The organism is Streptomyces sp. NPDC003327 (genome assembly GCF_053589515.1).
Window position 1 is genome coordinate 172,620 of record NZ_JBSFSA010000008.1, and the last position, 55,816, is coordinate 228,435.

The window sequence follows — 55,816 nt, forward strand, 5'->3', positions numbered from 1 at the left end:
GCTGCGGCCGGGCCTCCTGGCGGCGCGAACCGCGCTGCGTGACGCGCGTACCGAAGAGGTCGCTGCGGATGACCTGGACGGCCACGATGACGAACAGCCACAGAACGGCCAGGAAACCCAACCGCATGACCGTCAGGGTCAGCTCTGACATTGCCCCCGCTTCACCCTTCGGCTTGCCGGTAAACGATGGTGGTGCTGCCCACGACGATCCGCGAGCCGTCGCGGAGCGTAGCGCGGGTGGTGTGCTGCCCGTCCACCACGATGCCGTTGGTGGATCCGAGATCCTGGATCGTCGAGGGCGTTCCGGTCCGGATCTCGCAGTGCCGGCGGGAGACGCCGGGATCGTCGATCCTCACGTCCGCGTCGGTGCTGCGGCCGAGGACCAGGGTCGGGCGCGAGATCTGGTGGCGGTTGCCGTTGATCTCGATCCAGCGGCGCACCTGGGCGCCGGCCCCCGGCATGCCGCCGGGGCCGCCCGCGGGACGGGCCGGGGCGCCGGGCGGCGGGGCCGCGGGCATGGGCGGAGCGCCGGCCGGGGGGTACCCGTAGCCGTTGCGGCCCTGCTGCTGGTGGTGACCGCCGGCGGGCTGCGGCTGCGGCTGGGACGTACTCGACGCGAGGGTGCGGCTGCGCACCCGGTACAGACCGGTGTCGAGGTCGTCGGCCTTCTCCAGGTGGACCTTGATCGGCCCCATGAAGGTGTACCGCTGCTGCTTCGCGTAGTCCCTGACCAGGCCGGCGAGCTCGTCGCCGAGCTGGCCCGAGTAGGGGCTGAGGCGCTCGTAGTCCGGCGCGCTCAGCTCCACGATGAAGTCGTTGGGGACGACGGTCCGCTCGCGGTTCCAGATCTGTGCGTTGTTGTCGCACTCGCGCTGGAGCGCGCCGGCGATCTCGACAGGCTGGACCTCGGACTTGAAGACCTTGGCGAAGGTGCCGTTGACCAGACCTTCGAGACGCTGCTCGAATCGCTTCAGGACTCCCATGGGGCACCTCCTCCGTCGTTGTCGTCCTGGTACTGCTTACTGATCGTATCCACGCGTCGGGAAATCGGCTGGTTCCCCTTCTCTGCCCTGTGGACGAGTGTCACCTCTCACAGACCTTCCTCCGGATCGTAGAGGCGGCCTGTGGACAGTGTCCCGCACCCGGCCGCGGGACAAGAAGGGTGCCGAGCGTGGGGTCCGTCTCCACCCGATCTCGTACCGGCCGTCCCACTCGTCTCATTTGTCACACCCCTCGCTTCTCTGCTTCGGCGGGCTCTCCCCCTTCCTTGTTCTCCGTGACCGGGGGCGAAACAACGGATGTGAATCCACGGTCTGCGACGTGCTAATCTTCAGATGTCGCCAGGCGCTCGCACCGGAAGGTGAGGGGGCAGGGAGACCACCCAATGCGCGGGTGGCGGAATAGGCAGACGCGCTGGATTCAGGTTCCAGTGCCCGAAAGGGCGTGGGGGTTCAACTCCCCCCTCGCGCACAAACGAAACGGTCGGCATCGTGATCACGATGCTGACCGTTTCGCTTTCCCCGCCTTCCTCCGTAGCTCAGGAGAGGGTCGGTCAGGAGAGCGCGGGTCAGGAGAGCGTCGGTCAGGAGACCGCCGGTCGGCGTGAGGTAGGACACAGACGACACCCGTACGGGCAGGGCCGCGTTCTCCCGGCGACCTCGATCAGGGGCACGCGCCGCGTGGGGGCGCACTGAGCGTGCGGTCGACGGTGACCTCGGCGCGGAGTCCGCGGCATGCCGCGGTGACGGCCGCCAGGCGGTCGTCGTGCTCGGGGTCGGTGCGGGAGAGGAGGATCCCGAGCTTCGTGCCGCTGTGCGCGGCGACGACACCGAGGCCTCCCGTGGAGCGGCAGATCCCCACGAGATCCGGCAGCAGCCGCTTGTGCTGGAACCGCTGGTTCATCCGCGCGCTGCGCGTCGCGATCCGCCCCACCGCCGCCACGTCCCCCCGGCGCAGTGCCGCCGACAGGTCGTACAGCATCCGGCGGTACTCGGCCGTCTCGCCCGGCGTGAACGACCTGGGCGTCCGGTTGTACGCGACGGTGTCGACGGCGCCGCCCTCGTCGACGCCCACGACGGTCAGCGGCGGGACGTCGCCGAGGCGGGCGCGGAGCCGTACCTCCCGGTGGTAGAAGGCGACGACCCCGTCGTGCATGACGCCGTCGGTGGGCTCGATGCCCCGGACGAAGTCCTCGATGCGGGCCGCCGACAGGGTGACCCCCAGGGCCGCGCCGACGGCCCGCGCGGTGGCCACGAGGTCCGCGGAGGAGCTCGCCATGCCCTTGCCCTCCGGCAGCTCGCTGCGGAGGGAGAGGGTGCCGCCTCCCGGGGCCCCGTAGTGCCGCAACATGCGGTCGGCCAGCGCCCACGACTTGCGCTTGCCGGCGGGCTCGACCACCAGCGGCCGGTCCGGCAGCCGGGTGAAGGACGCGGTGGACCGGCGGTCGAGGGGGAGGGTGACGAGGAAGTCGCCGTCACCGGGCCGCAGGCGGCCCTGCAGGAGTTCACCGAAGGTGCCGAAGGCGCTGCCGGTGCCGTGGGCCGGGAGCGGGGAGCACGGGGGTGCGGGGCGCGCCTCGCGGGCGCCCGAGCGGGGCGCCCGCTCCCCCGCTGGGGCGGTGGGGTTCAGCACACTTCTCCTGTTCTGCCCGGTGACGTCGCCGGTCCTCTTCTCTTCGACATCCCCTCAACTCCGCCGTGCTGGTCCGGTGTTCCTCCGCCGCCCTTTCCGAGACGTTCGTCGTGGGGCGGCAAGACGAAAGAGGGACGTACGCCGGGGAGCCGAGTGCCTAGGGTGCGGTCGTGGACTCAGCGGACTCAGCGCGCTCGGCGTCGCACTTTGTGAACTCGGTGAACTCGGTGAACTCGGTGAACTCGGTGGACGGTGCAGCCGACTCTTCAGCGGACTCCTCCGCGGAACCTCGGGCGAAGCCGCAGGCCAAGGCGGCGGCCGGGGCCTCCGGGCTCGTCGCGGCGTGGGCGAGGGCGGGAGCGAGGGCATGGGCGTGGTTTGCGCTTCCCGGACAGTGGTCGCGCCGCAGGACGGTCGCCGAGATCGCCCTCGCGGTGGTCCTCGCGCTGCTCGCCGCCGCGAGCGAGGAACTCTTCGGCGGCGAGGGACCGCGGCTCGCCGGAACCGCCCTCGCCGCCGCCGTGCTCTCCCTGCTGCGCCGCAGGATCCCGGCGACCGTGCTCGTTGTGACGGCCGCCGCCTCGCCCTTCCTGCAGGGCCTGTGGCCGCTGCTGATGGTCGTCGGCTGGTCCGCCGGCCGGTACATCCCCGGCGTGATGCGCACGCTCTACGCCTTCCTCGGCGCGTACGTGCTCACCCTCGGCGGCACGCTCCTGATGACCTGGGACCGCCAGCGTCTGCTCACCCTCGCCTTCATGGCGACCCTGTACTTCGTCGGTACGACGGCGGCGCCGGGCATCGCCCACCGGTACTGGGTCCAGCGGCGGACCCTGCTGCACGCCCTGCAGGAGCGGAACGCCCAACTGCTGCGCGAGCGGACCATGGTGGCCTGGCAGGCGCGGCTGTGGGAGCGGCAGCGGATCGCGCAGGACATGCACGACAGCCTGGGGCACCAGCTGGCGTTGATCGCCGTGCACACCGGCGCCCTCGAGGTCGACAGGGAGCTGAACGAGCGGCAGCGCGAGGTCGTCGGGGTCCTGCGGAACGCCTCGGTGACGGCCATGCACGAATTGCGGGAGGTCGTCGGCATATTGCGGGACGGTGTGGCCGCGGCGGACGGCGGCACGGCCGTCGCCGCCCCGCCCGGCGACGAGTCGGGGCGCGCGGCGCGCGGCATCGCCGGCATAGAGGGTCTGGTGGAAACGGCGCGGGCCGCCGGTACCGAGGTGGGCCTGCGGCGCACGGGGGAGGAGCGCGCGCTGGCCCCGGCCGCCGACCACGCCGCGTACAGGATCGTCCAGGAGGCGCTGACGAACGCCTACAAGCACGCGCCCGGGGCGCCGATCGGCGTGGAGCTGCGGTACGAGCCGGACACCTTCGTCGTGGAGGTCGTCAACGCGCCGCCGCTCGACGGCCCTTCGCTGAACGCGGTGAGCGGCGGACAGGGACTGGCGGGGCTCGCCGAACGGGCCCGGCTCGTCGGCGGCATGTGCCACGCGGGCCCGGCCGACGGCGGAGGGTTCCGGGTGGCCGGAATGCTGCCCTACGGGGCGGCTCCGGTCGGTGAGGCAGTGCCTTTCGTCGATGTGGCCGACGACTTCCGGCAGCAGTCGACGAAGCCTCTGGTGGGTGATGGTCGTCCTGTCACGGTCGGACCGGCCGACTGGACGTTCACGGAGCGGGAGCTCGCCATGGCGTTGCGCGGGGGCAGGGGCAGGAGCACGGGGGGAGCGGTCGCGCTGGGGTGCGGGATCGCGTTCGCGGCGCTCGTCGTCCTGGTCGTGGCGGTGGGCTTCGGCCTCTACTTCCTCATGGGCTCCGTCAAGGACGGAATGATCGACCCCCAGGCCTACGACTCGGTGCGGGTCGGCATGAGCGAGAAGGAGGTGCGCGAGGTGCTGCCGCCGGGCGACACCATAGCCACCTCCGGCCTCGGCAGCGGGGGCCCCGCACGGCCCGAGGGCGCCGACTGCCTGGTGCTGCTCTCCTCCGAGATGGGCGACAGCTTCGACGAGGAGCCCGTTTTCCGGTTCTGCTTCAAGGACGGCAAGCTGATCGAGAAGAAGTCGTACGTGGTCACACAGCGCTAGTGGTGGTCCGCCCGTGCCGGGGGGCCACGGGGGGAGTGGAGAGTGGCTGGGCAGCCCATCAGGGTCCTGATCGCCGATGACGAGCCGCTGATCAGGGCCGGGATCCGGATGATCCTCATCTCGGACCCCGACATCGAGGTGGTCGCGGAGGCGGCGAACGGGCGCGAGGCGGTCGAGAACGCCCGCGCGCACGCGGCGGACGTGGTGCTGCTCGACATCCAGATGCCCGTCCTGAACGGGCTCTCCGCCCTGCCGGAGCTGCGCAGGGCCGCTCCGGCGGCGCGGGTGATCGTCCTGACGACCTTCGGCGAGCGCGAGAACGTCCTGCGGGCACTGGAGCACGGGGGTGCCGGGTTCCTGCTCAAGGACACGGCGCCCGCGGAGCTGATCCGGGCGGTGCGGGCCGCCGCGGCGGGCGACGCCTACCTGTCCCCGGCCGCCACCCGCCACGTGGTCGAACAGTTCGCGACGAGCCGGGAGACGGCACGTACGGAGCAGGCGAGAAAGCGGGTGGCCGCGCTGAGTGAGAGGGAGCGCGAGGTGCTCGCGCTGCTCGGGGAAGGCCTCTCCAACGCGGACGCCGGCAAGCGGCTCCACATGAGCGAGGGCACGGTGAAGACCTACGTGAGCCGGATCCTCGCCAAGCTCGACTGCGAGAACCGGGTGCAGGCGGCGCTGCTCGCCCGCGACGCCGGGCTGTAACGCCCCCTCAGACGCGACCGCCCGCGGCTCAGGAGGGCGGGGTGCCCGTGGGGGTGGACGGGCCGGCCGCGTTGTAGCGGAGCAGATAGGCGGCGAACCGCGCCAGGTCCTCGGCCGACCAGTCCGCGAGCCGTTCCTGGTACGCGGCGAGGCGGCTCGCCTGCGCGTGGGCGAGGACCCTATTGCCCGCCTCGGTCGGGTGCAGGACCTGGACGCGGTGGTCGTCGGGGGCCGGGCGGCGCTCGACCAGACCGAGTTTCTCCAGACCGGCCAGCTGGCGGCTGACCGTCGACTTGTCCAGGAGGTAGTGGGCCGCGAGGTCCGTCGCACGACAGCCGCTCCGCTCCCCGATGTGGGCGAGGAGCGTGTACGAGACGAGCGGGATCTCGGGATGGACGCGGGCGGCCGCGGCGCGGGCCCGGCGGGCGAAGGCCGTCAGCTCGCGCTGGATGACATCCACGGAGGCCTCGCGGGGGACTTCCCGAGCGCCGTCGTCGGTCATGGTGCGTGCGCTCCCTTGTCGTGGACTTTCAGTTGTATAGTACAACGGTTCGTTAGTTGTAAAAGCCAACCATGGAGGTTGCGGTGTCCGCGGGACCGACCACCACCCCTACGACCGGCGCGCTGCGCCATGTCCTCGGGCATCTGCTCACCCCGCTGCTGATGTGCGTCGGCATGGGCCTCGCCTACCTCGGCGCCTTCCACGCGCCCGCACCCCACGACCTGCGCGTCGACGTCGTCGGCTCGGGACCCGCCACGCAGGTCCTTGCCCAGACCCTGCACGACAAGGGCGCGGGCGCCCTCGACGTCCGTACCGTCCCCGACCGGGCGACCGCCGTCGCCGCACTGCGCGAGCAGGACAGCTTCGGCGCGTACGTGCCCGGCGAGCACCCCGAACTCCTCGTCGCCTCCGCCTCCTCCGACACCAGCGCCATGGCCGTCGAGAGGGTCTTCACCAAGGTCGCCGCGGGCCAGGACGCCCCGCTCCGGGTGACCGACGTCGCGCCCGTCGCCCCGGGCGACCCCACCGGACAGGGCGTCTTCTTCCTGCTCGTCGCCCTCAGCATCGGCGCCTACGCCTCCGTCGCCGTCATCGGGGGCGCCGGGGCCGTCCTGCCGATGCGGGTCAGGGTCCTGCTCGCCGCGGGCATGTCCCTTGTCGTGAGCGTCATCGGCACCCTCTTCGCCGGGCCGGTCTTCCACCTCGTCGACCAGGGGCTCGGCGGAGTGTGGGCGATGTCCTGGATGTACGCGGCGGGCATCCTGCTCGTCGGCGTCGGCCTCCACACCTTCCTGCGCCGCTGGACCACGCTCGGCGTGATGGTGCTCTTCGTGATGCTCAACTTCACCAGCTCCGGAGGCATCTACCGGCCCGAACTCCAGCCCGGCTTCTTCGCGGCCCTGCACTCCTTCTGGAACGGCGCGGGCTTCGTCGAGGGCGTCCGCAGCCACGTCTACTTCGACGGCCACGCGCTCGGTGGCCATGTCCTCACCCTCGCCCTGTGGCTCCTCGCCGGTGCCGCGCTCGTCACGGTCGCGGGGCTCACGGAGTCCGGCCGGAAGCGGGCGGCCCTCCCGGCCGCGGCGGAGAAGCGCGGGACGGAGAAGGACGTGGAGAAGGACGTGAAGGAGGAGAGCGAGGAGGAGATGGCGGAGGCGGTCGGCGTCTGAGGACGGCCGCTCCGGGTTGTCCACAGGCCGTTGTCCACAGGGGCAGACGGCCGATCCGGTCCGGCTGTACGGTCATGGCCGGATGACGTTGGACATCACATCGGGGGAGGCGTCCCATGGACGGGACCTTGGCTGCCGTGCCGGAACAGCGCGGCACGGACAACGGACTGCGTGTGCCGCACGTGCCGGGATTCGCGCGGCGCGCGGAGGCCGACGGCGGCGGCGCCTCCCCCAAGAAGCGGGGCAAGGAGCTGCGTGGCCGGATCCCGCGCTCCTCGCACGCGGAGCTGACGCTCCCCGCCGACCGTCCGGACGCCGTCCGCGCCGTCGAGGAGTCCAGCCGTGACCGCGTGCCGGAACTCGCCCCGATACGGGTCGGCAGGATGGCGGCCAGCCCCTTCGCCTTCCTCCGCGGCTCCGCCGGACTGATGGCCCACGACCTCGTCGGCTCCCCCGTCACCGGGATAGCCGCCCAGATATGCGGGGACGCGCACGCAGCCAACTTCGGCCTCTACGGCGACGCCCGCGGGCGGCTCGTCATGGACCTCAACGACTTCGACGAGACCGTCGTCGGGCCGTGGGAGTGGGACCTCAAGCGGCTCGCCACCTCCCTGGTCCTCGCCGGACGGGAGGTGGGGGCGAGCGAGGACGTGTGCCGGGCCGCCGCCTTCGACACGGCCGGCGCCTACCGGCGGACCATGCGCCTCCTCGCCCGGCTCCCCGCCCTCGACGCGTGGAACGCGATCGCCGACGAGGAACTCGTCTCGCACACCGACGCCCGGGACCTCGTCGGCACCCTGGAACAGGTCTCCGCCAAGGCCCGCAACAACACGAGCGCCCGCTTCGCGGCCCGCTCGACCGAGGCCGTGCCGGCCGTCGAGGGCGGCGGCCGCAGATTCGTGGACGCGGCCCCCGTGCTGCGGAGGGTTCCGGACGCCGAGGCGGCGGAGGTCGCCGCCTCCCTCGGTCCCTACCTGGAGACCGTGTCGGAGGACCGGCTGCCGCTCCTCGCGCGGTACGCCGTGCACGACGTGGCCTTCCGGGTGGTCGGCACCGGCAGTGTCGGCACCCGCTCCTATGTGGTGCTGCTGCTCGACCATCGGGGCGAGCCGCTCGTCCTCCAGGTCAAGGAGGCCAGGCCCTCCGCGCTGCTGCCGCACCTGCCGGCGGTCGGCTTCACCGTCCAGGAGCCCGACCACGAGGGGCAGCGGGTCGTCCTGGGGCAGAAGCGGATGCAGGTCGTCAGCGACATCCTGCTCGGCTGGACGACGGTCGACGGGCGTCCCTTCCAGGTGCGTCAGTTCCGCAACCGCAAGGGCAGCGTCGACCCGGCCGCCCTCACCGCCGACGAGGTCGACGACTACGGGCGGATGACCGGCGCCCTCCTCGCACGGGCCCACGCCCACAGCGCCGACCCGCGGCTGATAGCCGGCTACTGCGGCAAGAGCGAGGAGCTGGACGAGGCGATCGCGTCCTTCGCCGTGGCCTACGCCGACCGCACCACGGCCGACCACGCCGACCTGGTCGCCGCCGTGTCCCAGGGCCGCATAGCCGCCGAACCGGGCGTCTGACGCCCTGCGGCACGAAGGCGCCCGCACCGTGGCACGGGGCTGCGGCGACGCATGGCCGAATTGACGAAGATCGGGGGGGGTAGGGAGGGGGAGGGAGGGGGGGGAGGGCCCCCCGGGATCGTAGGCTGGAGGGGTGACGAGCCGGAGCGAGGACGTGGACGTGGACCAGGGCGACGCGGGCACGGGCCCAGGGGGTGCGCCGCGTGCCGACCAGCCTGAGGTTGAGGCTCGTGCTGACCAGCCTGAGGTGGAGCCCCGCGCCGAGCGGCCTGAGGTAGAGCCTCGTGCTGACCAGCCTGAGACTGAGGCCCGTACGGACCAGCCTGAGGGCGAGGCCCGTGCTGAGCGGCCCGAGGGCGAGGCCCGTGCTGAGCGGCCCGAGGCGCGCCTGGAGAGGGCCGTACGGGTGGCGGAGCAGGCGTTGATCGAGTTCGAGATCGCCGTCGAGACCTTCCGCGTCGAGGTGGACAACTTCTCCCGGCTGCACCACCAGAAGCTCGGGCCCATGTACGCGCGGCTCGACGAGCTCGACGCGCAGATCGCGGAGGCCCGTGCCGTGCGCAGCGGCGACCCGGAGGACCGGCGGCGGGCCGAGGAGGCGCGGGCCGCGGTCATGCCGATGCCCGGCGTCGAGGAACTCTTCAACGACTGGCTCGACTCCGACGGCCTCTCCCCCGAAGCCTCCGCCATGCTCACCGACCGCCCCGTGCAGCCGCCCAGGCGGGTCCGGCCCAGCGAAGAGGCCCGCCGGCTCTACCGCGAACTGGCCCGCAAGGCCCACCCCGACCTGGCCCGCGAAGAGGACGAGCGCAAGCGGCGCGAGGAGTTCATCACCCGTGTGAACGCCGCGTACGGCCGCGGCGACGAGGCGCTGCTGCGGGAGCTCTCCGCCGAGTGGGAGGCCGGACCGGTGCCCGCCGAGGAGCGGCTCAGCGAGAGCGAGGAGCTGTACGCGCGCCTCGAATGGCTCGCCCAGCGCAAGGACCTGCTTTCGGCCCTCGCCCGCGAACTGGAGGAGAGCGCCATCGGTGCCATGCTGCGGATGGCGCCCGACGACCCCGACCGGCTCCTGGAGGAGATCGCGGAGCAGCTGCTCGCCCAGGTGTCCGAGCGCGAGGCCGAACTGGCCGCTCTGGTGCAGTAGGTTTTCACGGTTCGATCGGTACGAGCAGGATGAGCAGGACGAGAGAGAAGGCCAGCCCCATGAACTTCACCCCGCTGCCGTCGGTGGACGCGGCCTCCGTGCCGGCTGACGGTCTGGTGCTCGACGTGCGCGAGGACGACGAGTGGGCGGCCGGCCGTGTCGAGGGCGCCCTGCACGTGCCGATGAGCGACTTCGTCGCGCGGTTCGGCGAGGTCACCGAGGCCGTCGCCGAACGTGGCCGTGCCTATGTGATGTGCCGGGTCGGCGGCCGGTCGGCGCAGGTCACCCAGTACCTGGTGCAGCAGGGCTTCGACGCGGTGAACGTCGAGGGCGGCATGCTGGCCTGGGAAGGTGCCGGTCGACCGGTGGTCTCCGACAACGGTCCCGGGTTCGTGGCCTAGTCACCAGGCAGTGACAGCGGGCCCTCGGCGAGCAGTTCGCCGAGGGCCTTTTCGTGTGCGGCGGCGCCGTCGTGTCAGCGGTCGAAGTCCAGCTCCACGTCAGCGGTGGCCGGGTGGGACTGGCAGGCCAGGACGTAGCCGGCTTCGGTCTCCTCCGGTTCGAGGGCGAAGTTGCGGTCCATCCGCACCTCTCCCTCGACGAGGAAGGCGCGGCAGGTGCCGCACACTCCGCCCTTGCAGGCGTACGGGGCGTCGGCGCGGGCGCGCAGCACGGTGTCGAGGAGCGTCTCGCCCTGTTCCACGGGCCAGGTGCCGGACCGTCCGTGGAGGGTGGCGGTCAGCGTCGCGTGGGCGGGGGTGTCGGCGGGCGCCGCGGGGGCGGGGGCGGAGCCGTCGTCGACGTGGAAGATCTCCTGGTGGATCCGGCCGCGATCCACACCGAGTCCGCGCAGTGCCCGCTCGGCGCCCTGGACGAGGCCGAAGGGGCCGCAGAGGAACCAGCCGTCGATGGAGCCGACGGGGAGCAGGGAGGGCAGGAGTGCGGTGAGGCGTTCCTCGTCGAGGCGTCCCGAGGGGAGTCCGGACTGCTGTTCCTCGCGCGAGAGGACGGTGACCAGCTGGAAGCGGTCGGGGTAGCGGTCCTTCAGGTCGGCGACCTCGTCCAGGAACATGGTCGAGGAGGCGGTGCGGTCGCTGCGGATGAGGCAGAACCTGGCCTCGGGCTCGCGGGCGAGCAGGGTGGCGGCCATGGAGAGGACCGGGGTGATGCCGCTGCCGCCGACGACGGCCGCGAAGTGGCCGGGGCGCGGGGAGAGCACGAAGCGGCCCATGGGCTCCATGACCTCGACGACGTCGCCGACGGCCAGTTCCTTGAGCGCGTACGTGGAGAACTCGCCGCCGTCGACGAGCCGGATGCCGACGCGCAGGACGGGGGGTTCGCCGGCCGGGGAGGCGGGGGCGCAGATCGAGTAGGTGCGGCGGACCTCTTCGCCGTGCTGGCCGGTGCGGCGCAGGGCGAGGTGCTGGCCGGGGAGGTGCCGGTAGGTCTCGTGGAGTTCCGGCGGGACCGCGAAGGTGACGGCCACGGAGTCGTCGGTGAGCTGCTCGACCTCGCTCACCCGGAGCGGCTGGAACCCGGCTCGTCCGGAGCCTGAGGACAGCATCTACAACTCCTTGAAGTGGTCGAACGGTTCGCTGCAGGCGGTGCAGCGGCGGAGCGCCTTGCAGGCGGTGGACGAGAAGCGGCTGAGGAGCTCGGTCTCGGTGGAGCCGCAGTGGGGGCAGCGGATCGCCAGGGTGAGTGGCACGGGGCCGCCGGTGGGGCCCTGGGGCCGGGGCGGGGCGATGCCGAACTCGGTGAGCTTGCGCCGGCCTTCCTCGCTGATGTCGTCGGTGGACCAGGCGGGTGCGAGGACGGTGACGACGGAGACGTCGGGGACGCCGTGGCCGTGGAGGGCCTGCTCGATGTCGGAGGACATCGCCTCGATGGCGGGGCAGCCGGTGTAGGTGGGGGTGAGGGAGACCTCGACGCGGCCGGGGCCGAGGACGCGGACGCCGCGCAGGACGCCGAGCTCCTCCAGGGTGATGACGGGCAGCTCGGGGTCGGGAACGGCGCCGGCGATGCGGCTGAGTTCCTCCTCCAGGGGGGTGGTGGTCACCATGTCGCCCCCGGGTGGCTGCGGTGCAGGTGCTGCATCTCGGCGAGCATCCGGCCGAAGGACTCGGTGTGGAGGCCCTGGCGGCCGGCTCCGGCGCTCCAGGCGCCGGTGCGCGGTCCGGAGGGGACGGTGAGGGTGGCCTTCTCCAGGACGGCGGTGATCGAGTCCAGCCAGACGCGCTCCATGTCGGCGGTGTTCACGTCGAGGCCGTCGACGGGCTGGAACAGTTCGCCGGTGTAGCGCCAGAGGGCGTCGCAGGCGCGCTGCATCCGCTCGTGGCTCTCGGGGGTGCCGTCGCCGAGGCGCAGGGTCCAGTGCTCGGCGTGGTCCTGGTGGTAGGTGACCTCCTTGACGGCCTTCGCCGCGAGGCCGGCCAGGGGGCCGTCGCCGGTGGCCAGCTGTCCGTACAGCAGCCGCTGGTAGGTGGAGAAGTACAGCTGGCGGGCGATGGTGTGGGCGAAGTCGCCGTTGGGCTGTTCGACCAGCTGGACGTTCCGGAAGGAGCGCTCCTCGCGGAGGTAGGCGAGTTCGTCCTCGTCGCCGGCGAGGGAGAGCAGGACGCGGGCCTGGCCGAGGAGGTCGAGTGCGATGTTGGCGAGGGCGACCTCCTCTTCGAGGACGGGGGCGTTGCCGGCCCACTCGCCGAGGCGCTGGGAGAGGACGAGGGCGTCGTCGCCGAGGGCGAGGGCCGCGGCGGTGACCGTGCTCGTGTCGGTGACGGTGCTCGCGTCGGTGTCGTTGGCGGTGCCGGTCACAGGTGCTTCACCCCCTCCGGGATCTCGTAGAACGTGGGGTGGCGGTAGGGCTTGTCGGCCGCCGGCTCGAAGAAGGGGTCCTTCTCGTCGGGCGAGGAGGCGGTGATCGCGGCGGAGGGGACGACCCAGAGGGACACGCCTTCGCTGCGGCGGGTGTACAGGTCGCGGGCGTTGCGCAGGGCCATCTCCGCGTCGGGGGCGTGGAGGCTTCCCGCGTGGGTGTGGGACAGTCCGCGGCGGGAGCGCACGAACACCTCCCACAGCGGCCAACCGTCGCTCGTCATGCCTGTGCCTCCCCGTGCTGTCCGGTGTGCTTCTCCGCGTAGGCCGCGGCGGCCTCTCTGACCCAGGCGCCGTCCTCGTGGGCCTGGCGGCGCTTGTTCAGCCGCTGCTCGTTGCAGGGGCCGTTGCCCTTCAGGACGTCCCAGAATTCCGTCCAGTCGATGGGGCCGAAGTCGTAGTGCCCGCGCTCCTCGTTCCACCGGATGTCGGGGTCGGGGAGGGTGAGGCCGAGGGCCTCGGCCTGCGGGACGGCGATGTCGACGAAGCGCTGGCGCAGTTCGTCGTTGGAGTGGCGCTTGATCTTCCAGGCCATCGCCTGCGCGGTGTGGGTCGACTCGTCGTCGGGCGGGCCGAACATCATCAGCGAGGGCCACCACCAGCGGTTCACGGCGTCCTGGGCCATGGCGTGCTGGGCCTCGGTGCCCCGGGAGAGGGCGAGGAGCGCTTCGTACCCCTGGCGCTGGTGGAACGACTCCTCCTTGCAGACCCGGACCATCGCGCGGGCGTACGGGCCGTAGGAGCAGCGGCAGAGGGGGACCTGGTTGGTGATCGCGGCGCCGTCCACGAGCCAGCCGATGGCGCCGACGTCGGCCCAGGTCAGCGTGGGGTAGTTGAAGATCGAGGAGTACTTCTGGCGGCCGGAGTGGAGCTTGTCGAGCAGCTCGTCCCGGCTGGTGCCGAGGGTTTCGGCCGCGCTGTACAGGTAGAGGCCGTGGCCGGCCTCGTCCTGCACCTTGGCCATGAGGATCGCCTTGCGGCGCAGTGAGGGCGCGCGGGTGATCCAGTTGGCCTCGGGCTGCATGCCGATGATCTCGGAGTGGGCGTGCTGGGCGATCTGGCGCACCAGGGAGGCGCGGTACGCCTCGGGCATCCAGTCGCGCGGCTCGATCCGCTCGTCGGCCGCGACGGCGGCGTCGAACACGGCCTCGTAGGCGGCGTCGGCCGCCTGTGAGGCCGCCTCCGCCGCGCCGGGTGCTTCCACGGGCGCTGCGGTCATTGCCGTCCCTGCCGTCCTTGCGGTCATCGGACCCCCTACCGACCGATCGTTCGGTTGAATGACTTCAATGGTGAGTCGGCGGCCCGTATGGTGTCAACCCTGTGGATAACCGGTGTGGGCCGATCGGGATCGGGGCGGGATGGACGCACACGTCGACGAGGACCGGGGCGGCGCCGGGATCATGGCGCTGTCGCTGCCGTACCAGGTCGTCGCCGCGGTCGCGCTCGCCGTGGTCGGGGTGCTGGCCTGTGTCCACCTGGCGATGGTCTTCCTGCACGTGGCGCCCTCGAACACGCTGACCAAGCGGCACGGCCAGGCCGTGGACGACTGGATCTATCCCGAGTTCGAACAGAACTGGAAGCTCTTCGCGCCCAACCCGCTCCAGCAGAACGTCTCCGTCGAGGTCCGCGCCGAGGTCACCACGGCCGCCGGCGAGCGCCGCACCACCGGCTGGATCGACCTCACCGCCCAGGACGCCGAGGCGATCCGCCACAACCCCTTCCCCAGCCACACGCAGCAGAACGAACTCCGCAGGGCCGTGGACTTCTACCTGAACTCGCACGCCGACGACGACACCCCCCGGGGGCCGCGCGGCGCGCTGTCCGAGGCGTACATCCGCCGGATCGCGGTCCTCCGCCTCGACGCCCTGGCCGCGCGCGGCGACGAGCGGTTCGACGGGGCCCTCCGGCGGGTCCAGCTCCGCTCGGTCGTCCGGCCGGTCGCGGCCCCGACGTGGAGCGACGAGAAGACCGACACCGCGCCCTCCTACCGGGACTTCCCGTGGTGGCGGGTGACCACCGCCGACCGGGCCGACGCGGTCGCAGGCGCCGACGCCCGCGTCCGGACGGAGGCGGCGCGATGAATCACGAGCCCCAGACGACTCCGGAGCCCCCAGCGCCCCTCCCGACGCGCGTGACCCGAGCGCCCCGAGCGCCCCGCGAGCCTTTCGACCGGCGGCTCGCCCGCGCGGTCCAGAACGTCACGGCGCGCCCCCTCGGCCCGTACCAGAGCGCGATCGTCCGCATCGGCTTCTCGCTGTCCTGGCTGGCCTTCCTGCTGCGCGAGCTGCCGCACCGGCACGAGCTGTACGGCCCCGACGGTCCCTGGTCCTTCGAGCTCGCCACCCGCCTCGTCGCCGACAACCGGGCCTTCACGGTGCTGCTGTGGTCGGACGGCCGGCTCTGGTTCGAGTTCGTCTACGGGACGGCCGTGCTCTCCGCCGTCCTGCTGCTGCTCGGCTGGCACACCCGTGCGGTCTCCGTGCTGTTCATGGTGGGGGTGCTCTCCCTCCTCAACAGGTCGGTCTTCGTCGGGGACGGCGGCGACAACGTCCTGCACCTCGCCGCCCTCTACCTGGTCTTCGTGCGCTGCGGCCGCGTGTGGTCCCTCGACGCCCGGCGGGCCGCCCGCGACGGTCGCGAGGCCGCGGCGGGACTGCCGCCGCGCCGGGACGTCGCCGGACCGCTGCTGTGGGCGGTCCTCGGCGGCTTCCTCATGGCCGTCACCTGGTTCGGCGGGACCACCGGCGAGTGGTGGCTGCCGGTGCTGCTGTGGGTGCTGTGGCTCGGGCACGGTCTGTGGTGGCTGGTGTGTCGCCGGGCCCCCGGCGAGCCGCGGGTCCTGCTGGACGTCCTGGCCAACCTCGCGCACAACGCCGCCCTGCTCGTGATCATGGCGGAGGTCTGTCTGATCTACGCCACCGCCGGCTGGTACAAGGTCCAGGGCTCGCGCTGGCAGGACGGCACCGCGCTCTACTACCCGCTCCACCTGGACTACTTCACGCCCTGGCCTGCGCTCTCCGAGCTGCTGGCCTCCGGCGGGATCATGGTGATGCTGCTGACCTACGGCACGGTGATCGTGCAGGTCGCCTTCCCCTTCACCCTCTTCCACCGCGGGGTCAAGAACGTCCTGCTGGTCGTGATGATGCTGGAGCACGCCGGTATCGCCGTGCTGCTCGGCCTTCCGGTCTTCTCGCTGGCGATGATCTCGGCCGACGCCGTCTTCCTGCCGACGGTCTTCCTGACGGCGCTCGGCGGGCGCGCCGCCCGGCTCCGGGACCGGCTCCTCCGCCGCCGCCCCGAGGAGGCGACCGGAACGCCCGGACAGCGCCGTGCGGACGAGGAGACCGACCCCCGTACCCTCGTCGGGTGAGCACCACCGAAGAACCCACCGAGCCCGTCGAGAGCGTCGGGTCCGAGCCGTCCGGCATCCCCGCCGAGCCCGTGCAGTACGACGAGGGGTACGGCCCCGAGGTCGGCGTCGGGCCGCATCCGCGGCCGTGGCCGGAGGGCGAGCGGTACGACCCCGAACTGCTCGCGGGCGGCGACCGGCGCAACGTGGTCGACGGCTACCGGTACTGGACGCGGGAGGCGATCGTCGCCGACCTGGACACCCGGCGCCACGACTTCCACGTGGCGGTGGAGAACTGGGGCCACGACTTCAACATCGGATCGGTGGTGCGGACCGCCAACGCCTTCCTCGCCAAGGAGATCCACATCGTGGGCCGACGGCGCTGGAACCGGCGGGGCGCCATGGTCACCGACCGCTACCAGCACATCCGGCACCACCCCGACACCGAGTCGCTGACCGCGTGGGCGGCGGCCGAGGGGCTGCCGATCATCGGCATCGACAACCTGCCGGGCGCGGTCCCCCTGGAGCGGACCGTGCTCCCGCGCCGCTGCGTGCTGCTCTTCGGGCAGGAGGGCCCCGGGCTCACCGAGGAGGCCCGCGCGCACGCGCGGATGGTCTGCTCGATCGCCCAGTTCGGCTCGACCCGGTCGATCAACGCCGGCGCCGCCGCCGCGATCGCCATGCACGCGTGGGTGCAGCGGTACGCGGAGATCGACGCCCCGTAGGCACGGGCAGCAGGCCCCGGGGAGCGTGGAGGCCCCGCAGGGCCCCCACGCGGGCGGGGTCAGGCCTGGCGGCGGACCTCCACCACCCGGAAGCGGTTGGCGACGAAGGCGCCGTCGCACAGGGCCGCGTTCGCGGCGGGGTTGCCGCCCGAGCCGTGGAAGTCGGAGAACGCGGCCGTCTGGTTGACGTACACCCCTCCGGTCAGGTTGAGGGAGAGCTGCGCGGACTCCTCCAGGCAGACCTCCTCGACGGCGCGCTCGGTCTCCTCCGAGGTCGTGTACGCGCCGACCGTCATCGCGCCCTTCTCGCGGACCGTGCGCCGCAGCAGCTCCAGGGCGTCGGCGGTGGAGTCCACCGAGACGGCGAAGGAGACCGGGCCGAAGCACTCGGAGAAGTACGCGGCCTCGGCGTCCGGCTTGGAGCCGTCCAGCTTCACGATGACCGGCGTGCGGACGACGGCCTCCGGGAAGTCCGGGTTGGCGACCTCACGGGAGGCGAGCGCCACCTCGCCGAGACCGGCGGCGGCTTCCAGGCGCGCCTTCACGTCCGGGTTGACCAGCGCGCCGAGCAGCGCGTTCGCCCGGGCGTCGTCGCCGAGCAGACCGCCGACCGCCGAGGCGAGGTCGGCGACGACCTCGTCGTACGACTTGGGGCCCTGGTCGGTGGTGATGCCGTCGCGCGGGATCAGCAGGTTCTGCGGGGTGGTGCACATCTGGCCGCTGTACAGGGACAGCGAGAAGGCCAGGTTGGAGAGCATCCCCTTGTAGTCGTCGGTGGAGTCGATCACGACCGTGTTGACGCCGGCCTTCTCGGTGTAGACCTGCGCCTGGCGGGCGTTCGCCTCCAGCCAGTCGCCGAACTCGGTCGAGCCGGTGTAGTCGACGATCCGGATCTCGGGCCGGACGGCCAGCGTCTTGGCGATGCCCTCGCCGGGCCGCTCCACGGCGAGCGCCACCAGGTTCGGGTCGAAGCCCGCCTCGGTGAGGACCTCGCGGGCCACCCGGACGGTGAGCGCGAGCGGCAGGACCGCGCGCGGGTGCGGCTTGACCAGGACCGGGTTGCCGGTGGCCAGGGAGGCGAACAGGCCCGGGTAGCCGTTCCACGTGGGGAAGGTGTTGCAGCCGATGACGAGGCCGATGCCCCGGCCGACCGGGGTGAACTCCTTGGTCAGCTCCAGCGGGTCGCGCTTGCCCTGCGGCTTGGACCAGGCGGCGCGGCCCGAGGGCGTGCGGGTCTGCTCCTCGTACGCGTAGGCCACGGCCTCCAGGCCGCGGTCCTGGGCGTGCGGGCCGCCGGCCTGGAACGCCATCATGAACGCCTGGCCGCTGGTGTGCATGACGGCGTGGGCGAACTCGTGCGTGCGGGCGGAGATCCGGGCGAGGATCTCCAGGCAGACCAGGGCGCGGGTCTCGGGCCCGGCGTCCCGCCAGGCGGCCGCTCCGGCGCGCATCGCGGGCAGCAGCACGTCGATGTCGGCGTGCGGGTACTCGATGCCGAGCGACGGGCCGTACGGCGAGGTCTCGCCGCCGGTCCAGCCGTCCGTGCCGGGCTGGTCGAGCTCGAAGCGGCCGTTCAGGACGGCCTGGTGCGCGGCGAGGCCGGCGGCGGCGTCGAGCGAGCCGTCCGCGCCGTACGCCTTGGGGTGCTCCGGGTACGGAGACCAGTAGGCGCGGGTGCGGATGGTGTCGAGGGCCCGATCGAGCGTGGACCGGTGCTTCTCGGCCAGACGGTCGGTGGTCAGCTGAGCGGTGGCCATGGATGGACCAACTCCTCGTCGAGCTGGGCAGGAAGACGCGTACGGAGTTAGAGTAACCGAACGATCGGTCGGGACAAGGGGGTCCGTCGATCCTGTGGAAAACCCATCGGGGAGGATCACTCCTATGAGCGCCGACACGAGCGCCGACGTGACCGTCAGGGGGAGCGACGACGTGACCGCAAGTGAGCCCGCCGTGGGACAGGACCGCACCGTCGCCGTGGTCGGCACCGGCACCATGGGCCAGGGCATCGCCCAGGTCGCCCTGGTCGCCGGCCACCCCGTCCGCCTCTACGACAGCGCCCCCGGCCGCGCCGCGGAGGCCGTCGCCGCGCTCACCGCGCGGCTCGGCCGGCTGGTCGAGAAGGGCCGCATGGACGCCGGCGAGCGCGACGCGGCAGTCGGCCGGCTGCACGCCGCCGAGGACCCCGCCGAGCTGGCCGACGCCGCGCTCGTCGTCGAGGCGATCGTCGAGAACCTCGCGGTCAAGCAGCAGCTCTTCGCCGACCTGGAGAAGATCGTCGGCGACGACGCCGTCCTCGCCACCAACACCTCCTCCCTCTCCGTCACCGCCATCGCGGGCGGACTGCGGCTGCCCGGCCGCTTCGTCGGACTCCACTTCTTCAACCCGGCGCCGCTGCTCCCCCTCGTCGAGGTCGTCAGCGGCTTCGCCACGGACCCGGACGTCGCCACGCGCGCGTACGGGACGATGAAGGCCTGGGGCAAGACGCCCGTGCGCTGCGCGGACACCCCCGGGTTCATCGTCAACCGCATCGCCCGCCCCTTCTACGCGGAGGCCCTGCGGGTCTACGAGGAGGGCGGGGCGGACCCGGCCACCATCGACGCCGCCCTGCGCGAGTGCGGCGGCTTCAGGATGGGCCCCTTCGAGCTGACCGACCTCATCGGTCAGGACGTCAACGAAGCCGTCACCCGCTCCGTGTGGGAGGCCTTCTACCAGGACCCGAAGTTCACGCCGTCGCTCGCGCAGCGCAGGCTCGTCGAGTCGGGCCGCCTCGGCCGCAAGTCGGGGCACGGCTGGTTCTCGTACGCGGAGGGGGCCGCCCGCCCCGAGCCGCACACCGCGCCGCCCGCGAAGGCGCCGGAGCGGATCACCGTCCGCGGCGATCTGGGACCCGCCCAGCCGCTGGTCGGACTCTTCGAGGCGGCCGGGATCACGGTCCGGCGCAAGAAGGGGCACGGCTTCGTCGAGCTGCCCGGCGGCGTGCAGCTCAGCCTCGCGGACGGCCAGACCTCGGTGGAGTACTACCGCGAGGACATCGTCTACTTCGACCTCTCCGTGGACTACGCGGCCGCGAGCCGGATCGTGCTCTCCGCGCGCGCGGGCGTGGATCCCGACGCGCTCGCCGAGGCCGTGGGTCTGTTCCAGGCGCTCGGCAAGAAGGTCTCCGTGATCGGCGACGTCCCCGGCATGATCGTCGCCCGGACGGTCGCGATGCTGGCCGATCTGGCCGTCGACGCCGTGGACCGCGGCGTCGCCACCGCCGAGGACGTCGACACGGCGATGCGGCTCGGCGTGAACTACCCCGCCGGACCCCTGGAGTGGGCCGCGAAGGTGGGGCACAGGCGGATCTGCGACCTGCTGCGCGAGTTGCACGAGCGCCACCCCGCCGGCCGGTACGCGCCGAGCGCGGGCCTGGTGCGCCGGGGGTACGCCGAGGCAGCGGAGGAGGCGTGATGACGACGGCCAGACGCGACACGTACACCCCCGAGACGCTGCTCTCGGTCGCCGTACGGGTCTTCAACGAGCGCGGGTACGACGGCACGTCGATGGAGCACCTGTCCAAGGCGGCCGGGATCTCCAAGTCCTCGATCTACCACCACGTGGCCGGCAAGGAGGAGCTGCTGCGGCGGGCGGTCAGCCGGGCGCTCGACGGGCTCTTCGCGGTCCTCGACGAGCCGGGGGCCGGGCGCGGCAGGGCCGTGGAGCGGGTCGAGTACGTGACGCGGCGGACGGTCGAGGTGCTGATCGCGGAGCTGCCGTACGTCACCCTGCTGCTGCGGGTCCGGGGCAACACGTCGACCGAGCGGTGGGCGATGGAGCGGCGCAGGGAGTTCGACCACAAGGTCGCCGAACTGCTCAAGGCCGCCGCCGCCGAGGGCGACCTGCGGGCCGACGTGGACATCCGGCTCGCGACCCGGCTCCTCTTCGGCATGATCAACTCGCTGGTGGAGTGGTACCGGCCGCAGCAGGACTCCGCGGCGGAGCGGGAGCAGCTGGCCGAGACCGTCGCCCATCTGGCCTTCGACGGGCTGCGGACGGCCCGCTGAGATCCTTCCCGGCCCGCTGAGCCCTTCCCGGCCCGGTTTCGGCTCTTTTCCTCGGCTCGCTGAGCCCTTCCCCGGCCCTTCTCGGCCCTCTTCGGCCGTTCCCGGCCCTCCTTTGCCGTAACGCCCCGGTGGTCGTCGAGGGCCGGGGCAGCGGCTCAGGGCGTCGGGTCCGTGTTCAGGTCGGTCTCCTCGAAGACCAGCAGGGTGCGGGTGGACAGCACCTCCGGCATGGACTGGAGCCGGGTCAGGACCAGCTCGCGCAGCGTCCTGTTGTCGGGCGTGTGGACGAGCAGCAGGACATCGAAATCACCGCTGACCAGGGCGATGTGCGCGGCGCCCGGCAGCTTTCTGAGCTGCTCGCGCACCGTGCGCCAGGAGTTCTGGACGATCTTGAGCGTGATGTAGGCGGAGGCGCCGTGGCCCGCCCGCTCGTGGTTGACCCGGGCGCTGAAGCCGTGGATCACGCCGTCGTCGATGAGGCGGTTGATGCGCGCGTACGCGTTGGCGCGGGAGACGTGCACCCGCTCGGCCACCGAGCGCACCGAGGCGCGGCCGTCCGTCTGGAGCAGCCGCAGAATGTCGCGGTCGATCGCGTCGAGCGGCCGGGCCGGGGCGGCGTGCGCCGGCGCGCCCCAGGGGGCGCTCAGGACGTCGACGCCCGTCTCCGCACCCACCTCGTCCTCCTCCCCGATCGGAGCCCCGCTCCGGTCGACGGCCATTTGTTCATCCGCCATGTCCCCCCGCCTCTCTCCGCTGGACGACCTGCTCCTATCCCAGGCTGTGGAGAACCGTTTGTCCACAGGCTGGTGGTGCCTGTAGCCAAAATGCCTCCACGACCGAACAATCGGTAGGTGAGGCGCGCCACACTCGCGCCACCCGCCTTCGGGTCTTATGCCCGCTCCCACGAGGAGGTGGACTCGTTGCAACAGCGCAGTTCGACAGTCCAAGAGCCGCCCGGTGCCCCCACCGCCTACCGGCCGACCCCGCCGCCGGCCTGGCAGCCGCGCACCGACCCCGCGCCGCTGCTGCCCGACGCCGAGCCGCTGCGCGTGCTCGGGACGGAAGCCGTGGCCGACGCCGACCCCGCGCTGCTGCGCCGGCTCTACGCGGAGCTGGTCCGCGGCCGCCGGTACAACGCCCAGGCGACGGCGCTGACGAAGCAGGGCCGGCTCGCCGTCTACCCGTCCACCACCGGCCAGGAGGCGTGCGAGGTCGCCGCCGCCCTCGCCCTGGAGGAGCGGGACTGGCTCTTCCCCTCGTACCGCGACACCCTCGCGGCCGTCGCCCGCGGCCTCGACCCCGTGCAGGCCCTGACGCTGCTGCGCGGCGACTGGCACACGGGGTACGACCCGCGTGAGTACCGCGTCGCGCCGCTCTCCACCCCGCTCGCCACGCAGCTGCCGCACGCGGTGGGCCTGGCCCACGCCGCCCGCCTCAAGGGCGACGACGTGGTCGCGCTCGCCATGGTCGGCGACGGCGGCACCAGCGAGGGCGACTTCCACGAGGCGCTGAACTTCGCCGCCGTCTGGCAGGCCCCCGTGGTCTTCCTCGTCCAGAACAACGGCTTCGCGATCTCCGTGCCGCTCGCCAAGCAGACCGCGGCCCCGTCGCTCGCCCACAAGGCCGTCGGGTACGGCATGCCGGGCCGCCTGGTCGACGGGAACGACGCGGTCGCCGTCCACCAGGTGCTGACGGAGGCGGTGGCACGCGCGCGGCGCGGCGGCGGGCCGACGCTCGTCGAGGCGATCACCTACCGGATCGACGCCCACACGAACGCCGACGACGCCACCCGCTACCGCGCGGACGGCGAGGTCGAGACCTGGCGGGCGCACGACCCGATCCAGCTGCTGGAACGGGAACTGACGGAGCGCGGCATCCTCGACGAGGAGGGCCGGCGCGCGGCGGCGGAGGCCGCCGAGACCATGGCGGCGGAGCTGCGCGAACGGATGAACGCCGACCCGGTGCTCGACCCGATGGACCTCTTCGCCCACGTGTACGCGGAGCAGACCGCGCAGCTGCGGGAACAGGCGGCGCAGCTGCGCGCCGAGCTCGATGCCGAGGGTGAGGCGTGATGACGACGGCGACGACGACCGGAGCCGCGGCGGCCGGGGGCGCGGCGAAGCCGAAGCCCGCGACGATGGCGCAGGCGCTCCAGCGCGCCATGCGGGACGCCATGGCCGAGGACCCGACCGTCCACGTGATGGGCGAGGACGTCGGCACGCTCGGCGGTGTCTTCCGGGTGACCGACGGGCTCGCCAAGGAGTTCGGCGAGGAACGCTGCACGGACACGCCGCTGGCCGAGGCGGGCATCCTCGGCACCGCCGTCGGCATGGCCATGTACGGGCTGCGGCCGGTCGTGGAGATGCAGTTCGACGCGTTCGCCTACCCGGCGTTCGAGCAGCTGATCTCGCACGTGGCGCGGATGCGGAACCGGACGCGCGGCGCGATGCCGATGCCGATCGTCATCCGCGTCCCGTACGGCGGCGGGATCGGCGGAGTCGAGCACCACAGCGACTCCTCCGAGGCGTACTACATGGCCACCCCCGGCCTGCACGTCGTCACCCCGGCGACGGTGGACGACGCCTACGGGCTGCTGCGGGCTGCCATCGCCTCCGACGACCCGGTGGTCTTCCTGGAGCCGAAGCGGCTCTACTGGTCGAAGTCCGACTGGTCGCCCGAGGCGCCCACGGCGGTGGAGCCGATCGGGAAGGCGGTCGTCCGCCGGCCCGGCACCAGCGCCACCCTCCTGACCTACGGCCCCTCCGTGCCGGTCTGTCTCGAGGCGGCGGAGGCCGCCACGGCCGAGGGCTGGGACCTGGAGGTCGTCGACCTCCGCTCGCTCGTGCCCTTCGACGACGAGACCGTCGCCGCCTCCGTGCGGCGCACCGGCCGCGCGGTCGTGGTCCACGAGTCGAACGGCTTCGGCGGCCCCGGCGGCGAGATCGCCGCCCGGGTCACCGAGCGCTGCTTCCACCACCTGGAGGCCCCGGTGCTGCGGGTCGCGGGCTTCGACATCCCGTACCCGCCGCCGATGCTGGAGCGGCACCACCTGCCCGGCGTGGACCGGATCCTGGACGCGGTCGCACGGCTGCAGTGGGAGGCGGACAACTGATGGCCCAGGTGCTCGAATTCAAGCTGCCCGACCTCGGCGAGGGGCTCACCGAGGCCGAGATCGTGCGCTGGCTCGTGGCCGTCGGCGACGTCGTCGCGATCGACCAGCCCGTCGTCGAGGTCGAGACGGCCAAGGCGATGGTCGAGGTGCCCTGCCCGTACGGCGGGGTCGTCACCGCGCGGTACGGCGAGGAGGGCACCGAACTCCCCGTCGGCGCCCCGCTCCTGACGGTCGCCGTGGGCGGCACGGGCGCGCCGGAGGAGCTCGCGCAGGCGGCGCCGGAAGCGGCCCCCACCGCGGGCGGGGCCGCCGCCGAGACCGCGGTCTCCTCGGAGTATTCGGGCAACGTGCTCGTCGGGTACGGGACGGCGGGACCCGCCGCCCGACGCCGACGGGTACGCCGTGAGAACCCGGCCGTCGCGCAACCCACGCCCGCTGCGACGGCCGTCCCCACCCCCACCCCCACCCCCGCGCCCGCGGTGGTGCACGACGGTCCCGTGCCGGTGATCTCCCCGCTCGTGCGCAAGCTCGCCCGCGACGGCGGGCTCGACCTGCGGAAGGTCCCGGGCTCGGGGCCGGAGGGGCTGATCCTGCGGGCGGACGTGGAGCGGGCCCTCGCGGAGCTGGGCCGTCCGGCCGCCGCCGCGGAGACCGCGCAGGCGCCCGCCCCGCAGGCCGCCGCCCCTGTGACCGCGGCCGCCGGCGAGCGGATTCCGCTGCGCGGGGTCCGGGGCGCCGTCGCGGACAAGCTGTCCCGGAGCCGGACGGAGATCCCGGACGCGACCTGCTGGGTCGACGCCGACGCGACCGAGCTGATGGCGGCGCGGGCGGCGATGAACGCGGCGGGCGGGCCGAAGATCTCGCTCCTCGCCCTCCTCGCCCGGATCTGCGTGCACGCCCTGTCCCGCTTCCCGGAGCTCAACTCCACGGTGGACACGGCGGCCCGCGAGATCGTGCGACTGCCTTCCGTGCACCTGGGCTTCGCGGCCCAGACCCCGCGCGGGCTCGTCGTCCCCGTGGTCAGGGACGCGGGCGGCCGCACGGCCGAGTCGCTGACCGAGGAGTTCGCGCGGCTCACCGAGGCGGCCCGGCAGGGGGCGATCACCCCGGCCGATCTGACCGGGGGCACGTTCACCCTCAACAACTACGGGGTGTTCGGCGTCGACGGCTCCACGCCGATCGTCAACCACCCCGAGGCGGCCATGCTGGGCGTCGGCCGGATCATCCCCAAGCCCTGGGTGCACCAGGGCGAGCTGGCTGTCCGTCAGGTCGTGCAGCTGTCGCTCACCTTCGACCACCGCGTCTGCGACGGCGGCACGGCGGGCGGCTTCCTGCGGTACGTCGCGGACTGCGTCGAGCAGCCGGCGGTGCTCCTCCGGACGGTCTGACCCGGCAGGACGACCGCGCGGACGGCCCCCGGGAAGGGCCGGTCCGCGCGGTCCCGCCGGTCCGGGGGGGCGCGCGGTCCCGCCGGTCCGTGGGACCCGGGCTCCCGCCGGTCCGTGCCGTTCGGGCTTCCCCCGGTCCGTGGGCCCGGGCTCCCGCCGTGCCGCGGGCTCGGGCTCCTGCCGGTCCGTGGGGGCTCGTCCGGGGTGGTCCCGTTCGGTCCGTCTCCGTGGGTGAGACGGGCCGGGCGGACGCCTACCGGCGCGGCCCATACTGCTGGGGTGACCACCGCATACGACACCGTCGTGCTCGCCGGCGGCTCCGCCCGGCGCCTCGGCGGGGCCGACAAACCCGGCGTACGGGTCGGGGGCCGGGCCCTCCTCGACCGGGTCCTCGCCGCCTGCCCCGAGGCGGAGCTGACCGTGGTCGTCGGCGACCCCCGCCCCACGCTCCGCCCCGTCCTGTGGACCAGGGAGGAGCCCCCCGGCGGGGGGCCGCTGGCGGCGCTCGGTGCCGGAACGCGCGAAACCGGGGCGGACGTGCTGGTCGTCCTCTCCGCCGACCTGCCCTTCCTAGGCGACGACACCGTCCCCCGCCTGCTGACCGCGCTCGCCACCGAGCCCGGAGCCGAGGCCGCGCTCCTCACCGACGCCGAGGGCCGGGACCAGCCGCTCGTCGCCGCCTACCGGGCCGGTCCACTGCGGTGGACACTCGACGAACTCGCCCGCACCCACGGTGATCTCGCCCACCTGCCCCTCCGGAACCTCACCCGCGGCCTGCGGCTCACCCGGGTCACCGCAGGCCCCCTCGCCTCCTTCGACTGCGACACCTGGGAGGACATCGCCACCGCCCGCGCCCGCATCAGGGAGCATGGGACCGTGCTGGACGAATGGATCACCGCAGTCAAGGACGAGCTGGGCATCGAGCTGGACGTCGACACCGGCGTGCTGCTCGACCTGGCCCGTGACGCCGCCCACGGAGTGGCGCGGCCCGCCGCGCCCCTGACGACCTTCCTGGTCGGCTACGCGGCGGCGCTCGCCGTCACCGAAGGGAGGGGCGGCGGACCCGAGGCCGTCGTCGAGGCCGCCCGCAAGGCGGCCGCCCTGGCGGAGCGCTGGGCCGCCGAGCCGAACGAGGCCGGATGACGCCCGAGGCACCCGCCCCGGCCCCGGAAGCCGCCACGGGCGCTCCCGGGGCCGCGCCGCGCCCGCACCACCGCGCCACCCCCTGGCCCGAGGCCCGTGACGCCGCCGCCCGAGCCGGGGCCGCTGTCCGCACCGGCCGGGTCCCGGTCGGGGTTCCGCTCGGCCGGGCGCTCGGCCGGACCCTCGCCGCACCGCTCCTCGCGCTCACCGACCTGCCCTCCTTCGACACCTCGGCCATGGACGGCTGGGCGGTCGCGGGCCCCGGTCCCTGGGCGGTACGGGAGGAGGGCGCCGTCCTCGCGGGACACGCGCCCGCCGCCGCCCTCGCCGACGGGGAGGCCGTCAGGATCGCCACCGGCGCCCGCGTCCCGCACGGGACGACCGCCGTGCTGCGTACCGAGCACTCCCGCACCGAGCACTCCGGCACCGAGCCGACGGCCCGGCCGAGCGCCGGAGCCGGCCCCGAAACGGCCGCCGCCCCGGCCGCAGGAGCCCCGACCACCGCCGCTCCGACCACCGCCGCTCCGGCCGGGCCCCCCGGCGGGCTCCTGCTGCACGCGTTGCGCGAGGTCGTCGACCGGCAGGACATCCGCCCCCGGGGCCAGGAGTGCCGTACCGGCGACGTCCTGCTGCCCGCGGGCACCGAGGTGACGCCCGCCGTCCTCGGCCTCGCCGCGGCCGCCGGATACGACGAACTCGCCGTACGGCCCCGCCCCCGGGTCGAGGTCCTCGTCCTCGGCGACGAACTGCTCACCGCGGGCCTGCCCCACGAGGGCCTCATCCGCGACGCGCTCGGCCCCATGCTCGGCCCATGGCTGGAGGCGCTCGGCGCCGAAGTCCTCGCCACCCGACGCGTCGGCGACGACGCCGAAGCGCTCCACGCGGCGGTCACCGGCTCCGCCGCCGACCTCGTCGTCACCACCGGGGGCACCGCCGCAGGCCCGGTGGACCACGTCCACCGGGTCCTCGGCACGGCGGGCGCCACCCTCCTCGTCGACGGGGTCAAGGTCCGCCCCGGCCACCCCATGCTCCTCGCCGACCTCGGCGACGGCCGCCACCTCGTGGGGCTGCCCGGGAATCCGCTCGCCGCCGTCTCCGGGCTCCTCACCCTCGGGGCGCCCCTGCTCGCCGCGCTCGCCGGAGGCGCCGCCCCGGCCTCGTACCGCGCACCCGTGCACGACGAGGTGCACGGGCACCCGTACGACACCCGGCTGGTTCCGGTCGTCCACCGGGGCGGCGCGGCGGTGCCGCTGCACTACAACGGACCGGCCATGCTGCGCGGCATCGCCACCGCCGACGGCCTCGCCGTCGTACCGCCTGGCGGCGCGCAGGCCGGGCAGGAGCTGGACATCCTCGATCTTCCGTGGCCGACGGCGGCGGGGGCCGCCGCGGCACAAGGAGCGTGTTTCACGTGAAACTTCCCAGTCGTGACGTCATGGCCCGCCAAGCCGACGAGAAACTCGCCGTCTCGCGGATCCAGCTGCCGCGTCGGGTCGTCGAGAAGCCGCTGCGCCAGGTCACCAAGCGCCTGCTCATGGCGCTCGCCGTCCTCGCCCTCACGGTGCTCATCGTGTACGTCGACCGCGACGGCTACCACGACAACGCCAACGAGACCGTCGACCTCCTCGACTGCGTCTACTACGCCACCGTGACGCTCTCCACCACCGGATACGGCGACATCGTCCCGTACAGCGACTCGGCGAGGCTCGTCAACATCCTGCTGGTCACGCCCCTGCGCGTGCTGTTCCTGATCATCCTGGTCGGCACCACTCTCGAGGTCCTCACCGAACGGACCCGGGAGGAGTGGCGGCTGAACCGCTGGAGGTCCACCTTGCGCGACCACACTGTCATCGTCGGCTTCGGGACGAAGGGGCGGTCCGCGATCCAGACGCTCTGCGCCACCGGTCTGCGCAAGGACCAGATCGTCATCGTCGACCCCTCCAACAAGGTCATCGAGGCCGCGAACGCCGACGGGTTCGTCGGCGTCATCGGCGACGCGACCCGCAGTGACGTCCTGATCCGCGCCGAGGTGCAGAAGGCCCGCCAGATCGTCATCGCCACCCAGCGCGACGACACCGCCGTCCTGGTCACGCTGACGGCCCGGCAGCTCAACCGGGGCGCGAAGATCGTCGCCGCCGTCCGGGAGGAGGAGAACGCGCCCCTGCTCCGCCAGTCCGGCGCGGACGCCGTCATCACCAGCGCCAGCGCCGCCGGCCGTCTCCTGGGCCTCTCCGTGCTGAGCCCCAGCGCCGGCACCGTCATGGAGGACCTGATCCAGCAGGGTTCCGGCCTCGACCTCGTCGAGCGGCCGGTGACCAAGGCCGAGGTCGGCAAGGGCGTCCGGGAGACCGAGGACCTGGTGATCACCGTCCTGCGCGGCCACCGGCTCCTCGGCTACGACGACCCGGCGGCCAGCCCGCTCCAGGCCCTGGACCGGGTGATCACCATCGTCCGCGCCGCGTCGGTTACACCGCTCACCACGCCTCCGGAGGACTGAGACACCTCCCGGCCAACTGCCGGGAGTAGCCTCGCCGCCATGCATGCGATCACGATTCCGGAACCCGGCGGCCCCGAGGCCCTCGTCTGGGCCGAGGTGCCCGATCCCGTGCCCGGCGAGGGCGAGGTCCTCGTCGAGGTGGTGGCCAGCGCCGTCAACCGCGCCGATCTGCTCCAGCGGCAGGGCTTCTACGACCCGCCGCCGGGCAGCTCCCCCTACCCCGGCCTGGAGTGCGCGGGGCGGATCACCGCGCTCGGGCCGGGCGTCTCCGGCTGGTCGGTCGGCGACGAGGTGTGCGCGCTGCTCGTGGGCGGCGGCTACGCGCAGCGGGTCGTCGTCCCCGTCGGCCAGCTCCTGCCGGTCCCGGAGGGCGTCGACCTGGCCACCGCCGCCGCGCTCCCCGAGGTCGCCTGCACGGTCTGGTCCAACGTCTTCATGATCGCCCATCTGCGGCCGGGCGAGACGCTGCTCGTGCACGGCGGGGCGAGCGGCATCGGCACGATGGCGATCCAGCTGGCCAAGGCGATCGGCGCCCGGGTCGCGGTGACGGCCGGGGGCCCCGAGAAGCTGGCCCGCTGTGCCGAGCTGGGTGCCGACATCCTCATCGACTACCGCGAGCAGGACTTCGTCGAGGAGCTGGCCAAGGCGACGGACGGGGCGGGCGCGGACGTCATCCTCGACATCGTCGGCGCGAAGTACCTGGAGCGGAACGTGAAGGCGCTGGCCGTCAACGGCCGGCTCGTGATCATCGGGCTCCAGGGCGGGGTGAAGGGCGAGCTCAACCTGGGCGCCCTGCTCGCCAAGCGGGCCGCCGTCATGGCGACTACCCTGCGCTCCCGGCCGCTGCACGAGAAGGCGGCGATCGTCGCCGCCGTACGGGAACACGTCTGGCCGCTGATCGGGGCCGGGACGGTCCGGCCGGTCGTCGACCGCACGGTGCCGATGCCGGAGGCGGCCGAGGCCCACCGGGCCCTCGAATCGGGCAGCCACGTCGGCAAGGTCCTGCTCCTCGCGCCCGGACGGGACTGACCCCACCCGGTACACCACGAGGCCCGGTACGCCAAGGGGCCCGGCCGCACCCGCAGGTGCGTCCGGGCCCCGTCCCTACCGTCGGCGTCTAGAGGTACGGGCCCGAGCGGATCGCGTGTCCGCTGCCGTGGTCGTCGTCATCGTCGTGCGAACCGCCGGGCGGCAACGCTCGGCGCATCTGCTCCAGTTGGGCGCGCGCCGCCATCTGCTGGGCGAACAGCGCGGTCTGGATGCCGTGGAAGAGGCCTTCCAGCCAGCCGACCAACTGGGCCTGGGCGATCCGCAGTTCCGCCTCGGACGGAATGGCCTCGTCGGTGAACGGGAGCGAGAGGCGCTCCAGTTCCTCGACGAGCTCCGGTGCGAGACCGTCCTCCAGCTCCTTCACCGAGCTGGCATGGATGTCCTTGAGCCTGACGCGGCTGGCCTCGTCGAGAGGGGCCGCCCGAACTTCCTCCAGAAGCTGCTTGATCATGCTGCCGATGCGCATGACCTTCGCAGGCTGCTCGACCATTTCCGTCACAGGGACCTCGCGGGATTCGTCGTCACCCTGGGTGCCGCCGAGTGCCATTCCGTCCTGTCCCACGACGAGGACCTGGGGGCTCTCCGGCGACCTGTCATTCCTCGGCATCTCCATGCCGCCATTCTCTCGCACACACGCGTCACGAGAGGGTGTGCCCCCGGAGGGGGGTGATCCACCCTCCTCCGGGGGCACAGGACGGCAACGAAGACCGTCAGGTCGCCGCGCGCCGGGCCACGGCCCCGCGCGAGCGCGTCACCAGGGCGGCGAGCAGCGCGGCGCCGAGCGGGACGGCGACGAGCAGGACGGCGAGCGTCTCCCAGGGGATGACGATCGGCACGTACGGCGGGGTGAGGTCGGTGGACCAGCCCTGTGCGACGTTCTCCGTGTGGAAGCGGAGCGCCTCGCGTTCCTGGGTGAGCCGGAGCCCGATCGCGGGCAGGACGCCCGTGGCCGAGCCGAGGACGACGCCCATCGCGGCGACGACACCGCACTGGAAGCCGCTGAGGGTACGGCGCACCCGGGGCGGGGCGCCGACGGCCGCGAGGGTCTTGAGGTCGGCCTCGGCGTCGGCCTGGGCGAGGCCGGTGGCGATGCCGGCGGCGCCGACGGTGACCAGACCGGCGAAGACGGCCAAGGAGAGCAGGACGATGCCGTCCTTGCTGACGAAGCCCTCCTCGACGTGGACCTCGGCGGAGCCGCCGAGCTTGGCGAGTTCGGCGTCGAGCTTCTGGCGCTGCTCGGAGCCGGGCAGCTCGTCGGTGCTGTAGAACGAGCCGACCGGGACCGTGGCGAGCCCGGCGGCCTTGGCGGTGGCCGGGGTCATCAGGGCCTGGAGGCCGTACGTCCGCGCGTCGGTCGTGGCGACGTAGGCCGGGACGGGGCTGACCTTGCCGGGGGCGGGGAGGTTCTTCTCCATCGCCTTGTCGGCGGCGGCCGTGTCGGTGATCTGCTTGATGCCGACGGTGCCGCTCTTCGCGTCGACGTACGGCCGGTGGAAGGCGACGATCTTCCCTTCCGCGAGCGCCTTCTCCGCGCCGGGGTCGCGGATGCCGAGGACCTTCAGGAGCGTGGCGTCGCCGACGAGGACTCCCGCGTCGACGTTGACGCCGCCGTAGTCGACCTCCTTGCAGCGCCAGTCCTCGCTGAGCATCTGGCGCCGCTGCGCGGGCGTGTACCGCTCCGCGGGGTCGGCGCCGCCGGGGACGTACACGTTGAGCGGGCACTCGTTGGCCTTGGGGACGACGACCTCGTACCGGCCGCAGCCGGGGCCGCCACCCCAGGGCGGGCAGCCGGGCTTGCCGACCTGGACGCGTGCGACGTCGGCGCGGGCGTCGACGGGGACGTACCGCTGGATCGTCTCGCGGACCGCCGGAAGGTCGCGGCCGCCCTCCTCCATGACGAGGGCGGAGACGGCGCCGTGCGGCAGCATCGCCGTGTACTCGGCCCGGCTCTGGGCGTCCGCGCTCACCCCGTACGTGGAGACGGCGACCGTGCCCGCGACGGCGGCGAGGACGGCGGCGACGGCCGGCGCCGTACGGCCCCGGTTGCGGACGGCGTCGCGCAGCGCGAGGCGCGGGGCGAGCGGCAGCCAGCGGCCGGTGCGGCCGAAGAGGCCGACGAGGGCGGGGGTCATCGCGACGACGCCCAGTTCGGCGAGGGCGGAGCCGCCGGCCACGATGATGAACTGGTCGCTGACCACGGAGCCGTAGAGGGCGATCGCACCGCCGAGGAGGACGGCGCCGAGGCCGACGAGGGGGAGCACCCGGTTGCTGCGACGGATGCCGCGCCGGCCGGTGAGCGAGGCGAGGACGGTCTGCCGCGAGGCCGTGACGGCCGGGACGACCGCGGCGAGCAGACCGGTCAGGACGGCGAGCAGGGCGATGCCGAGCAGTTCCAGGGGCCGGACGTCGAAGGCGCCGAACCGCTGGCCCATGAGGCCTTCGAGCCAGGGTTCCAGAGCGAGCGTCAGGACCACGGCCAGGACGGTGCCGACGACGGCCGAGGCGACGCCGATGACCAGGCCGCCGCTGAGCACGATGGCGCGGATGTGGCTGCGGGCACCGCCGTTGGCGCCGACGAGACCGAGCTGGCGGCGCGAGCGGCGGGCGCCGACCGCGAAGGCGGGCCCCGCGAGCAGGCAGATCTCCAGCATCGCCAGACCGACGACCGTGCCGATGACCGTCATCTCGGCGGCGTCGGCGGCCGGGCTGGACTCGTAGGAGCCCCAGTAGTCGACCTGGTAGAGCGGGACCTCGGAGTCGGCGGGCGGGTCGAGGACGACCGCCCGCGAGAGGACGCTCACGCCCTTGGTGTTGATCTGCTGCACCGTGTTCCACGTGAAACCACCGCTGTGCTTCACGAGGTAGTGCGTGGAGGTCTCGGGGGCGGGGATGCCGGTCTTCTCGACGGCCTTCGCGTACGGGGCGAGGAAGGCACCGGGCAGCGCGTTGACCTGGTCGGTGTTGAGCGCGTCGGGAAGTTCGTAGGAGCCGACGATCCGGTACGGGCGGTCGAAGTTGCGGGCGGAAACGGTGGAACCGACCGTCAGACCGCTGGTCTCCAGGAAGTGCGAGGTGGCGATGACCTCGTCGGCCTTCTCCGGGAAGCGTCCGTCGAGGAGCGTCATGATGCCGCGGGCGACGGGGTCGCCCGCCTTCAGCTCACGGACCTCGGTCTGGAGCAGGCCGTGGCGCGTGGTCAGCTTCGCGCCGCCGGTGGTGTCGGTGAGGACGGTGGAGCCCGCCGGGATGACCTTGGTGACGTCGGTGGGGCCGTTCGGCCAGGCCTCGTCGTCGCCCGGCTCCCTGGCCGGGGCGTAGTTGTCGGCGTTCGGCGACTGCAGGATCGGGGTGCCGCCCATGTGGGCGTCCCGGAGGACGGCGTCGGCGGTACCGAGCGTCCGCTCCAGCCGTTCGGCGGGGGACAGCTCGGAGGTGCGGTAGGTCAGGTCGAAGGCGCTGACGCCCAGGATGGGCAGGGCGATCATCGCGAGGACGAGGGAGCTGCGGCCCTTGGCGCGCCAGGCGTCGCGCCGGGCTATGCGGATCGCGGCCCGCCAGGAGTGGAACCAGGTCTTCACCGCTCTGCCACCTGGCCCTGACCGGTGAGGAGGGAGTCGGCCTCGCTGCGCACGGTCTGGTCGACGATGGCGCCGTCGCGGAGGAACACGACCCGGTCGGCCCAGGCGGCGAACCGCGGCTCGTGGGTGACGAGGACGCCGGCGGCGCCCGCGTCGCAGCGGGCGCGGAGCAGGGCGAGGACGGACTCGCCGGTCTCGGAGTCCAGCGCGCCGGTCGGTTCGTCGGCGAGGACGAGACGGCGGTCGCCGACGAGGGCGCGGGCGATGGCGACGCGCTGCTGCTGGCCGCCGGACATCTCGTCGGGGAAGCGGTCGGCGAGGTGCCCGAGGGACATCTCCTCCAGGGAGGCGAGGGCCTCGACGCGGGCCTTGCGGGCGGAGACGCCGTCGAGCTCGCGGGGCAGGGCCACGTTCTCGGCGGCGGTGAGGGCCGGGATGAGGTTGTAGTCCTGGAAGACGTAGCCGATGCTGCGGCGGCGCAGGGCCGCGAGCTCCTTGAGGCCGGCGGTGGTGATGTCGGTGTCCTCCACGATCACCCGGCCGGAGCTGGGGGTGTCGAGACCGCCCGCGATCGTGAGGAGCGTGGACTTGCCGGAGCCCGACGGGCCCATGACGGCGACGAGTTCACCCGGGTAGACGGCGAGGTCGATGCCGCGCAGGGCATGCACCTCGGTGGCACCCGAGCCGTGGACCCGGGTCAGGTTCTGAAGTTGCAGGACGGGCTGCTGTGTGGACATGGAGGGGTCCCCCTTGGTCGTACGCGGCGGTCGGCCGGGTACGGAGCGAGCGGTGAACGGTGGGCGGGGTGGGGTGCCGGGCGGTGTGCGCCCGGGGAGTCAGTGGGTGCCCGGCTCCGCCGCGCCGGACCGGACGGTCGGCGGCGTGACGGCGGTGGTGGGCGTGGCAGCGGTCGTGCGCGCGTCGGCGCTCGGGGCCGCGGTGGCGCTCGGGGCCTTGGCCGTGGCCGTCGTGGTGGCCGTGGCCGTCGTGGAGAGGCGGATCAGCCGGGACTCGCAGTGGTCGAGCCAGCGGGCCTCGGCCTCGGTCTGGAAGATCAGCTGTTCCAGGACCAGGAGCCAGGCCACGTCGTCCCGCTCCCGGGAGCCGCCGCCCTCGACGGCGGCGAGGGCCTGGGCCTTGAGCCGGGTGTAGTCCTGCATCGCCTTGACGGTGTGCCGGCGCTGCGACTGGATGACCTCGCGGATGTCGACGCCCGGCGCCCCCACGGCCATGGCGAGCTTGATGGCCAGCTCGTCACGGGCCGGGCTGGTGCGGTCGACCGGCTTCTCGAACCAGGCGCGCAGCTCGGCGCGGCCGCTGTCGGTGATCACGTAGAGCGCGTGGCCCGCCGGGTCCTCACCGTCCTGGACGACCATGCCGTCGCGCTCCAGCCGGCTCAGGGTCGTGTACACCTGGCCGACGTTGAGCGGCCAGGTGGAGCCGGTGCGGGACTCGAACTCCGTACGGAGCTGGGAGCCGTAGCGCGGGCCGCGTTCGAGGAGGGCGAGGAGCCCGTGGCGGATCGACATACCGAGTATGTATACCGGGTATGTCGAGCCGGGCAACCGTCGTATGAGGGACGGGGAGGGTCCCCCACAAGGGGGACCGGGCCGCGCGCCGGGGGCTCAGCGCCGCCGCATCCGCAGCCCCAGGAACCCGATGCCGAGCCCCATGAGGACCACGCCCACGCCCAGGGTGAGGACGGGAATGCGCTGGTCGGAGAGGGTGGGCGCGGAGTCCATCGCCATGTCGGGAGCCCCGGCGGGACGACTGGCGGGAGCCGCCTCGGGACGGGCGGCCTCCTCCTCACGTACCGCCGCCCCCTCCTCGTCCGCCCGCTCCTCGGCGCCGTCGGCTGTTGCAGTTTCGGTACGAGGGGGCTCGGCGGCCGGAGCCGTGGCGCTCGCCGGGGGGCTCGGCTCATCGGGCCGTCCGGGCCTTTCGCGGCCCGCCCCGGCAGGGCGTCCGGCGAGGGAGGCGGAGCCGGTGGGCGTGGGCGCGTCGGTGGGCCCGGCGGCGGCGCTCCCCGAGGCCGGGCCGGTCGTGCCGCCGCCCGACGCGGACGGGGCGGGCGAGCCGGAGGGGCCGGACGCGCCGGGCCCGCCGGACCCGCCGGACCCACCGGTTCCGCTCGGGGAGCCGGACGGCGCGGAGGGCGCGGGCGGCCCGGGGTGGCCCGGCACGGGGCCACCGGGCGTATGCGTCCCGCCCGGTACGACGGACGGGGTGGCCGCAGGGCGCGTGGCCGCCGGACCCGTGGCGGAGGGGAGCGGAGTGCCGGTGGTGGAGGGGGCGGAAGGAGTGACCGTGACGCCCGCCCGGGTGTCTCCGGGCGGCGGCGCGCCGTGCCCGGGGGGCGCGGCGCCCACGACGAGCGCCCAGCCGGCCACGCAGCAGAACGCACAGGAGAAGGCGCCGGAGAAGGCCCCGGAGAAGGCGCCGGAGAACGCAGAGGAGAAGGCGCGGGAGAGCGCGCGGGTGAACGTGCAGGCGAGCGCCGGGCGCGGGGCCCGCGCCCGGGCCCTGCGGAGTGCTGGAGTCACCGGGTGACCCCCCTCCCGTACCGAACCGCCACGATGGTTGCCTCAGCGTAGGCACGGACTCACAATTCCGGCATCCCGGACGATTCGGCCGGAGGTGAGGCGCGTGAGGCGCGTGAGGCGCGTGAGGCGCGTGGAGCGCACGGGGGAGCTTCAGGCGAGGCCCGCGAGCCCCCCGCCCCGCCCCCGCCGCCCCCGTCCCCGCCTCCCGGCGCGTTACTGCGGCGGGTTGCCCGTCGAGATCTTCAGGGTGAACTCGGCGTCCTCGGCGGTGATGTCCTCGCCGGCCGGCGGGTACTGCTCCAGGACCGTGTCCTCGCCGTACGTCGCCTCGTCGACCGGGGTCTGCGTCATGATCTTCCAGCCCGCGGCCTGCACGCACGCCTGCACCGACGTGAAGTTCTTGTAGGTGAAGTTCGGCACCTCGAACTTGTTCGGGTCCTCGCTGGACTCCGAGGGCTGGGTGCACTTCTTGATGTCGATCGTCTTGGTCAGGTCCGGGCCCTTGTGCCCCGGCGCCGCCGTCTGCTGCTGCCCGTCCGTGCCGCCGGCGCCGCTGTGGGTGCCGCCGTTGGTCGCCTCCGTGCCCGGGTCGTCCTTCTGGTTGAGCGCGACGACCAGGCCGCCGACGGCCAGCAGGGCGACGACGATCGCGCCGACGAGGACCGGGGTGTTGCGGCGCGAGCCGGAGCCGCCGCCGGACGCCACGGGCGCCGGGGTCGGCGCGTACGGGGCGGGCGCCGGGGTCTGGTAGGCCGAGGGGGCGGGTGTGGGCGCCTGCGGGTAGCCGTACGCCGGGCCGGGCGCGGGCGTCGCGTGCCCGTACGGACCCGGCTGCGGGTGCGGCGTCTGCGGCATGTACGGCTGCTGCACGCCGTGCGGGCCCGACGGAAGGCCGGACTGCGGGCCCGAGTGCGGGCCGGGCGGCGGGGTCTGGCCGACCGGCGGGAAGACCGCCGAACCGACGCCGGAGCCGCTCTGCACGGGGCCGCCCGCGACGATCACCGGTGCGCCGGTCTGCCCGGCCGAGAGGACCCGCAGGCACTCGTCGCGCATGGCGACCGCGCTCGGGAACCGCTCGTTCGGGTTCTTCCGCAGGGCGCGGGCGACGAGCGCGTCCATCGCCGGCGTCACCGACCGGTTGATGGAGGAGGGCGCGGCCGGCTCCTCCTGCACGTGCGCGTAGGCGATGGCGAGCGGCGAGTCGGCGTCGAACGGCAGCCGGCCCGTCAGCAGCTGGAACAGCATGATGCCGACCGAATAAAGGTCGGAGCGGGCGTCGACGGCCCGCCCGAGGGCCTGCTCGGGGGAGAGGTACTGGGGGGTGCCGACGACCATGCCGGTCTGCGTCATCGAGGTGACACCGGACTGCATGGCCCGCGCGATGCCGAAGTCCATGACCTTCACGACACCGCGCTTGGTCACCATCACGTTGCCGGGCTTGATGTCCCGGTGGACCAGGCCCATCTCGTGGCTGGCCTCCAGGGCCGCGAGCACGTCGCCGGTGACCTTCAGGGCCTTGTCGGCCGGCATCGCGCCGTACTGCCGCACGTCGTCGGCGAGCACGGAGCCGAGCGGCTGCCCCTCGACGTACTCCATGACGATGTACGGCATGAGGCCACCGTCGAGGGTGTCCTCGCCGGTGTCGAAGACCGAGACGATGTTGGTGTGGGAGAGCTTGGCGACGGCCTGGGCCTCGCGCCGGAACCGCTCCCGGAACGACTGCTCGCGGCCGAGCTCCGTGTGGAGCGTCTTGATCGCGACCTGGCGGTCGAGGGCGGAGTCGTACGCCAGGTACACCGACGCCATCCCGCCCTCGCCGAGCAGGTCGCGCAGCTGATAGCGGCCGCCCGCGACCGAACCGCCCGCATAGCGGCCCGAAGCGCCGTCCTGGCTCATCTGTAGCTCCCCCTACTACGCGCGCGTGGCGGCGTCGATCCGGATTTTCCTGGCCAAGTCTGCCCCAGGCCCCCGACACGTCAAGCCGGGTGCCCGTTCCGTGACCCTCCGCACAAGAAGCGTCCTGGAAGCGTTATGGGAATCGCACCGGATTTGCACAGGCGTACGTGGAGGGGGTGGGATGGCCTGTCCATCCCGGACCGTGATGTCGTACGGAGCCTGTAGCGTGACGACTGGACACGGCACGACATGACGACGGCGAGGACTGATGGCACCCGAATCCGGAGCAGGCGGCGGTGTGTCGGACGCGGGAGCTGAGTCCTGGGGCGTCGGCGGCGTCGTCGGTGACGGGCGCTACCGCCTGACGCACCGTCTGGGACGCGGCGGCATGGCCGAGGTGTTCGCCGCGGAGGACGTGCGGCTCGGACGCACGGTGGCCGTCAAGCTGCTCCGCGCCGACCTCGCGGAGGACCCGGTCTCCAAGGCCCGTTTCACGCGCGAGGCGCAGTCCGTCGCGGGGCTGAACCACCACGCGATCGTGGCCGTGTACGACTCCGGCGAGGACGTCGTCGGCGGCCGTTCCGTGCCGTACATCGTGATGGAGCTCGTCGAGGGCCGCACCATCCGCGACCTCCTCGTGAGCGCCGAGGCGCCCGGCCCCGAGCAGGCGCTCATCATCGTCTCCGGCGTCCTGGAGGCGCTGGCCTACTCGCACCAGCACGGCATCGTGCACCGTGACATCAAGCCGGCGAACGTCATCATCACGCACTCCGGCGCCGTGAAGGTCATGGACTTCGGCATCGCCCGCGCGCTGCACGGCGCGCAGTCGACGATGACGCAGACCGGCATGGTCATGGGCACCCCCCAGTACCTCTCCCCCGAGCAGGCGCTCGGCAAGGCCGTCGACCACCGCTCCGACCTGTACGCGACGGGCTGTCTGCTCTACGAACTGCTCGCGCTGCGGCCGCCGTTCACCGGCGAGACGCCGCTGTCGGTCGTCTACCAGCACGTCCAGGACACCCCGGTCCCGCCGTCCGACGTGGCGCAGGGCGCCCCGCCGGAGCTCGACGGCCTGGTGATGCGCTCGCTCGCGAAGGACCCCGACGACCGCTTCCAGAGCGCCGAGGAGATGCGCGGGCTCGTCCAGTACGGGCTGCAGATGCTCCAGTCGCAGGGCGGCCACACCGGCACGTGGAACACCGGCCCGGTGGAGGTGCAGCACGACGGCGGGCACACGCCCGTCGGCGGCATGGCCGCCACGACCGCCATGGGCCACCCGATGCACGGCGAGACAGCGCAGCGCCCGATCCTGCCGCCGATGAACCCGAACGACGGCGGGTACGACGGCTACGACGGCGGTACGGGCGGGACCGGCGGCTACGGCCAGGGCGGTGCCCACGGGCAGGGCGGCGGCAGGGGCGGCCGCGGCAAGGTGGCGCTGTTCATGGCGCTGGCGCTGGTCGCGGTCGTCGCGGGCGTCGTCTTCGCCATCCAGAAGGCGGGGGACGCGGGCGGCAAGAAGCCGTCGCCGACGCCGACCGTCAGCAACTCCCCGTCGACGGCGTCGCAGGAGCCGACCGCCTCGGAGGAGCCCAGCGAGGAGCCCTCCCAGGACCCCGGCACCTCCTCCGGCGGCCAGACGCAGGAGCCGTGGAACCCGCCGACGAACACGTACACGACGCCGCCGCCGAGCACCGAGCCGACGCCGACGGACAGCGGCACGCCGACGGACCCGACGAGCGAGCCGACGACCGCGCCGCCGACGACGACGCCGCCCACGACCGCCACGACGACGGCGCCGCAGACGCCGCCGCCGGACGACTCGAGCGGCGGCAACGGCGGCGAGCCGACGGCGACGGCCGACCCCGGCGGCGGCGAGAACGGCTGACGGCCCGGACCTGTCGCGTCCGGGCCGCGTGGCCCGTTCCGGCCGCTCGTTCAGTCCGCGAAGGCGTCGCGGACCGCCTCGTACTCCCTCGTCCACCACACCGCCAGGGCCGACACCGCGGGAAACTGCGGGTCGGCCCTGCGGTCGTGCAGCTGGTAGCGCCAGCGCAGGGTCCAGAAGTCGTTGAGCCGCTCCCACCACACCCGATGGGCCGCGGCGGCCAGCTCGGCGCCGTCGGCGCCCGTCGCGCGCCGGTACGCCCGCGCGTACGCCCGGACCTTCCCGAGCGCCAGCTGTCCCCCCGGCCGTACGAAGAAGATCGCGGCGGCCCTGACCGCCTCCTCGGCCCGGGGGCGGGCCCCCAGCCGGTCCCAGTCGACGATCGCGGCGGGCTCGGCGCCCCGGTAGAGCACGTTCAGGGGGTGGAAGTCGCCGTGCACCCAGCCGGAGGCCGCGGCGGGCGGCGGCCGGTGGTGGGCGTGCTGGGCGAGGAGCCGACGGCGCTCCCTCAGCCGGTGCTCGGCGAGCGCGTCGAAGCTGTCGCGGGGCCGGTGGGCGCGGGCGAGGCGGATCAGCTCGTCGATGACCTGGAAGGTGTCCTCGGGGCGGGCGCTCTCGTGCCGGTCGCCGGGCGCCGCGTCCATGACCCGGTCCAGGCACGTGTGGACGCGCCCGAGGAGGGCGCCGAGACGGCGGGAGCCGCGGGGGGAGAGCTGGGCGCCGTCACGGTGCCGGCCGTCGACCCACGGGTGCAGGGCGTAGCAGCGGCCGCCGATGACGGCGACGGTGCGGCCCCCGCTGTCGGCGAGCGGCGGCGCGACGGGCAGGCCGAGGGCGTGCAGGCGCTGGGTGGCCCGGTGCTGGCGGGCGATGGTGGCGCGGTCGGCGGTGGGCGCGTCGAGGTGCTGCTTCAGGAAGTAGGCCCCCCGCGTGGTGGCGAGGCGGTAGCCGCGGTTGAGCAGGCCCTCGGTCACGGGGCGGCAGGAGAGCGGTTCGCCCGCCTGGGTGTAGCGGCGCAGCAGGGCGGCGACGGGCACCGGTGGAGCGGAGGTTGCAGATGAGCGCGGCACTCCGCAGATGTTAGATCACGCTGCGTGGCGAAGGCGTCGCCCTGCGGAGGAAGGTGCGGAGGTCGCTGGTCCGGAGGAGGGCGGTGCTCCGGAGGTCGGCGGTCCGGAGGAGGGCGGTGCTCCGGAGGTCGGCGGTCCGGAGGAGGCCGGTGGTCCGGAGGTCGGTGCTTCGGAGGAGGCCGGTGGTCCGGAGGTCGGTGCTTCGGAGGAGGCCGGTGGTCCGCTGTCGGCCGTCTCCGGGTAGTCGAGGGAGTGCACGGTCACGAACCGCGGGACGATCCGCATGTAGACCGGGACGAAGGGCTCCCCGTCCACCCGGACCGGCTCCGGCCCGAAGGCGGCGCGCTCCGCCTCCGTCGGCTCGACGATCTCGGCGGTCCCGGTGAACTGAACGGACCAGACGGAGTCCGAGCCCGAGTCCAGGTTGTCCGCTCCGTAGGCGACGACGCCGCCGTTGCAGGCGCGGTGGTAGCCGAGGCCCTCGTGCATCCGGATCACGACGGTGCCGTCCGAGACGACGTGCCGGGCGGGGGCGACGAAGGGCATGGCCCGCATGCTGGTCGCCAGCCGACCGTAGGACACTCGGCCGAGCAGTTCGATGGCGCGGATCTCCTCGGTGGACATGGTCTTCACTCTCCGCCACCGGCACCGTGTCGGGAAAGGGGCCCCTGCCCCGGTTCGTCGGGGACGTAGGTCCCGAATCGGCACCGAATCCGGTACCGCATCCGGGCCGGCGACCCGTCAGTGGCGCTCCGCCTGGCGCCGCGCCACGTACGCCGCGGCCTGCGAGCGGCGCTCCATGCCCAGCTTCGACAGCAGGCTGGAGACGTAGTTCTTGATGGTCTTCTCCGCCAGGTGGAGCCGCTCGCCGATGGCCCGGTTGGTCAGGCCCTCGCCGATCAGGTCGAGGATCCGGCGCTCCTGCTCGGTGAGGCGGGCGAGCTTGTCGTCGCCCTTCGCGTGGTTGCCGTCGCGCAGCCGCTCCAGGACCCGCGCGGTGGCCACCGGGTCGAGCAGGGACTTGCCGGCCGCCACGTCGCGCACGGCGTTCAGGAGTTCGTTGCCGCGGATGGCCTTGAGGACGTAACCCGAGGCCCCGGCCATGATCGCGTCGAAGAGGGCCTCGTCGTCGGCGTACGACGTCAGCATCAGGCATTTCACCGACTCGTCCTGGGAGCGGACCTCCCGGCAGACCTCGACGCCGCTGCCGTCCGGGAGCCGCACGTCGAGGACGGCCACGTCGGGGCGGGTCGCCGGGATCCTGACCAGCGCGTCCGTCGCCGTGCCGGCCTCGCCGACGACCTCGATGTCGTCCTCGACGGAGAGCAGCTCGTGGACGCCGCGCCGCACGACTTCGTGGTCGTCCAGCAGAAATACCCGGATTTTTCCTTCTTCGCGCACGCGGTCAGTCTCACATATTGGGTCTTCCGGCGCCCGGGGTGCGCGGGATAACGTGCCGGGTGTTCCGACGAGGGCGTCGGGCCGTCGTCCATGCGCTGACCAGGGCGGAGTCCCCCTTTTCTCGATTTACTTGGAAATCCAAGCAAAATCGCAGGTCAAGTGGGGTTTCGCGGGAATGACGCACTATGGGTAACGTGCCTATGACGACGCTCGCCGGGACACCTGTCACGCCGACCCCGGCCGCGTCGCACCCACCCCGTGCGAAGGTACGGACAAGGCGGAGCCGCACTGGCCTCACCGGCGAACCCGGGGGCCGGACCGACGGAGGAGCACGCACGTGACCGTGGAGAGCACTGCCGCGCGCAAGACGACGCGACGCAGCAGCGGCGCCAAGCGCACCACCAGCGCCGCGAGCGCGAAGAAGGCCCAGGCCTCGGAGCAGGCGGAGCCGGAACTCGTTCAGCTGCTGACGCCCGAGGGAGAGCGCGTCCAGCACCCCGACTACGACATCGACCTGAGCGCCGAGGAGCTGCGCGGTCTCTACCGCGACATGGTCCTGACGCGCCGGTTCGACGCCGAGGCCACCGCTCTCCAGCGGCAGGGCGAGCTGGGCCTGTGGGCCTCGCTGCTCGGCCAGGAGGCCGCCCAGATCGGCTCCGGCCGTGCCCTGCGCGACGACGACTACGTCTTCCCGACCTACCGCGAGCACGGCGTCGCCTGGTGCCGCGGGGTCGACCCGACGAATCTGCTGGGAATGTTCCGGGGTGTGAACAACGGCGGCTGGGACCCCAGCAGCAACAATTTCCACCTGTACACGATCGTTCTCGGTTCGCAGACGCTGCACGCCACCGGTTATGCGATGGGAATCGCCAAGGACGGCGCCGACTCCGCCGTGCTCGCCTACTTCGGCGACGGCGCCTCCAGCCAGGGCGACGTCAACGAGTCCTTCGTCTTCTCCGCGGTCTACAACGCGCCCGTCGTGTTCTTCTGCCAGAACAACCAGTGGGCGATTTCCGAGCCCATCGAGAAGCAGACGCGCGTGCCCCTCTACCAGCGCGCCCGCGGCTTCGGATTCCCCGGCGTCCGCGTCGACGGCAACGACGTCCTCGCCTGCCTGGCCGTGACCCGCTCGGCGCTGGAGCGCGCCCGCCGCGGCGAGGGCCCGACGCTCATCGAGGCATTCACCTACCGGATGGCCGCCCACACCACCTCCGACGACCCGACCCGCTACCGCCGCGACGCCGAGCGCGAGGAGTGGGAGGCCAAGGACCCGATCCTGCGTCTCAGGGCGTACATGGAGAACGAGGGCCACGCCGACGCGGCCTTCTTCGAGGAGCTGGAGACGGAGAGCGAGACGCTCGGCAAGCACGTCCGCGAGGTCGTCCGTGCCATGCCCGTCCCGGAGCACATGGCGATCTTCGACCACACGTACGCGGACGGGCACGCGCTCGTCGACGAGGAGCGCGCGCAGTTCGCCGCCTACCAGGCGTCCTTCGCGAACGGAGAGGCCGAGTAATCATGGCTGTGCAGAAGCTTCCCCTCGCGAAGGCGCTCAACGAGTCGCTGCGCAAGGCCCTGGAGACCGACCCGAAGGTCGTCGTCATGGGTCTGGACGTCGGCAAGCTCGGCGGCGTCTTCCGGATCACCGACGGCCTGCAGAAGGACTTCGGCGAGGACCGGGTCATCGACACCCCGCTCGCCGAGTCCGGCATCGTCGGCACCGCGATCGGTCTCGCGCTGCGCGGTTACCGCCCGGTCGTGGAGATCCAGTTCGACGGCTTCGTCTTCCCGGCGTACGACCAGATCGTCACGCAGCTCGCGAAGATGCGGGCGCGCTCGCTCGGCACCGTGAAGATGCCGGTCGTCATCCGCATCCCGTACGGCGGCGGCATCGGCGCCGTCGAGCACCACTCCGAGTCCCCCGAGTCGCTCTTCGCGCACGTCGCGGGCCTCAAGGTGGTCACCCCGGCCAACTCCTCCGACGCCTACTGGATGCTCCAGCAGGCGATCCAGAGCGACGACCCGGTCATCTTCTTCGAGCCCAAGCGCCGCTACTGGGACAAGGGCGAGCTCGACACCGAGGCCTTCCCCGGCGAGCTGCACAAGGCCCGCGTCGCCCGCGAGGGCACGGACCTCACCCTGGCCGCCTACGGTCCGATGGTGAAGACCTGTCTGGAGGTGGCCGCGGCCGCCGCCGAGGAGGGCAAGTCGCTGGAGGTCGTGGACCTGCGGTCGATCTCCCCGATCGACTTCGACACCCTCCAGGCCTCGGTCGAGAAGACCCGCCGCCTGGTGGTCGTCCACGAGGCGCCCGTCTTCTTCGGCTCCGGCGCGGAGATCGCCGCCCGGATCACCGAGCGCTGCTTCTACCACCTGGAGGCCCCCGTCCTGCGGGTCGGCGGCTACCACGCGCCGTACCCGCCGGCGCGCCTGGAGGAGGAGTACCTGCCGGGCCTGGACCGCGTGCTCGACGCCGTCGACCGCTCGCTGGCGTACTGAGGAGAGCACCACCATGACGATCCGCGAATTCAAGATGCCCGACGTGGGCGAGGGCCTGACCGAGGCCGAGATCCTCAAGTGGTACGTCCAGCCCGGTGACACCGTCACCGACGGCCAGGTCGTGATCGAGGTCGAGACGGCCAAGGCCGCCGTCGAGCTGCCGATCCCCTTCGACGGCACGGTCCACGAGCTGCTCTTCCCCGAGGGCACCACGGTCGACGTCGGCCAGGTCATCATCACGGTGAACGTGGGCGGCGGCGCCGTCCCCGAGGAGCCCGCGTCGCCCGCCGCGGCCGCCGCGCCCGTGCAGGAGACGGTGGCCGAGGAGCCCGAGCCGGAGGGCCGTCAGCCGGTCCTCGTCGGGTACGGCGTGGCCGCGACCTCCACCAAGCGCCGGGCCCGCAAGGCCGCCCCCGACGCCAACGGCTCCGTGGTCACGGCCCCGGTGCCCACCGCCGCGACCGTCTCCGTACCGGAGCAGCTCAACGGCCACGCGACCCCGGGCGGGGCGCGGCCCCTGGCCAAGCCGCCGGTCCGGAAGCTCGCCAAGGACCTGGGCGTCGACCTGGCGACGGTCGTGCCGACCGGACCGGACGGCATCATTACCCGCGAGGACGTCCACGCGGCGGCCGCCCCGGTCGCCGCCCCGGCCGCCCCGGCCGCGGTCCCCGCCCCGGCGCAGGCCCCCGCGCCCGCCCCGGCGCAGGCCCCGGCCCCCGTGGCCCCGGCCCCGGCCGCGGCGACGGACGGCCGCGAGACCCGCGTCCCCATCAAGGGCGTACGGAAGGCCACGGCGGCGGCGATGGTCGGCTCGGCCTTCACCGCCCCGCACGTCACCGAGTTCGTGACCTTCGACATCACGCGCACGATGAAGCTGGTCGAGGAGCTCAAGTCCGACAAGGACATGGCCGGCCTGCGGGTCAACCCGCTGCTCCTCATCGCCAAGGCCGTCCTGGTCGCGGTCAAGCGCAACCCGGAGATCAACGCGGCCTGGGACGAGGCGGCGCAGGAGATCGTCCTCAAGCACTACGTGAACCTGGGCATCGCCGCGGCCACCCCGCGCGGTCTGATCGTGCCGAACATCAAGGACGCGCACGCCCAGACCCTGCCGGAGCTGTCGAAGTCCCTCAGCGAGCTGGTCGCCACCGCCCGCGAGGGCAAGACGACCCCGGCGGCCATGCAGGGCGGCACCTTCACCATCACCAACGTCGGCGTCTTCGGCGTCGACACCGGCACGCCCATCCTCAACCCGGGCGAGTCCGCGATCCTCGCGGTCGGTGCGATCAAGCTCCAGCCGTGGGTCCACAAGGGCAAGGTGAAGCCGCGTCAGGTGACCACGCTGGCGCTCTCCTTCGACCACCGCCTGGTCGACGGCGAGCTGGGCTCCAAGTTCCTGGCGGACGTCGCCGCGATCCTGGAGCAGCCGAAGCGGCTCATCACCTGGGCCTGATGTCCCGGTTGCGACGTTTCACGTGAAACACCCGGCCGGAGCGACCCCGCTCCGGCCGGGTGTTTCTTGCCCCGGCGTGCCTGCCCGGGTGACAGTGGGGCCGGGGGACATATGACACACCTGCTGGGGCCACTGGAGCTGGTCGGAGACCGTTGGGTCATCGGCGATCCCGCGCGCCCGAACGGAACCTGCCTCATCCTGACGGCCGAGGGGCTTGAGCACTGCGCCAACGGAGCCTCCGAGCCGCTGGAGACCGTGCCGTGGTCCCGGGTCATGGAACTCCGGCTGCGCACGACCTACCGGTCCTGGATGGCGACGCGCGGTGGGGGCGCGCTGGGCTTCCTGAGCCAGTCGGACGCCGTCGACATGGGCCGGTACGCCTGCTCCGTGCACGCACTCGTACGCCACCCGTACGACGACTGGTTCGCCCTCTACAGCCACCATCAGCGCGCGTACACCGGCGCGCACGTGCACCTGGCGGTCGAACTCGTCGACGCCGTCTCGAAGGCGAAGCTGCTGCATCGCCTGGGGGACCCGGTCTGGCTCGGGCAGGTCGTCGAGCAGGTCGCGCCGCTGTCCCACTGGCGGTCGGCGGGGCGGAGGATCGCCCGGATCGTCGACGGCGTCGAACGCGCGTACGCCTGACCGCCGTTCCGCATCGTGGACGGGGCTGCCCTTGCACCCCTCATGTATCTAAGCTGTGCGCATGCCCTCAGCGCCCGCCGGTCCGGCCCCGCAGTCCACCAGCCGGCCCCCCGCGGCCGACCGCGTCTACGCGCACGTCAAGCAGGCCGTGCTCGACCGGCGCTACGAGGGAGGGACCCTCCTCACCGAGGGCGAACTCGCCCAGGCCGTCGGGGTGTCCAGGACCCCCGTCCGCGAGGCGCTGCTCAAGCTGGAGATGGAAGGGCTGCTGAAGCTCTACCCGAAGAAGGGCGCCCTCGTCCTCGCCGTCTCCGCGCAGGAGATCGCCGACGTCGTCGAGACCCGGCTCCTCGTCGAGGAGTTCGCCGTCCGCCGCGCCGTCCCCGCGCCGCCCGCCCTCGTCGAGCGCCTCGAAGAACTCCTGGAGGAGCAGAAGCGGCGCGCCGAGGCAGGGGACCTCGCCGAGGTCGCCGTCACCGACCGCTGCTTCCACGCCGAGATCGTCAAGCACGCCGGGAACCAGATCCTCGCCCGTCTCTACGACCAGCTCCGCGACCGCCAGCTGCGCATGGGAGTCGCCGTGATGCAGTCCCACCCCGAACGCGTCGCCAAGAACATCACCGAACACGCCGAGATCCTCGACCGGATCAAGGCCGGAGACGTGGACGGCGCCGCCCACTGTGTCCGCCAGCACCTCAGCTGGGTCAGGATCCTGGTCCGGGGTGACGACCGGTGAGCGGCCGCACCGGCCACGGCTCCGCCGCCACCCTCCCCGGCGACCCGCCCGGCGGCCGCCGCGCCGCGCTCGTCTGGGGCGTCGGCGTCGCCGTCTACTTCGTCGCCGTCATCTTCCGTACGTCCCTGGGCGTCGCCGGGCTCGACGCCGCCGACCGCTTCGACGTCAACGCCTCCGCGCTCTCCACCTTCTCCATACTCCAGCTGCTCGTCTACGCGGGCATGCAGATACCCGTCGGCCTCATGGTCGACCGCCTCGGCACCAAGAAGGTCCTCGTCCTCGGCGTCGTCCTCTTCACCGTCGGACAGCTCGGCTTCGCGCTCTCCCCCTCGTACGGCACGGCCCTCGCCTCCCGCGCCCTCCTCGGCTGCGGCGACGCGATGACCTTCATCAGCGTCCTGCGCCTCGGCAGCCGCTGGTTCCCCGCCCGGCGCGGCCCGCTCATCGGCCAGGTCGCCGCTCTCTTCGGGATGGCCGGCAACCTCGTCTCCACCGTCTTCATCGCCCGCGCCCTGCACGGCCTCGGCTGGACCACGACGTTCGTCGGCAGCTCCCTCGCCGGCGTCCTCGTCCTCGTCCTGCTGCTGCTCTTCCTCAAGGACCATCCCGAGGGGTACGAACCCGAGCCCGCCCGGCACGCGGGCGCCGCGTTCGTCCGCCGCCAGATCGCCCGGTCCTGGCGGGAGCCCGGCACCCGGCTCGGCATGTGGGTGCACTTCACGACCCAGTTCCCCGCCATGGTGTTCCTGCTGCTCTGGGGCCTGCCGTTCCTCGTCGAGGCCCAGGGCCTCTCCCGCGGCAGGGCGGGCGAGCTGCTCACCCTGGTCGTGCTCTCCAACATGGTCGTCGGCCTCGCGTACGGGCAGATCATCGCCCGGCACGGCGGCGCCCGCGCCCCGCTCGCCCTCGGCACGGTCGCGGCCACCGCCCTGCTGTGGGGCGCCACCCTCGCGTACCCCGGCGACCGCGCCCCGATGTGGCTGCTCGTCACGCTCTGCCTGGTGCTCGGTGCCTGCGGACCGGCCTCGATGATCGGCTTCGACTTCGCCCGCCCGGCGAACCCGCCGGAACGTCAGGGCACCGCCTCCGGGATCGTCAACATGGGCGGTTTCGTCGCCTCGATGACGACGCTGCTCGCCGTCGGCGTGCTCCTCGACGCGACCGGAGGCAACTACCGGATCGCGTTCTCCTCGGTGTTCGTCCTCGAAGCCCTCGGCCTCGTGCAGATCCTCCGCCTCAAGGCCCGCACCCACCGCAGGGAGCGCGAACGGCTCGTCGCCAGCCGCGTCGAGGCCGTGCACGTACCCGTGTAGGCGCGCTCCCCCCTAGCGGGGCGTCACCGCGAAGTTGTCCAGGATGGCCGCGGCCAGTGCCTCGTCGCCCTCCGTCTTGACCCGGTCGGCCACGTCGGCCGGCCGGACCCGGCCGCACGCCAGCCGCACGAACGTCTCCCAGTCCGTCGCCAGCGTCACCGCGGGCCCCAGCGACGGCGAGCCGTCGACCGATCCCCGGCCCTCCGCGTCCACCCGCACCGTCCGCAGGAACTCCACGGGCCCGGTCACGTCCAGGACCACCGCCGACGACGGCGGGGCGCCCGCGTCCTTCGCGACCACCTTCGGCAGCGCCTCCAGGAGCACGTCCCGCGTCACCAGCGCGCCCGGCGAGTCCAGGTTCCCCGGCACCCCGAGCGCCGTCCGCAGGTCCTGCTCGTGCACCCACACGTCGAAGGCGCGCATCCGGTAACCCAGTTCGAGGGTCTGCTCGGCACCGAGCGGGGCCCGGATGACGTGCTCGGGGGAGCGGTTCTCGTTCCGCAGCTGCCGCGCCCGGCGGATGAGGACGTACTCCAGCTCGCTCGTCATCTCCGGCGCCGTGTGGTGCCGCCGCACGTCGACCTGGACCTCCATGTAGCGCGCGAAGTCGCTGCGTACGTGGTAGAGGTCGCGCGGCAGGGAGTGGATCGGGCGCGGGTCGCCCAGCATCTCCGTCTCCATGCCGATGACGTGCGACACGATGTCCCGCACCGACCAGCCGGGGCAGGGCGTCGCCCGGTTCCACTCGCCCTCCACGAGCGGCTGCACCAGCTCGGCTATCGCCTCGATGGAGTGGGTCCAGGCGTCGGCGTAGTTCTGAAGGCTGGGATGGACGGTCACGGGACCCCTCGGCGGTTCTTCGGTGCGCGGGCTGAAAACACGACTGGGTGGGAGGCTCGGACGCTAAGTTACGCTGCCCGAAGGCACCCCGGCAGTGCTTTCGTGTGACGATCGTAGGCCGGTGTTGACGGCTCCAATGCCAGGACGGTGGTAGTGTGCGCGCCTCGCTGATCCAGATCGCGGTAGACCCGGACGAACCGGTCGACACCCGACGCGCCCGAGTGGCCCGGCTCGTACGCGAGGAGCGCGGCGCCGCCGACCTCGTCGTCCTGCCGGAACTCTGGCCGGTCGGCGCCTTCGCGGCCGATCTCTTCGCCGCCGAGGCCGAGCCGCTGAACGGCCCCACCTACCGGGCGATGTCCGCCGCCGCTCGGGACGCCGAAGTCTGGCTGCACGCCGGTTCGTTCGTCGAGGCCGCCCAGGGCGCGCTCCACAACACCTCCCTCGTCTTCTCCCCCGACGGCGAACTCGTCGCCTCGTACCGGAAGATCCACCGCTTCGGCTTCGACAAGGGCGAGGCCGTCCTCATGGCCGCCGGCGAGGACCTGGTCACCTTCGACCTGCCACACCTCACCGTCGGCGTCGGCACCTGCTACGACCTGCGCTTCCCCGAGCTGTTCCGCGGCCTCGTCGACGCGGGCGCCGAGGCCTTCGTCGTCCCGGCCGGCTGGCCCGCGCGCCGCCTCGCCCACTGGACGCTCCTCGCCCGGGCGCGGGCCGTCGAGAACCAGGCGTACGTCCTGGCCTGCGGCACCGCGGGCACCCACGCCGACGTCGAGCAGGCCGGGCACTCGATGGTCGTCGACCCCTGGGGCGAGGTCCTGGCCGAGGCGGGCACCGGCGAGGAGACCCTGCGGGTCGTCCTGGACCCGGCGAGGGTCGCCACCACCCGTGAGCAGTTCCCGGCCCTCAAGGACCGCGTCCTGGGCGTCGCGCCGCCGCGCCGCACCCGCCCCTGACCGCCACCGCCGCCCAGGAGACCCCGCCCGCGTGAACGACTCGAACGACTCGAACGACGTGAACGACCCCGCGCCTGCGCAGAACCGGCCCCACCAGCCCCACCAGCAGGACCCCGTCGCCGCCTTCGCCGCGCTCTTCGGGCCGCCGCCCCCGTCACCCGCTCCCCCCGTCGACTGGGACGCCGTCGAGGAGTGGGCCGGACTCCGCTTCCCCGCCGACTACAAGGCGATAGCCACCGCCTACGGACCCCTCGACATCGGCGAACGCCTCTGGCTCCACACCCCCTTCGCCGAGGACAACGGCCTGTTCGACTACGGACGGTTCGTCGAAGGCGGCCGCCGCGCCCACCCCGGGCTCCTCGCCTTCGGCGCGACCCGCATGTCCGACACCCTCTACTGGGACACCACCGCATCCGACGACCCCGACCGCTGGCCCGTCGTCGTCCACGTCCAGAAGCGTGCCGTCAAGGACGAGGACCCCTGGTGGCGCCCCGGCACCACCCTGCTGCCCACCCTGGAGGGCTTCGTCTCCGACGGCCTGCGCCCCACCCTGGTCCGCAGCCGCCTCGCCGAGGACGGCGCCCGCGCCTGGACGCCGCCACGCCGCCGCCCCGCACCCACCCCCGAGCGGCACGCCGCCTTCGCGGGCGGCAGCGGCCTCACGACCCTCACCGCCCTGGTCCCGCCCCCGGCCGAGCCGCGCCTCGGCGGACAGAGCTGGGAGTGGGTGTACGAGCGCCTCGGCACCCGCCTGCCCACCGAGTTCGTCGCCCTCATGGAGACGTACGGCTCCGGCGAATTCTGCGAGTGGCTGCGGTTCGGCCTGCCGCTCGGCACCGGACGCTACGACCTCGTGCCCTCCGCCGAGTGGTACGGCGACGCCTACCGGGACCTGCGGGCCGCCCACCCCCAGTACCAGCCGCTGGCGGTCTGGCCCGAGCCCGGCGGCTTCCTCAACTTCGCCGACACCGTCGACGGCGACCAGATCTGCTGGCTCACCGAGGACGACGACCCGGACGCCTGGCCGGTGATCGTCGTCCCCCGCCACTCCGACCAGGGCCCGCCGCTCACCGGCACGCTCACCGACGTCCTGCTCGACTGGCTGCGCGGCCGCCTGGCCACGGCGGGTTTCCCCCCGCTCGTACGCCCTGGACAGGACCCGGTGGAGGCCTTGCCGTATCTGGAGTTCCACCCGTACGACGCGGAGGACGAGGAAGAGGGAGAGGCCACGGCCTAGTACTGGCTCTCCGCCCAGAAGCCCGTGGCGCGGGCGAGGGCCGCGCGGACCGCCCCGCCCCGGGTGAGCGCCGCCCGGTCCACGCCCGCGAAGACCAGCGCCAGCGTCAGATCGGCGCCGCCCGCGCGGCCCGCCACCGTCACGTCCAGCTGCCGCCGCCGCCCGCGCACCGTCACGGTCACTCCCGGGTCCTCGTCGTCCGCGTGCCGGGTGAGGACCCAGGAGCGCCGGTTCAGCGCCCACAGGCGGTAACGGTCGCCCCCGTACCGCAGGGTCAGGCCGCGCTGCCGGGCGGTCAGGCCGAACCGGTTCCGCTCCACGTACACCTGGGCGTCGCCGACGCGCAGGGTCGCCCGGTTCAGGGTCGGCAGCCGGATGACGTCCGTGTGGACGCCCCGGGTCTCGTACGAGGCGGGCGGCACCGAGGTGCCCCGCAGTTCCGAGACCACCACCTCCGGCACGGTCTGCCGCAGCGGGGCCTCCACGGTGATCTCGCCGAACTCGGCCGAGGCGCCCCGCCAGCCGGCCCGCCGCTCGTACCCCTTGCCCTCGCGCCACCGGCGCAGCGTGAACGGCGTGACGGTGGTGTGCATGACGCCCACTCCCCCTCGGTCCTTGATCGTCGCGTCAGACGACGATCGCATGGAGGGCTCCGGCACCTCCCCCCGGGCCGGGCGCCGGCGCGTACGCCGCCCAGGCCGCCGCCAGCCTCCGCACCGCCTCCGTCAGCTCGCCCGGCGGGGCCAGGAAGTGCAGCCGCAGCCGCCGCACGCTGCCACCGAGGGCGTCCGTCGTCGCACCCGGCAGGACCGCGACCCCGTGCCGCAGCGCGAGCTGCGCGAAGGAGACCCCGTCGCCGTACGGCAGCTCCACCCACAGCGTCTGGCCCCCGGTCGCGGGCGCGCACTCCCAGGACGGCAGCCGTCGCGCCAGCTCCGCCCGCAGCAGGTCGTGACCCGCCAGGACCGCCCGTCGCCGCTCCTCCAGGACGGGCCCGAAGGCCCCGAGCAGCCGGGCCGCGACCAGTTGGGACGGCACGTCGCCGCCCAGGTCGTGCAGGGCCTTCAGCCGCGCGAGCCGGGCGATCAGCGGAGCCGGGCCCCGCACCCAGCCGACCCGCAGCCCGCCCCACACCACCTTGCTCAGCGACCCCACCGCGATCACCTCCCCGTACGCGGAGAGCGGCGCCCCCGGCGGCTCCTCCGCGAAGTGCAGGTCCGCCAGGGCCTCGTCGTCGACCAGCGGCACCCCGAGCGCGTTCGCCGCCTCCACCAGGCGCCGCCCCGCCAGCGGCGGCAGCACGGTCCCGGTCGGGTTCTGGAACCGGGCCACCACGTACGCCAGCGCCGGCCGGTGCCGCTCCAGCGTCCGCACCGCCTCCGCCACGTCCAGCCCGTCGCGGCCCACCGCCACCGGCAGCGGCACCGCCGCCGCCTCCCGGAACAGGTCGAGCGCCCCCGGATAGGACGGCGCCTCCACCAGGACCCCGTCCCCGGGCGCGAGCAGCAGCCGCGCCAGCAGCGCCAGGCCCTGCTGGGCGCCGGTGGTCACGAGGACCTGCTCGGGGGCCGTGGGCACCCCCCGCTCCCCGTACCGCTCGGCGATCGCGGTCCGCAGCACCCCGACGCCCGCCGGGTGGTAGCCGAGGTCCGTCTCGGGCAGGACGAGCGAGCGGTACGCCTCCGTCAGGACGGGCGGCGGCCCGGCCGGTGCGGCACAGCTCAGCAGGATGACGTCGTCCGGCGCCTCCAGGAGGTGGAGGAAGAGCGGGTTCGACGTCTCCTTGACCCGGGGGCCGCGCCCGTCCGGACCGTCGGCGGCCTCCGCCGGGAGCGCCGCCGGCGCGACCCGGGTCCCGCTGCCCTGACGCCGTACCAGCCTGCCCTCCTGCCGGAGCGCGTCGTACGCGGCGACCACCGTCGTACGCCCCACGGCGAGGGCCGCCGCGAGCCGCCGGTCCGGGGGCAGCAGGGCCCCTGGCGGCAGCACGCCCTCGTCGATCAGGGCGCGCAGGCGGGCGGCGAGCAGCAGGTACAGCGGGCCGCGCCCGGCCGACCAGCGGCCGAGGCGGGCCGCGAGCACGGCGGGCGGGTGCGGGATTGGCTCCATCGACGAACCAATCTGCCGGGATTGGCCCTGGGAAGGCAACTGCCGGGTCCGGAGACTCGGCTCATGAGCAGCGACCCCACCGCCCCCCGCCCCGCCGACACTCACCCCGGTGCCGGCCTCCGCCCCGAGACCCTCGCCGTCCACCCGCCCCACGTCGAGGTCGTCGGCAGCCGCCCCCTCGGCGTCCCGCTCCACCAGGGCCACGTCTTCGCCTTCGACTCCGCCGACGCCCTCGCCGCCGGCTTCACCGACCCGGACGCCTTCCTCTACAGCCGCCTCGGCAACCCCACCGTCCGGACCCTGGAGAACGCCGTCGCCCGCCTCGAAGGCGGGGCCGCCGCCCTCTCCTTCGCCTCCGGCATGGGCGCCGTCAACGGCGTCCTCCACGCCCTGCTCGCCAGCGGCGGCCACGTCATCGCCCAGACCTGCCTGTACGGCGGTACGTACGCGGTCCTCACCGACCTCGCCGCCCGCTGGGGCGTCGACGTCACCTACGTCTCCGGCACCGACCCCGAGGAGGTGCGGGCCGCGCTGCGCCCCGAGACCCGGCTCCTCTACCTGGAGACCATCGCCAACCCCACCACCCGGGTCTCCGACCTGCCCGCGCTGGCCGCCGTCGCCGCCGGGGCCGGAGTGCCCGTCGCCGTCGACAACACCTTCGCCTCACCGCTGCTGTGCCGCCCCCTCGACCACGGCGCCGACGTCGTCGTCCACTCGGCGACCAAGTACCTGGCCGGGCACGCGGACGTCCTCGGCGGCGTCGCCGTCTTCAAGGACCCCGCCCTCCACGGCACCGTCCGGCACTTCGCCGTCGAACAGGGCGCCTCCACCGACCCGTTCGCCGCCTGGCTCACGCTGCGCGGCATGCAGACCCTGTCGCTGCGCCTGGAGCGGCAGTGCGCGAACGCCGCCGTGCTCGCCGCGCGGCTCGAAGACCATCCGGCCGTGGCCGCCGTCCGCCACCCGTCGCTCGCGAGCCACCCCGACCGCGCGATCGCCGGCCGGCTGCTGTCCGGCGGGGGCGGCGGGGTGATCTCGGTCGACCTGGCGGGGGGCCGGGACGCGGGCCGCGCGTTCGTCGAGGCGGTCCGGGTCGCCTCCCTCAGCGTCTCGCTCGGCGACGTGAAGACCCTGGTGATGCACCCGGCCTCCACCTCCCACCACCAGCTCGACGCGGCGGCCCTGGAGGCGGCGGGCATCGGAGCGGGCACGGTCAGGATCTCGGTCGGCATCGAGCACGTCGAGGACCTGTGGGCGGATCTGGACCGCGCCCTGACGAAGGCCGCCGGCTGACCCCCGGTCAGGCTGATCGCGGGTCGGCCGGCCGGTCCTCAGTCCTCGCGCTCGGCCATCCGGATCACGCACACGGCGAGGGCGATGAGCAGGGCCGGGTCCGCCTCCTCCCGGACCACGTTGACGGCGTACGTGTCGCGGACGCGGAACCACTGCCGGGAGATGTGGGCCAGGAGCTCGCCCTCGTACTCGACGGTGAACTCCCGGTCCAGGATCCGCCCGCTGACGTCCAGTTCGGTGCCGTCGGCGAGCGTGACGCGGTAGTGGTTGCGCAGCAGCGAGAGCCGTTTGCGGCGGACGGTCGCGAGCGGCTCCCCGTCGCGCTCGACCGTCATCGCGTCGCGCAGGGCGAGGAGCTTCTGCCGCAGG

51 protein-coding genes, 1 tRNA gene and 1 pseudogene (2 of these 53 only partly in view) are annotated in these 55,816 nt (G+C 73.3%); 29 read left to right on the forward strand and 24 right to left on the reverse strand.

The window, feature by feature from the left end:
- Together ACWDVG_RS10345 and ACWDVG_RS10350 are read right to left on the reverse strand one after the other, a co-directional pair.
- Positions 1–151: the start of an FHA domain-containing protein FhaB/FipA gene (locus ACWDVG_RS10345; protein ID WP_451698083.1), read on the reverse strand. It extends 374 nt beyond the left edge of the window; only the first 151 of its 525 coding nucleotides appear in the window; the start codon lies at positions 149–151; its stop codon lies off the left edge, out of view.
- A gap of 10 nt (positions 152–161) precedes the next feature.
- Complete coding sequence (locus tag ACWDVG_RS10350; RefSeq protein WP_451698085.1) at positions 162–983, reverse strand: FhaA domain-containing protein; 822 nt, start codon at positions 981–983, stop codon at positions 162–164.
- A gap of 403 nt (positions 984–1,386) precedes the next feature.
- Here ACWDVG_RS10350 and ACWDVG_RS10355 point away from each other — a divergent pair.
- A tRNA-Leu gene (locus tag ACWDVG_RS10355) sits at positions 1,387–1,470 on the forward strand.
- A 192-nt stretch (positions 1,471–1,662) separates the two neighbouring features.
- Here the strand turns inward: ACWDVG_RS10355 and ACWDVG_RS10360 are convergent.
- Positions 1,663–2,631, reverse strand: coding sequence for a GHMP family kinase ATP-binding protein (locus tag ACWDVG_RS10360; RefSeq protein WP_451698087.1), 969 nt, complete (start codon positions 2,629–2,631; stop codon positions 1,663–1,665).
- 245 nt (positions 2,632–2,876) lie between these two features.
- Here ACWDVG_RS10360 and ACWDVG_RS10365 point away from each other — a divergent pair, with 245 nt between their 5' ends.
- Positions 2,877–4,721 (forward strand): sensor histidine kinase, encoded by a 1,845-nt coding sequence (locus ACWDVG_RS10365; RefSeq protein ID WP_451698089.1) that lies wholly within the window; start codon positions 2,877–2,879, stop codon positions 4,719–4,721.
- Positions 4,722–4,763: 42 nt separating this feature from the next.
- The gene (locus tag ACWDVG_RS10370; protein WP_451698090.1) at positions 4,764–5,423 is read left to right on the forward strand and encodes a response regulator; all 660 of its coding nucleotides are present in this window, start codon (positions 4,764–4,766) and stop codon (positions 5,421–5,423) included.
- Between the two features lie 28 nt (positions 5,424–5,451).
- Here the strand turns inward: ACWDVG_RS10370 and ACWDVG_RS10375 are convergent, their stop codons facing one another.
- The gene (locus tag ACWDVG_RS10375; RefSeq protein ID WP_451698092.1) at positions 5,452–5,925 is read right to left on the reverse strand and encodes a MarR family winged helix-turn-helix transcriptional regulator; all 474 of its coding nucleotides are present in this window, start codon (positions 5,923–5,925) and stop codon (positions 5,452–5,454) included.
- Positions 5,926–6,008: 83 nt separating this feature from the next.
- Between ACWDVG_RS10375 and ACWDVG_RS10380 the strand changes: the two genes are divergently transcribed.
- The 4 genes from ACWDVG_RS10380 to ACWDVG_RS10395 all read left to right on the forward strand — a co-directional run bounded on the left by ACWDVG_RS10380 (position 6,009) and on the right by ACWDVG_RS10395 (position 10,210).
- The gene (locus tag ACWDVG_RS10380; protein ID WP_451698094.1) at positions 6,009–7,094 is read left to right on the forward strand and encodes a hypothetical protein; all 1,086 of its coding nucleotides are present in this window, start codon (positions 6,009–6,011) and stop codon (positions 7,092–7,094) included.
- 116 nt (positions 7,095–7,210) lie between these two features.
- Positions 7,211–8,665, forward strand: a complete 1,455-nt coding sequence (locus ACWDVG_RS10385) for a DUF2252 domain-containing protein (RefSeq protein WP_451698096.1) — start codon at positions 7,211–7,213, stop codon at positions 8,663–8,665.
- A gap of 388 nt (positions 8,666–9,053) precedes the next feature.
- The gene (locus ACWDVG_RS10390; protein ID WP_451698214.1) at positions 9,054–9,809 is read left to right on the forward strand and encodes a hypothetical protein; all 756 of its coding nucleotides are present in this window, start codon (positions 9,054–9,056) and stop codon (positions 9,807–9,809) included.
- A gap of 59 nt (positions 9,810–9,868) precedes the next feature.
- Positions 9,869–10,210, forward strand: coding sequence for a rhodanese-like domain-containing protein (locus tag ACWDVG_RS10395; protein ID WP_451698216.1), 342 nt, complete (start codon positions 9,869–9,871; stop codon positions 10,208–10,210).
- A gap of 74 nt (positions 10,211–10,284) precedes the next feature.
- Here ACWDVG_RS10395 and ACWDVG_RS10400 read toward each other — a convergent pair whose 3' ends face one another.
- From ACWDVG_RS10400 to paaA, 5 genes are read right to left on the reverse strand one after another with little or no spacing between them, the layout of a single operon-like run.
- Positions 10,285–11,373 (reverse strand): 2Fe-2S iron-sulfur cluster-binding protein, encoded by a 1,089-nt coding sequence (locus tag ACWDVG_RS10400; protein ID WP_451698098.1) that lies wholly within the window; start codon positions 11,371–11,373, stop codon positions 10,285–10,287.
- A complete protein-coding gene (paaD, locus tag ACWDVG_RS10405) occupies positions 11,374–11,871 on the reverse strand; it encodes a 1,2-phenylacetyl-CoA epoxidase subunit PaaD (RefSeq protein ID WP_451698100.1) in 498 nt (165 codons plus the stop codon).
- Positions 11,865–12,623 (reverse strand): 1,2-phenylacetyl-CoA epoxidase subunit PaaC, encoded by a 759-nt coding sequence (gene paaC / locus ACWDVG_RS10410; RefSeq protein ID WP_451698109.1) that lies wholly within the window; start codon positions 12,621–12,623, stop codon positions 11,865–11,867. Before paaC ends, paaD begins: the two co-directional genes overlap by 7 nt.
- Positions 12,620–12,907, reverse strand: coding sequence for a 1,2-phenylacetyl-CoA epoxidase subunit PaaB (paaB, locus tag ACWDVG_RS10415; RefSeq protein WP_451698111.1), 288 nt, complete (start codon positions 12,905–12,907; stop codon positions 12,620–12,622). Before paaB ends, paaC begins: the two co-directional genes overlap by 4 nt.
- Positions 12,904–13,902: a 1,2-phenylacetyl-CoA epoxidase subunit PaaA gene (gene paaA, locus ACWDVG_RS10420; protein ID WP_451698113.1), complete on the reverse strand. Its 999-nt coding sequence runs from the start codon at positions 13,900–13,902 to the stop codon at positions 12,904–12,906. The genes paaB and paaA overlap by 4 nt, the downstream gene beginning before the upstream one ends.
- Before the next feature lie 139 nt (positions 13,903–14,041).
- Here paaA and ACWDVG_RS10425 point away from each other — a divergent pair, with 139 nt between their 5' ends.
- From ACWDVG_RS10425 to ACWDVG_RS10435, 3 genes are read left to right on the forward strand one after another with little or no spacing between them, the layout of a single operon-like run.
- Positions 14,042–14,764: a DUF5819 family protein gene (locus ACWDVG_RS10425; protein WP_451698114.1), complete on the forward strand. Its 723-nt coding sequence runs from the start codon at positions 14,042–14,044 to the stop codon at positions 14,762–14,764.
- Positions 14,761–16,053, forward strand: coding sequence for an HTTM domain-containing protein (locus tag ACWDVG_RS10430; protein WP_451698115.1), 1,293 nt, complete (start codon positions 14,761–14,763; stop codon positions 16,051–16,053). Before ACWDVG_RS10425 ends, ACWDVG_RS10430 begins: the two co-directional genes overlap by 4 nt.
- Positions 16,050–16,757 carry a TrmH family RNA methyltransferase gene (locus ACWDVG_RS10435; protein WP_451698116.1) on the forward strand — a complete coding sequence of 236 codons (708 nt, stop codon included), beginning with the start codon at positions 16,050–16,052 and terminating at the stop codon, positions 16,755–16,757. The genes ACWDVG_RS10430 and ACWDVG_RS10435 overlap by 4 nt, the downstream gene beginning before the upstream one ends.
- A gap of 59 nt (positions 16,758–16,816) precedes the next feature.
- On the opposite strand, the gene paaN is transcribed toward ACWDVG_RS10435, so the two are convergent.
- Entirely contained in the window at positions 16,817–18,514 is a 1,698-nt protein-coding gene (gene paaN, locus ACWDVG_RS10440) for a phenylacetic acid degradation protein PaaN (protein ID WP_451698118.1), read from the reverse strand.
- 124 nt (positions 18,515–18,638) lie between these two features.
- Here paaN and ACWDVG_RS10445 point away from each other — a divergent pair, with 124 nt between their 5' ends.
- Entirely contained in the window at positions 18,639–20,207 is a 1,569-nt protein-coding gene (locus ACWDVG_RS10445) for a 3-hydroxyacyl-CoA dehydrogenase (RefSeq protein WP_451698120.1), read from the forward strand.
- Positions 20,207–20,800 (forward strand): TetR/AcrR family transcriptional regulator, encoded by a 594-nt coding sequence (locus ACWDVG_RS10450; RefSeq protein ID WP_451698122.1) that lies wholly within the window; start codon positions 20,207–20,209, stop codon positions 20,798–20,800. The genes ACWDVG_RS10445 and ACWDVG_RS10450 overlap by 1 nt, the downstream gene beginning before the upstream one ends.
- A gap of 155 nt (positions 20,801–20,955) precedes the next feature.
- On the opposite strand, the gene ACWDVG_RS10455 is transcribed toward ACWDVG_RS10450, so the two are convergent.
- On the reverse strand, positions 20,956–21,534 hold the full coding sequence (locus ACWDVG_RS10455) for an Lrp/AsnC family transcriptional regulator (RefSeq protein WP_451698124.1): 579 nt from the start codon (positions 21,532–21,534) through the stop codon (positions 20,956–20,958).
- A gap of 177 nt (positions 21,535–21,711) precedes the next feature.
- Here ACWDVG_RS10455 and pdhA (ACWDVG_RS10460) point away from each other — a divergent pair, with 177 nt between their 5' ends.
- The 7 genes from pdhA (ACWDVG_RS10460) (at position 21,712) to ACWDVG_RS10490 (ending at position 29,969) form a co-directional block, all read left to right on the forward strand.
- A complete protein-coding gene (gene pdhA / locus ACWDVG_RS10460) occupies positions 21,712–22,872 on the forward strand; it encodes a pyruvate dehydrogenase (acetyl-transferring) E1 component subunit alpha (RefSeq protein ID WP_451698126.1) in 1,161 nt (386 codons plus the stop codon).
- Positions 22,872–23,912: an alpha-ketoacid dehydrogenase subunit beta gene (locus tag ACWDVG_RS10465; RefSeq protein ID WP_451698128.1), complete on the forward strand. Its 1,041-nt coding sequence runs from the start codon at positions 22,872–22,874 to the stop codon at positions 23,910–23,912. Before pdhA (ACWDVG_RS10460) ends, ACWDVG_RS10465 begins: the two co-directional genes overlap by 1 nt.
- Positions 23,912–25,300: a dihydrolipoamide acetyltransferase family protein gene (locus ACWDVG_RS10470; protein ID WP_451698130.1), complete on the forward strand. Its 1,389-nt coding sequence runs from the start codon at positions 23,912–23,914 to the stop codon at positions 25,298–25,300. The genes ACWDVG_RS10465 and ACWDVG_RS10470 overlap by 1 nt, the downstream gene beginning before the upstream one ends.
- Positions 25,301–25,579: 279 nt before the next feature.
- On the forward strand, positions 25,580–26,443 hold the full coding sequence (locus ACWDVG_RS10475) for an NTP transferase domain-containing protein (protein WP_451698132.1): 864 nt from the start codon (positions 25,580–25,582) through the stop codon (positions 26,441–26,443).
- Positions 26,440–27,858, forward strand: a complete 1,419-nt coding sequence (locus ACWDVG_RS10480; RefSeq protein WP_451698134.1) for a molybdopterin molybdotransferase MoeA — start codon at positions 26,440–26,442, stop codon at positions 27,856–27,858. The genes ACWDVG_RS10475 and ACWDVG_RS10480 overlap by 4 nt, the downstream gene beginning before the upstream one ends.
- A gap of 20 nt (positions 27,859–27,878) precedes the next feature.
- The gene (locus tag ACWDVG_RS10485) at positions 27,879–28,940 is read left to right on the forward strand and encodes a potassium channel family protein (RefSeq protein ID WP_451698218.1); all 1,062 of its coding nucleotides are present in this window, start codon (positions 27,879–27,881) and stop codon (positions 28,938–28,940) included.
- A 39-nt stretch (positions 28,941–28,979) separates the two neighbouring features.
- Positions 28,980–29,969, forward strand: coding sequence for an NAD(P)H-quinone oxidoreductase (locus ACWDVG_RS10490; RefSeq protein ID WP_451698136.1), 990 nt, complete (start codon positions 28,980–28,982; stop codon positions 29,967–29,969).
- Positions 29,970–30,057: 88 nt separating this feature from the next.
- Here the strand turns inward: ACWDVG_RS10490 and ACWDVG_RS10495 are convergent, their stop codons facing one another.
- The 6 genes from ACWDVG_RS10495 to ACWDVG_RS10520 all read right to left on the reverse strand — a co-directional run bounded on the left by ACWDVG_RS10495 (position 30,058) and on the right by ACWDVG_RS10520 (position 38,007).
- Positions 30,058–30,603: a bacterial proteasome activator family protein gene (locus tag ACWDVG_RS10495; RefSeq protein WP_451698137.1), complete on the reverse strand. Its 546-nt coding sequence runs from the start codon at positions 30,601–30,603 to the stop codon at positions 30,058–30,060.
- Positions 30,604–30,700: 97 nt separating this feature from the next.
- Positions 30,701–33,568, reverse strand: coding sequence for an FtsX-like permease family protein (locus ACWDVG_RS10500; protein ID WP_451698138.1), 2,868 nt, complete (start codon positions 33,566–33,568; stop codon positions 30,701–30,703).
- Positions 33,565–34,305 carry an ABC transporter ATP-binding protein gene (locus tag ACWDVG_RS10505; RefSeq protein ID WP_451698140.1) on the reverse strand — a complete coding sequence of 247 codons (741 nt, stop codon included), beginning with the start codon at positions 34,303–34,305 and terminating at the stop codon, positions 33,565–33,567. The genes ACWDVG_RS10500 and ACWDVG_RS10505 overlap by 4 nt, the downstream gene beginning before the upstream one ends.
- A 99-nt stretch (positions 34,306–34,404) precedes the next feature.
- Positions 34,405–35,097: a PadR family transcriptional regulator gene (locus ACWDVG_RS10510; RefSeq protein WP_451698142.1), complete on the reverse strand. Its 693-nt coding sequence runs from the start codon at positions 35,095–35,097 to the stop codon at positions 34,405–34,407.
- 96 nt (positions 35,098–35,193) lie between these two features.
- Positions 35,194–36,111, reverse strand: coding sequence for a hypothetical protein (locus ACWDVG_RS10515; protein ID WP_451698144.1), 918 nt, complete (start codon positions 36,109–36,111; stop codon positions 35,194–35,196).
- Between the two features lie 213 nt (positions 36,112–36,324).
- On the reverse strand, positions 36,325–38,007 hold the full coding sequence (locus ACWDVG_RS10520; RefSeq protein WP_451698146.1) for a protein kinase domain-containing protein: 1,683 nt from the start codon (positions 38,005–38,007) through the stop codon (positions 36,325–36,327).
- A gap of 268 nt (positions 38,008–38,275) precedes the next feature.
- On the opposite strand from ACWDVG_RS10520, the gene ACWDVG_RS10525 reads away from it, so the two are divergent.
- Entirely contained in the window at positions 38,276–39,895 is a 1,620-nt protein-coding gene (locus ACWDVG_RS10525) for a protein kinase domain-containing protein (protein WP_451698148.1), read from the forward strand.
- A 50-nt stretch (positions 39,896–39,945) separates the two neighbouring features.
- Here the strand turns inward: ACWDVG_RS10525 and ACWDVG_RS10530 are convergent, their stop codons facing one another.
- The 3 genes and pseudogenes from ACWDVG_RS10530 to ACWDVG_RS10540 all read right to left on the reverse strand — a co-directional run bounded on the left by ACWDVG_RS10530 (position 39,946) and on the right by ACWDVG_RS10540 (position 42,366).
- Positions 39,946–40,965, reverse strand: a complete 1,020-nt coding sequence (locus ACWDVG_RS10530; RefSeq protein WP_451698150.1) for a phosphotransferase — start codon at positions 40,963–40,965, stop codon at positions 39,946–39,948.
- A gap of 231 nt (positions 40,966–41,196) precedes the next feature.
- A pseudogene (locus ACWDVG_RS10535) lies at positions 41,197–41,589 on the reverse strand (pyridoxamine 5'-phosphate oxidase family protein); the annotation flags it as partial.
- 117 nt (positions 41,590–41,706) lie between these two features.
- Entirely contained in the window at positions 41,707–42,366 is a 660-nt protein-coding gene (locus ACWDVG_RS10540) for a response regulator (protein WP_451698152.1), read from the reverse strand.
- A 337-nt stretch (positions 42,367–42,703) separates the two neighbouring features.
- Between ACWDVG_RS10540 and pdhA (ACWDVG_RS10545) the strand changes: the two genes are divergently transcribed.
- The 6 genes from pdhA (ACWDVG_RS10545) to ACWDVG_RS10570 all read left to right on the forward strand — a co-directional run bounded on the left by pdhA (ACWDVG_RS10545) (position 42,704) and on the right by ACWDVG_RS10570 (position 49,009).
- Positions 42,704–43,882, forward strand: a complete 1,179-nt coding sequence (gene pdhA / locus ACWDVG_RS10545) for a pyruvate dehydrogenase (acetyl-transferring) E1 component subunit alpha (RefSeq protein WP_451698154.1) — start codon at positions 42,704–42,706, stop codon at positions 43,880–43,882.
- Positions 43,883–43,884: 2 nt separating this feature from the next.
- Positions 43,885–44,865, forward strand: coding sequence for an alpha-ketoacid dehydrogenase subunit beta (locus tag ACWDVG_RS10550; RefSeq protein WP_451698156.1), 981 nt, complete (start codon positions 43,885–43,887; stop codon positions 44,863–44,865).
- Positions 44,866–44,878: 13 nt separating this feature from the next.
- Positions 44,879–46,315 (forward strand): dihydrolipoamide acetyltransferase family protein, encoded by a 1,437-nt coding sequence (locus tag ACWDVG_RS10555; protein ID WP_451698158.1) that lies wholly within the window; start codon positions 44,879–44,881, stop codon positions 46,313–46,315.
- A gap of 111 nt (positions 46,316–46,426) precedes the next feature.
- On the forward strand, positions 46,427–46,960 hold the full coding sequence (locus ACWDVG_RS10560; protein WP_451698161.1) for a hypothetical protein: 534 nt from the start codon (positions 46,427–46,429) through the stop codon (positions 46,958–46,960).
- Positions 46,961–47,021: 61 nt separating this feature from the next.
- Positions 47,022–47,696, forward strand: a complete 675-nt coding sequence (locus ACWDVG_RS10565; RefSeq protein ID WP_451698163.1) for a GntR family transcriptional regulator — start codon at positions 47,022–47,024, stop codon at positions 47,694–47,696.
- Positions 47,693–49,009 carry an MFS transporter gene (locus tag ACWDVG_RS10570; RefSeq protein WP_451698165.1) on the forward strand — a complete coding sequence of 439 codons (1,317 nt, stop codon included), beginning with the start codon at positions 47,693–47,695 and terminating at the stop codon, positions 49,007–49,009. Before ACWDVG_RS10565 ends, ACWDVG_RS10570 begins: the two co-directional genes overlap by 4 nt.
- 12 nt (positions 49,010–49,021) lie before the next feature.
- Here ACWDVG_RS10570 and ACWDVG_RS10575 read toward each other — a convergent pair whose 3' ends face one another.
- On the reverse strand, positions 49,022–49,849 hold the full coding sequence (locus tag ACWDVG_RS10575) for a maleylpyruvate isomerase family mycothiol-dependent enzyme (RefSeq protein WP_451698167.1): 828 nt from the start codon (positions 49,847–49,849) through the stop codon (positions 49,022–49,024).
- Between the two features lie 155 nt (positions 49,850–50,004).
- Between ACWDVG_RS10575 and ACWDVG_RS10580 the strand changes: the two genes are divergently transcribed.
- Together ACWDVG_RS10580 and ACWDVG_RS10585 are read left to right on the forward strand one after the other, a co-directional pair.
- Positions 50,005–50,808 carry a carbon-nitrogen family hydrolase gene (locus tag ACWDVG_RS10580; RefSeq protein ID WP_451698169.1) on the forward strand — a complete coding sequence of 268 codons (804 nt, stop codon included), beginning with the start codon at positions 50,005–50,007 and terminating at the stop codon, positions 50,806–50,808.
- Positions 50,809–50,839: 31 nt separating this feature from the next.
- Complete coding sequence (locus tag ACWDVG_RS10585; protein ID WP_451698170.1) at positions 50,840–52,045, forward strand: SMI1/KNR4 family protein; 1,206 nt, start codon at positions 50,840–50,842, stop codon at positions 52,043–52,045.
- Here the strand turns inward: ACWDVG_RS10585 and ACWDVG_RS10590 are convergent.
- Together ACWDVG_RS10590 and ACWDVG_RS10595 are read right to left on the reverse strand one after the other, a co-directional pair.
- Positions 52,042–52,638, reverse strand: coding sequence for a hypothetical protein (locus ACWDVG_RS10590; protein WP_451698172.1), 597 nt, complete (start codon positions 52,636–52,638; stop codon positions 52,042–52,044). The two genes, ACWDVG_RS10585 and ACWDVG_RS10590, sit on opposite strands and share 4 nt — an antisense overlap.
- 34 nt (positions 52,639–52,672) lie before the next feature.
- Positions 52,673–54,154, reverse strand: a complete 1,482-nt coding sequence (locus ACWDVG_RS10595) for an aminotransferase-like domain-containing protein (RefSeq protein WP_451698174.1) — start codon at positions 54,152–54,154, stop codon at positions 52,673–52,675.
- Between the two features lie 63 nt (positions 54,155–54,217).
- Here ACWDVG_RS10595 and ACWDVG_RS10600 point away from each other — a divergent pair, with 63 nt between their 5' ends.
- Complete coding sequence (locus tag ACWDVG_RS10600; protein ID WP_451698175.1) at positions 54,218–55,447, forward strand: trans-sulfuration enzyme family protein; 1,230 nt, start codon at positions 54,218–54,220, stop codon at positions 55,445–55,447.
- 38 nt (positions 55,448–55,485) lie between these two features.
- On the opposite strand, the gene ACWDVG_RS10605 is transcribed toward ACWDVG_RS10600, so the two are convergent.
- Positions 55,486–55,816, reverse strand: the 3' portion of a protein-coding gene (locus ACWDVG_RS10605) for an LURP-one-related/scramblase family protein (RefSeq protein WP_451698177.1). Its footprint extends 155 nt past the window's final position; only the last 331 of its 486 coding nucleotides appear in the window; the start codon falls outside the window, past its right edge; it ends in the stop codon at positions 55,486–55,488.

What these genes read in the sequence shown, in the direction of transcription:
- ACWDVG_RS10490 (WP_451698136.1), top strand. Translation starts at nt 28,980, where the DNA reads ATGCATGCGATCACGATTCCGGAACCCGGCGGCCCCGAGGCCCTCGTC.
- ACWDVG_RS10470 (WP_451698130.1), top strand. Translation starts at nt 23,912, where the DNA reads ATGGCCCAGGTGCTCGAATTCAAGCTGCCCGACCTCGGCGAGGGGCTC.
- paaD (WP_451698100.1), bottom strand. Translation starts at nt 11,871, where the DNA reads ATGGTGACCACCACCCCCCTGGAGGAGGAACTCAGCCGCATCGCCGGC.
- ACWDVG_RS10485 (WP_451698218.1), top strand. Translation starts at nt 27,879, where the DNA reads ATGGCCCGCCAAGCCGACGAGAAACTCGCCGTCTCGCGGATCCAGCTG.
- ACWDVG_RS10350 (WP_451698085.1), bottom strand. Translation starts at nt 983, where the DNA reads ATGGGAGTCCTGAAGCGATTCGAGCAGCGTCTCGAAGGTCTGGTCAAC.
- ACWDVG_RS10465 (WP_451698128.1), top strand. Translation starts at nt 22,872, where the DNA reads ATGACGACGGCGACGACGACCGGAGCCGCGGCGGCCGGGGGCGCGGCG.
- ACWDVG_RS10505 (WP_451698140.1), bottom strand. Translation starts at nt 34,305, where the DNA reads ATGTCCACACAGCAGCCCGTCCTGCAACTTCAGAACCTGACCCGGGTC.
- ACWDVG_RS10520 (WP_451698146.1), bottom strand. Translation starts at nt 38,007, where the DNA reads ATGAGCCAGGACGGCGCTTCGGGCCGCTATGCGGGCGGTTCGGTCGCG.
- ACWDVG_RS10510 (WP_451698142.1), bottom strand. Translation starts at nt 35,097, where the DNA reads ATGTCGATCCGCCACGGGCTCCTCGCCCTCCTCGAACGCGGCCCGCGC.
- paaN (WP_451698118.1), bottom strand. Translation starts at nt 18,514, where the DNA reads ATGGCCACCGCTCAGCTGACCACCGACCGTCTGGCCGAGAAGCACCGG.
- ACWDVG_RS10480 (WP_451698134.1), top strand. Translation starts at nt 26,440, where the DNA reads ATGACGCCCGAGGCACCCGCCCCGGCCCCGGAAGCCGCCACGGGCGCT.
- ACWDVG_RS10600 (WP_451698175.1), top strand. Translation starts at nt 54,218, where the DNA reads ATGAGCAGCGACCCCACCGCCCCCCGCCCCGCCGACACTCACCCCGGT.
- ACWDVG_RS10450 (WP_451698122.1), top strand. Translation starts at nt 20,207, where the DNA reads ATGACGACGGCCAGACGCGACACGTACACCCCCGAGACGCTGCTCTCG.
- paaB (WP_451698111.1), bottom strand. Translation starts at nt 12,907, where the DNA reads ATGACGAGCGACGGTTGGCCGCTGTGGGAGGTGTTCGTGCGCTCCCGC.
- ACWDVG_RS10560 (WP_451698161.1), top strand. Translation starts at nt 46,427, where the DNA reads ATGACACACCTGCTGGGGCCACTGGAGCTGGTCGGAGACCGTTGGGTC.
- ACWDVG_RS10425 (WP_451698114.1), top strand. Translation starts at nt 14,042, where the DNA reads ATGGACGCACACGTCGACGAGGACCGGGGCGGCGCCGGGATCATGGCG.
- ACWDVG_RS10565 (WP_451698163.1), top strand. Translation starts at nt 47,022, where the DNA reads ATGCCCTCAGCGCCCGCCGGTCCGGCCCCGCAGTCCACCAGCCGGCCC.
- ACWDVG_RS10455 (WP_451698124.1), bottom strand. Translation starts at nt 21,534, where the DNA reads ATGGCGGATGAACAAATGGCCGTCGACCGGAGCGGGGCTCCGATCGGG.
- ACWDVG_RS10590 (WP_451698172.1), bottom strand. Translation starts at nt 52,638, where the DNA reads ATGCACACCACCGTCACGCCGTTCACGCTGCGCCGGTGGCGCGAGGGC.
- paaA (WP_451698113.1), bottom strand. Translation starts at nt 13,902, where the DNA reads ATGACCGCAGCGCCCGTGGAAGCACCCGGCGCGGCGGAGGCGGCCTCA.
- ACWDVG_RS10400 (WP_451698098.1), bottom strand. Translation starts at nt 11,373, where the DNA reads ATGCTGTCCTCAGGCTCCGGACGAGCCGGGTTCCAGCCGCTCCGGGTG.
- ACWDVG_RS10595 (WP_451698174.1), bottom strand. Translation starts at nt 54,154, where the DNA reads ATGGAGCCAATCCCGCACCCGCCCGCCGTGCTCGCGGCCCGCCTCGGC.
- ACWDVG_RS10395 (WP_451698216.1), top strand. Translation starts at nt 9,869, where the DNA reads ATGAACTTCACCCCGCTGCCGTCGGTGGACGCGGCCTCCGTGCCGGCT.
- ACWDVG_RS10375 (WP_451698092.1), bottom strand. Translation starts at nt 5,925, where the DNA reads ATGACCGACGACGGCGCTCGGGAAGTCCCCCGCGAGGCCTCCGTGGAT.
- ACWDVG_RS10430 (WP_451698115.1), top strand. Translation starts at nt 14,761, where the DNA reads ATGAATCACGAGCCCCAGACGACTCCGGAGCCCCCAGCGCCCCTCCCG.
- ACWDVG_RS10495 (WP_451698137.1), bottom strand. Translation starts at nt 30,603, where the DNA reads ATGGAGATGCCGAGGAATGACAGGTCGCCGGAGAGCCCCCAGGTCCTC.
- ACWDVG_RS10385 (WP_451698096.1), top strand. Translation starts at nt 7,211, where the DNA reads ATGGACGGGACCTTGGCTGCCGTGCCGGAACAGCGCGGCACGGACAAC.
- ACWDVG_RS10445 (WP_451698120.1), top strand. Translation starts at nt 18,639, where the DNA reads ATGAGCGCCGACACGAGCGCCGACGTGACCGTCAGGGGGAGCGACGAC.
- ACWDVG_RS10550 (WP_451698156.1), top strand. Translation starts at nt 43,885, where the DNA reads ATGGCTGTGCAGAAGCTTCCCCTCGCGAAGGCGCTCAACGAGTCGCTG.
- ACWDVG_RS10555 (WP_451698158.1), top strand. Translation starts at nt 44,879, where the DNA reads ATGACGATCCGCGAATTCAAGATGCCCGACGTGGGCGAGGGCCTGACC.
- ACWDVG_RS10525 (WP_451698148.1), top strand. Translation starts at nt 38,276, where the DNA reads ATGGCACCCGAATCCGGAGCAGGCGGCGGTGTGTCGGACGCGGGAGCT.